Consider the following 57,282-nt stretch of genomic DNA (forward strand, 5'->3'; position numbering starts at 1 on the left):
AAAGGTCGGCGTTCCCTTCAGCAGGCAGCTGTCGTCGCTCCATTTGCAGTCTTCCATATCGAACGAAGCGAATGCCTGCGGGGCGGCGGTCAGCAATGTGCAAAGGGCAAAGGCAAGGGGTGTCTTCCTGACCATAGTCTTATTTCCTGTCTTTTTAGTGTGATACCGCTTTTATAATCAGGGTGATTCCCTCAACGGCAATGACTTCAACCTGCGTTCCGGCGCTCAAATCGTCACGGGCGCTAACGGGCCAGGAACTGTCGCCGACGCGCATATGTCCGCGACCATTGACCAGGTCAGTTTCCAGAGTAAATCGACGGCCAACTAACTGTTGTCCACGTTGGTTAAGATGGCTATCGGCTGGCTGCTGCTCCTGAACGCGCCTTGCCAGCCACTTCCACCACAGCCAGGCCGCCAGCAGGGTGAGGGCAGCGAACATTGCCCCCTGCCACGCCCAGTCTAGTGGAACGAGCCAGATGACCAGACCGGTAATCACCGCTGCCACGCCGCTCCACAGCAGATAGCCGTTGCCGCCCAGCATCTCGGCGGCCAGTAACAGACCACCGAGGCTGAGCCAGAAGATATGCGGGTGCACCAGAATCATCGCTATCATGATTTTTTCCGCTCGCTGGCGCTGTCCTTAACCAGTTCGGCGATCCCGGCAATGGAACCCATCAGGCTGCTGGCATCCAGCGGCATCATCACCACTTTGCTGTTATTCGACGAGCCGATATGCTGCAGCGCTTCGGTGTATTTCTGAGCCACGAAGTAGTTCACGGCCTGAATATCCCCGGCGGCAATGGCTTCAGACACCATCTGTGTTGCGCGGGCTTCTGCTTCTGCGGAACGTTCACGCGCTTCAGCCTGTAAAAATGCGGACTGACGTTCACCTTCCGCGATGAGGATTTTCGACTGCTTCTCACCTTCGGCCTTAACGATTTCTGCCTGACGGATCCCTTCGGCTTCAAGAATGTAGGCGCGCTTGGTACGTTCGGCTTTCATTTGCGCGTTCATGGCGTCGATAAGTTCTGCCGGAGGACGCACGTCGCGGATCTCAATACGGGTGATTTTGATGCCCCAGGGATTGGTTGCCTCATCAACGATATGCAGCAGGCGCGTGTTGATGTTGTCGCGCTGGGAGAGCATTTCATCGAGCTCCATCGAGCCGAGAACAGTACGAATGTTGGTCATGGTCAGGTTGATGATCGCCAGTTCCAGGTTGCTGACTTCATACGCGGCTTTCGGCGCGTCGATCACCTGAATAAAGCACACAGCATCAATCGAGACGTTGGCGTTATCTTTGGAGATGACTTCCTGAGAGGGGATATCAAGCACCTGTTCCATCATATTGATCTTACGACCAATGCGGTCCATGAACGGTACAACAAGGCTTAAACCCGGTTGCAGAGTTTTGGTGTAACGGCCAAAACGCTCTACCGTCCACTGATATCCCTGCGGGACGATTTTGACGCCTGCGCCGACGATCACCAGCGCGACAAAAATAAGAATAGGAATAAAAATGAGCATTGATGAAACCTCCTGTTGTGCTGTCCTTTACTGCCTCATTAGTCAAATTATACCCGATTTATCAAGGTGGGCTCCCCTATAATAAATTACAGGGATAGACTATCTGCACGAAAGATGTAAAAAGGGATTGGTAATGGAAGAAAGCAGCATTCTGCTTCAGTTAAAAAATGTCGCATGGCAGGCAGGGGCGACGCAGATTCTTAATAACATCTGTTTTGATCTCCGCGCCGGAGAATTTAAGCTGATTACCGGCCAGTCCGGCTGCGGTAAAAGTACGTTACTCAAGATAGTCGCGTCGTTAATTAGCCCGAGTTCCGGTGAAATCCTTTTTGAGGGTAAGGAGATATCAACGCTTAAGCCTGAAGCTTATCGCCAGCAGGTCTCTTATTGCGCGCAAACGCCCGCTTTGTTCGGTGATACCGTCTACGACAACCTCATTTTTCCCTGGCAAATCCGCGATAAACGCCCGGAACCGGATGTGTTTCTGGAAGATCTGGCTCGTTTTCAGTTGCCCGAGACGATCCTGAAAAAAAATATCAATGAGCTATCTGGTGGCGAAAAGCAGCGCGTCTCGTTAATTCGTAATTTGCAGTTTCTGCCGAAAATCCTGCTGCTTGATGAAATCACCAGCGCACTGGATGAGTCCAACAAACGTAACGTGAACGAATTAATTCACCACTATGTTCGCGACAAGAATATTGCCGTGCTGTGGGTGACGCACGATAAAGATGAGATTAATCACGCGGATAATGTCATCACTCTTCAACCGCACGCCGGAGAAATGCAGGAAGTCAGCAATGAACGAGCATAATATTACCAATGAATCCCTGGCGTTAGCGATGATGCTGGTGGTGGTCGCGATACTGATCAGCAACAAAGAAAAGCTGGCGCTGGAAAAAGATATTCTCTGGAGCGTTTGCCGGGCAGTGGTTCAGCTTATTATCGTGGGCTACGTGCTGAAATATATTTTTGGCGTCAACCATAGCATTCTGACCTTATTGATGGTGTTATTTATCTGCTTTAACGCGGCCTATAACGCGCAAAAACGCAGTAAATATATTGATAAAGCTTTTCTCTCGTCGTTTATTGCCATTACGGTGGGGGCGGGGCTAACGCTTTCGGTGCTGGTTCTGTCAGGCTCTATCGAGTTCACGCCGATGCAGGTCATCCCGATCTCCGGCATGATTGCAGGTAATGCGATGGTGGCGGTGGGGCTGTGTTACAACAATTTGGGGCAGCGGTTTAACAGCGAGCAGCAGCAAATTCAGGAAAAACTCAGCCTCGGCGCAACGCCGAAGGTGGCTTCTGCACCGCTTATTCGCGACAGCATTCGCGCCTCGCTGATCCCGACTATCGATTCAGCGAAGACCGTGGGGCTGGTGAGTTTACCGGGAATGATGTCAGGATTGATCTTTGCAGGTATTGACCCGGTAAAAGCGATTAAGTATCAGATTATGGTGACGTTTATGCTGCTTTCCACCGCCAGCCTGTCGACCATTATTGCCTGCTATTTAACCTATCGGAAGTTCTATAATTCGCGCCACCAACTGGTGGTGACGCCATTAAAGAAACCGTGATGTGATGCCGTATGGCGGCTACCGCCATATCCGGCCGACGGGAATGAGGTGTTGGTTGTGTTTGTAGGCCCGATAAGCGTAGCGCCATCGGGCATGATGAACCAATTAGTACAACAGCGCGTACAGCTGGCGGCGATACTTCGAGGCCAGCGCATCACCGGTACCCAGTGCGGCAAGGATCTCCTGGAAAGTCTTACGCGCCTGACCGTCGGCAGCCGTAAGATCTTTCTTCAGGTGGCTGAACAGTAATTCCAGCGATTCCTCGTTGCGCCCGACCTGGTGCAATTGAATAGCCAACTGCGTTGCCAGCGACGCATCCTGTGGATTGCTGGCGACCTGCTGCTGCAACTGTTGGATTTCCGGTGTATCAGCGGCCTGCTTCAGCAGTTCGATCTGTGCGATAAGCCCTTGATAGCGGGTGTCCTGATCCTGCAACGGAATGGTTTTCAGTACCGCTTCGGCTTCATCAGAACGGTTCAGGGCGATTTGCGTTTCCGCCAGCAGCAGACCGATTTCGCTGCTCTGGTTGGAGATCTGCCAGGCTTCTTTCAGCAGCGGCAGCGCATCCGCGTGATTACCGGCTTCGATGAATTCGATAGCCTGGCGTGCTTTCAGCTCTTCTTCGCTCGGCAGCACTTTCTCCAGCAGCGCGCGAATAACCTCTTCCGGTTGCGGGCCCTGGAATCCATCTACCGGCTGACCGTTCTGGAACAGATAAACCGTAGGGATCGCGCGCAGACCAAACTGGGAGGCGATCATCTGCTCGGCATCGCAGTCGAGCTTAGCGAGAATAAACTGGCCGTTGTACTGGGCGGCAAGGCTTTCCAGTACCGGCGTTAACTGCAGACAATGCTGGCTGCGCTCAGACCAAAAATAGAACAGGACCGGCGTGGTCATCGACTGTTCGAGGGTCTGCTGTAGGTTCGATTCGTTAATGTTAACAATATTCTGTGTGGACATGGAGTTACTCTCTTTTGTCGATTTCTTGTTACATGGGGGCTGACGCGCGAGCTTCAACTCAACCCTGTAAAATTTTGTCCATTATGCGGCCTGGCAGCAGGCGTTTAAGCAGCATCACTGCCCACGTCACCAGCGTAACCGGATAACGTAGCTTTGGTTTATCGCTCTCAAACGCATGACGCACTTTGGCGACAACCGCTTCTGGTCCCAGCGTAAAACGCGCGGCAATGCCGGGATTTTCCACGGGAGCATCGCTCTGGGTCTGGTTGACGTTTTCGGTAAAGCGGGTACGGATGGGGCCGGGTTCAATCAGGCTGACCTTAATCCCGCTGTGGCGCAGTTCCATACGCAGTGCGTCGGACCAGGCTTCCAGTGCATATTTGCTGGCGGCATAGGCGCCGCGTCCCGGCGTTGAGATCAATCCCATCACCGAGGAGGTCATCACAATGCGCCCTTCGCCGTGGGGTAACATGGCAGGCAACAGGCGCATGGTAAGCTGATGTGCGCCAAAGAAGTTGGCGGAAAACTGCTGTTCCATCTGTTCACGGCTGATGGTGGGCAGTGGACCATAGATACCGTATCCGGCGTTGTTAAAGATCCCATATAAACGATTATCGGTCAGGGCGATCACTTCATCGGCGGCACGATCCACGCTTTCGGGTGAATCCAGATCCAGCAACACGCCAGTGAATCCCATGCTGTTCATACGCGCGACATCGTCAGGTTTGCGACAGCCTGCCAGAATTTGAAAACCCTGGCGCTTTAGCTCAAGCGCGCTTTCCAGGCCGATTCCGCTGGAACATCCTGTTATTAAGACCGATTTTTGCATAACTTTACCTGTCAGGATCTCCGTTGAATTACGAGTCGTGATTTACTATATCCGTCATACTTCAAGTTGTCTGCGCGTTGGCTACGCTCGCTCACCCCAGTCACATAGTTATCTATGCTCCTGGGAACTCTCTCACTTGCCGCCTTCATACAACTCGAATTATTTAGGATAGAAAAGGGGTGAGATGTTGCGCCATCCAGTCGGCGATAAACGGCTGGGCGTCACGGTTAGGATGAATACCATCATCCTGCATCCACTGGGGTTTCAGATAAACCTCTTCCATAAAAAAGGGCAGCAGAGGGATATCAAACTCTTTGGCGAGCTTTGGATAAATCGCGCTAAAGGTTTCATTATAACGGCGACCGTAGTTTGCCGGCAGACGAATTTGCATTAATAGCGGTTCGGCATTTGCCGCTTTCACGTCCTGCAAAATCGTGCGCAGGGTTTGTTCGGTTTGCGCAGGCGCAAAGCCGCGCAGGCCATCGTTGCCGCCAAGTTCGACCAGTACCCAACGCGGCTGGTGCTGCTTGAGTAATGCAGGCAGACGGGCCAGGCCCTGCTGCGAGGTGTCGCCGCTAATGCTGGCATTCACCACTGGCGTTTTGGTTTGCCATTTATCATTAAGTAGCGCAGGCCACGCGGCGCTGGCGGACATTCGGTATCCGGCGCTCAGGCTGTCACCCAGAATTAATAACGTGTCCGCTGCGGCGGCGCGGAAAGTTAACAGGACCAGGAACAGGAAAGGCCAATGCCAGCGGAAAACATTGTTGAAGTTCATCATCTTAAGAAATCCGTCGGTCAGGGTGATCATGAGCTATCCATCCTTACCGGAGTTGAACTGGTTGTCAAACGCGCCGAGACCATTGCGCTGATTGGCGAGTCGGGATCGGGGAAATCCACGCTGCTGGCGATCCTCGCCGGGCTGGACGATGGCACCAGCGGTGAAGTCAGCCTGGTGGGGCAGGCGTTGCACACCATGGACGAAGAAGCCCGGGCGCAGCTGCGGGCGCGGCACGTGGGTTTTGTCTTCCAGTCATTCATGTTAATTCCGACCCTCAACGCGCTGGAAAACGTCGAACTGCCCGCGCTGTTGCGCGGCGAGAACAGCGGAAAAAGTCGTGACGGGGCAAAAACGCTGCTGGAGCAACTGGGGTTGGGAAAACGTCTTGATCATCTTCCGGCCCAGCTTTCCGGCGGGGAGCAGCAGCGCGTGGCGTTGGCGCGGGCCTTTAACGGTCGCCCTGACGTGCTGTTTGCCGATGAACCAACGGGCAATCTGGACCGCCAGACCGGAGACAAAATCGCCGACCTGCTGTTTTCTCTGAACCGGGAACACGGTACTACCCTGATTCTGGTAACCCATGACCCGCAGTTGGCGGCGCGTTGCGATCGGCGTTTACGCCTGGTGAATGGACAGTTGCAGGAGGAGGCATGATTGCACGCTGGTTCTGGCGCGAATGGCGCTCGCCTTCATTACTGATTGTCTGGCTGGCGCTGAGCCTGGCGGTAGCTTGTGTGCTGGCGCTGGGCAATATCAGCGATCGTATGGAAAAAGGGCTGAGCCAGCAAAGCCGTGAGTTTATGGCGGGCGATCGGTCGCTACAAAGTTCGCGTACCGTGCCGAAAGCGTGGATTGACGAGGCGCGACAGCGTGGCCTGAAGGTGGGCGAACAACTGACCTTTGCCACCATGACCTTTGCCCAGGATACGCCGCAGCTGGCGAACGTCAAAGCGGTAGATGATGTGTATCCGATGTACGGCACACTGCAAACCAACCCGCCGGGACTGAAACCGCAGCCGGGCTCGGTGCTGCTGGCCCCACGTCTGATGGCGCTACTCAACTTAAAAGTCGGTGATTCCATCGACGTTGGCGATGCCACGCTGCGCATTGCCGGGGAGGTGGTGCAGGAGCCGGACTCTGGTTTTAATCCGTTCCAGATAGCACCGCGTCTGATGATGAACATGGCGGATGTCGAAAAAACGGCGGCGGTCCAGCCGGGAAGCCGCGTGACCTGGCGCTATAAATTTGGCGGGACGCCATCGCAACTGGAAGCCTATGAAGAGTGGCTGCTGCCACAGTTAAAGCCTGAACAGCGCTGGTATGGGCTGGAGCAGGATGAAGGGGCGCTGGGGAAATCACTTGAGCGTTCGCAACAGTTCTTGCTGCTGTCGGCGCTGTTAACGCTGCTGCTGGCGGTCGCCGCGGTTGCCGTAGCGATGAGCCATTATTGCCGCAGCCGTTACGATCTGGTGGCTATTCTGAAAACGCTCGGTGCGGGCAGAGCGCAACTGCGCAGGCTGATTGTTGGTCAATGGCTGATGGTGCTGGCGCTGTCTGGCTTGACCGGCGGGCTGTTCGGACTGCTATTTGAGCGCGTGCTGGTGCTACTGCTCAAGCCGGTTCTGCCTGGAGAACTACCGCCTGCCAGCCCCTGGCCGTGGCTATGGGCACTAGGCACCATGACGGTGATTTCGCTGTTGGTCGGGTTACGCCCTTACCGCCTGCTGCTGGCGACGCAGCCGCTGCGGGTGCTGCGCCGTGACGTGGTGGCAAACGTCTGGCCGCTGAAGTTTTATTTGCCGGTGGTAGTGATAGTCGTGATTGCACTGCTTGCTGGACTGATGGGCGGAAGTCCGCTGCTGTGGGCGGTACTGGCTGGTGCGGTGGTACTGGCGCTGTTGTGCGGGGTGCTCGGCTGGATGCTGCTCAACGTGCTGCGTGGTCTGACGCTTTCCTCACTGCCGCTGCGTTTGGCGGTCAGTCGACTGTTGCGCCAGCCGTGGTCAACGCTCAGCCAGCTATCGGCATTTTCGCTTTCCTTTATGCTGCTGGCGTTGTTACTGGTACTGCGCGGCGATCTGCTCGACCGTTGGCAGCAGCAAATGCCGCCGGAAAGCCCGAACTATTTCCTGATCAACATTGCCACCGAGCAGGTGGTTCCGCTGAAGGCTTTCTTGTCGGAACATCAGGTGATCCCGGAATCGTTCTATCCGATTGTTCGGGCGCGTCTGACGGCGATCAATGAGAAGCCGACCGAAGGCAATCAGGATGAGGCGCTGAACCGCGAGCTTAACCTGACCTGGCAGGATACCCGACCGGATCATAACCCGATAACTGCCGGAAGCTGGCCGCCAAAAGAGGGCGAAGTGTCGATGGAAGAAGGGTTGGCGAAGCGGTTAAACGTGAAGCTCGGCGATCGGGTGACCTTTATGGGCGATACCCAGGATTTCAGCGCCACGGTCAGCAGCCTGCGTAAAGTGGATTGGGAAAGCCTGCGGCCTAACTTCTTCTTTATTTTCCCTGCCGGGGCGCTGGACGATCAGCCCCAGAGCTGGTTAACCAGCTTTCGCTGGGAGAACGGCAACGGCATGTTGACGCAGCTTAACCGCGAATTCCCGACCATCAGCCTGCTGGATATTGGCGCCATCCTCAAACAGGTAGGGCAGGTGCTGGAGCAGGTGAGCCGGGCGCTGGAAGTGATGGTGGTACTGGTCACCGCCTGCGGTATGTTGCTGCTATTGGCGCAGGTTCAGGTCGGTATGCGCCAGCGTCACCAGGAGCTGGTAGTCTGGCGCACGCTGGGCGCGGGCAAGAAACTGCTGCGTACCACGCTGTGGTGCGAGTTCGCCATGCTCGGGATGGTTGCCGGACTGGTGGCAGCCATCGGCGCGGAAACCGCATTGGCGGTGCTGCAAACCAAAGTGTTTGATTTCCCCTGGGAGCCAGACTGGCGACTGTGGGTAGTATTACCATTTAGTGGAGCATTGCTGCTCTCTTTATGCGGCGGATGGCTCGGTTCACGTCTGCTAAAAGGTAAAGCGCTGTTCCGTCAGTTCAGTAGTTAATTCATATTCGTGATGATTACGCACCGGTTTTTTAAATCGGTGCTTTTTTTATCTATGCAGCACAAATTGATAACTCCTTGATATTTAACAGCACAGAACAATAAAAACCCAACAACACGAGAGTATTAATAAACGTTAATATTTGTGTGCTGAATAATTGGCAGGCTATCTATCAAGGTATAAATAATGACTATAAAAAAAACAGCGCTGGCGGTATCGATCGGCGCAGCAGTGGCATTAACGACTTTCGCTTCACAGGCGGAAATCACGGTCCTGAAACAAGATCCGCAGGCGGGCAACCCGCTGAGCCGTCTTAACTTCACCGTCGGCGGGAGTATTCGCCCGCAGTTCCAGAATATGACCGGTGACGATGGTAAGAATGGCTACAAACGTAATGGCTTCGATGGCGGTACACGTTTCCGCTTCGCCGCTGACTATTATCTGTTTGATGATATCAGTTGGGTGAGCTACTACGAGCTGGGCGTTAACTTCCCGGCGATGTTCAACTGGGATAACCACTACGCTGACGGTGCTAACGATACCACGCGTCGTATGTTGTACACCGGTCTGAAGAGTGCAACCTGGGGTACGCTGACCTTCGGTCAACAGAACAGCATTTACTATGATGTGGTCGGTGCGAAAACGGATATCTGGGACTACGACATGATCGGGCAGGCACCAGGTAACGGTATCAATGGCGACTATGATGGTTCCTACCGTACGCGTAAATCGTTGAAGTATAAGAAAACGGTTGGCGATGTTGATCTCTACGCGTCTTATCTGTTCAGTGATGATTACAACCCGAACAACGGCCTGCGCTACAAGCGTAAAGGCGGTGGCTCGCTGGGTGCGGATTATCACATCACCGATGACCTGACCTGGGGTACGGCGTGGAACTACACTCGCGCGGAAATGCGTGGCAACACCAGCAAAACCTACGATCAAAACATCGTTGGTACCGCGTTGAGCTGGAAACCGGACAACTGGACCTTCTCGCTGGGCGGCGGTTGGTATCAAAACTTCATGACCACCAAAAAAGTCTCTGTTAACGACTACTTTGCCGGTGACGCCTGGGGTCTGGAATACTTCGCCGGTTACACCTTCCCGGTGGGTCAATATGCGCTGAAATCCGTTCAGCCTTACTTTATGGGCGACCGTATTGAGTACGTGAATGGCCGTAACTACCTGCGTACCGACAACGGCGTAGGGATCAGCTTCCAGCTGGATTACGGTTTCCGTGTTGATTACGAACACGTCTTTACCTCCAGCACCGACAATCTGGGTGACATGAACCTGGTTCGTCTGCGTTACGACTTCTAATCGACGCCTGCCGCCCGATATGCTTGCGTTTATCGGGCCTAAGAAAGCTGTTGTAGGCCGGATAAGGCACTTATGCCGACATCCGGCTTTTTCATACCTTCTCACATTTAAAAACATACTCTGCAACATCATGAAATAATTTCAAGGACAGCAGGTTGTGATCTGTGTCATGTTAGAAATCTGCCTGTTATCAGGCCAACGAGAACAACGCCGCATGAACGGCGTGAGACATGACACCACAACGTTAAAATGGAGAAAATATGGGATTGCGTCAGAGTTTACGCGTCGCGACCGGGGCGCTGTTACTGGCCTGCGGCTTACAATTTGCTCATGCGAACAGTGACCCGCATACCATCGTGTTTGGCGTCGCGCCTGGGCCATACGGCGATATGGTGAAACAGGCCATTGCCCCTACGCTGAAAGAGAAAGGTTACAAGGTAGTGGTGCGCGAATTCAGCGATTACGTGCAGCCAAACATGGCGCTCTCCAACGGTAGCATTGATGCTAACCTGTTCCAGCATTCGCTCTATTTTGACAAATTCACCGCCGATAAAGGCCTGAAGCTGAGCAAGCTGATTGTGGTCCCGACGGCCGGGATGGGGTTTTACTCGCACAAAATCAAAAGCCTGGATGAGTTGAAAAAAGGGGATGTGATCACGTTGTCCAACGATCCGACCAACCTGGCCCGCGGTCTGCGTTTCCTGCAATCCATTGGCCTTATCACCATCAAAGATAATATCGATCCTACGAAAGCCTCCGAGCGCGATATCGCCAGCAACCCGAAAGGACTGGTATTTAAACCACTGGAAGCGGCACAACTGCCGCGCACTTTGGACGGTGTGACCGGCGCGCTGGTTAACGGTAACTTTGCCGTGGCGGCAAAACTGGATCTTTCCAGCGCCATCAAGCAAGAGCACCTGGACGAAAATCTGAAAAATATCATCGCGGTACGCAGTGAAGATGCGGATAAACCGTTCGCGAAAGATATTGTTGAGGCGGTGAAATCTCCGGCGTATCGCGCGGTGATCGACGATCCGCAAAATATCTACAGCGCCTTCCAGAAACCGGAATGGATGTCGACAGCCCAATAATCGCTGCGCACAAGGGTTAACAGGGGCAGCGACGACTGCCCTTTTCGCATTTCTGAGGTGGATATGATTGAGATAGAAAAGGTTTGCGTGGATTTTAGCGCAGGCCGTGGACCATCAACCCGGGCGGTTGATGACGTTAGCATGCGCATTGGCGCAGGTGAGATATTTGGCATTGTCGGGACCAGCGGCGCGGGGAAAAGTACGCTGCTGCGCACCCTGAACGCCTTAACGCGTCCGAGCCAGGGAAGCGTGAAGGTGAACGGCGTAGAAATTTCTGCGCTGGAAGGGGGGCATCTACGTAAAGCCCGTCAGCGTATCGGGATGATTTTTCAACATTTTAACCTGATGCATACCCGTACCGTGGCGCAAAACGTCGCCTTTAGCCTGAAGGCTGCCGGATGGGAGCGCAGTAAAATTGGCCCGCGCGTGAGCGAAATCCTGGCGCTGGTGGGGCTGTCAGACAAGGCGAACCGCTTTCCGGTTCAGCTCAGCGGTGGGCAAAAGCAGCGTGTGGGTATTGCCCGCGCGATTGCCAATCATCCGGATGTGTTGCTGTGTGATGAACCTACTTCCGCCTTAGATCTCGAAACCTCAGCCACGATTCTGGCATTGCTTAAGCAGATCAACCAACAGTTGGGGATCACGATCGTGCTGATCACTCACGAGATGAACGTGATCAAATCGATTTGCGATCGCGTGGCGGTGATGTCCGGTGGCAAGGTGGTGGAGTCTGGTGAGGTGTTTGACGTTTTTGCTCATCCGCAGCACGCGTTTACGCAGCAGCTGGTGTCGCATACCCTCAATTTGACGCTGCCCGAGCGTCTGCGCCAGCATCTGCCCGGCCAGTTGCTAAAAATTCTGTTCATCGGCGATTCGGCGGAACAGCCGGTGTTGTCAGAAGTCGCGGTTAAATTTGGCGTGGCGGTGAACATTCTGCACGGCAAAATTGAATATATTGGCGAACGTGCGCTGGGGATTCTGGTCGTGCAGCTGACCGCGCCGCATAACCCTTCAGCGGTGGAAGTCGCCGTGGAACATATTCGTCAACGTACTGCACAGGTGGAGGTGATTCGTGGATGATTTATTGCCTGATTTGACGCTGGCGTTTAATGAAACCTTCCAGATGCTGAGCATCTCTACGGTGCTGGCAATTATTGGTGGTCTGCCGCTCGGTTTTCTGATTTTCGTCACCGACCGGCATTTATTCTGGCAAAACCGTTTTGTGTATCTGCTCAGCTCCGTGCTGGTGAATATCATTCGTTCGGTACCGTTTGTGATCCTGCTGGTTCTGCTGCTGCCGCTAACCCAGTTTTTGCTCGGGAATACCATTGGCCCGATTGCGGCGTCGGTCCCGCTCTCAGTGGCGGCAATTGCCTTCTATGCCCGTCTGGTCGACAGTGCGCTACGTGAAGTTGATAAAGGCATTATTGAAGCGGCGGAAGCGTTTGGGGCCAGCCCGATGCGCATCATCTGCACCGTCCTGTTACCAGAGGCGAGCGCGGGTCTGCTGCGTGGGTTGACGATTACGCTGGTGAGTCTGATCGGTTACTCCGCTATGGCCGGGATCGTTGGCGGCGGTGGAGTCGGCGACCTGGCGATTCGCTTTGGTTATTACCGCTACGAAACCCAGGTCATGATTGTCACCGTGGTGGCGCTGATTATTCTGGTGCAGGTCGTTCAGGTGCTGGGTGACTGGCTGGCAAAACGCGCAGATAAGCGCGACAGACACTGATCACCGTGCGTTAAGCCAGTCGGCAACGTCCTGCCATGTGCCGCGAAAGACGATTTTCGCGGCTTTCTTTTCCAGCTGATAGCGATACATCGGGTCGTAATACTCGTTGAGCAACGGCACCAGCCAGCCCATATGGGCGTCGGTGCTGCCCGTTGCCTGCTGTTCGCGCAGAGCCACGTCGAGCAGGGTGGTCAGCTCAGCAAAACGTTGTAAACCCAGACGACGGCGGATAGCAAACAGGCCGTGGTGCAGATATTCGCTGTACTCCTGCCAGCCCTGGCTCTCGCCATAAGCGTGGGTAAAATCGTGGTGCATCTTCACGAAATACTCTTCGCGTAGTCGCTCCAGACGACGCTCAAAAGGATCGTCCACCACTGCAATTGATGCCTGGGTCATGCGCTCGCGCAGGCATTCGGGCAGATGATTAGCCCCGATCATGCGGCCTTCATCTTCCAGTAACCACAGACGTAAATCCTGACGGCTATCGGTTTTGAGCATTTCAACCGCCAGCAGGTTTTCAAAACTCGCCTGACTCAATTGAGGTTCAACGGTGCGCCCAAACGAGGAGCCGCGATGGTGCGCCAGACCTTCGAGATCCACACCGTTTGGCTGTTGTTGCACCAGTTGGGTTTTGCCGTTCCCGGTACAGCCGCCAATTAAGACGATCGGCTTTTGCACTAATTCTTCAGTCAGCTGTATCACTGCCTGGCGCAGGGCTTTGTAACCGCCTTTAATCAGCGGATAGTCAATGCCGGACTCATGCAGCCACTGCTGCACAATATGCGAACGCTGACCGCCACGCGCGCAGCATAAATAGCCTGCAGGATTTTGACGGCAGGCATCCTGCCAGGCATGCATGCGCTGTTGGCGGGTCTCCCCCGAGACCAGTTGATGGCCGAGCGCGAGGGCGGCTTCGGGCCCCTGGCGTTTGTAACAGGTACCCACGGCGGCACGTTCGTCATCGTTCATTAAGGGAAGGTTGATTGCGCCCGGCATTGCGCCCTGCTGAAATTCCACGGGGGCGCGTACATCGATTAAAGGCGTACCGGCAAGCAAAATTGCGCGGTAGTCCGTTCCATCGTTCATGTTTGATCCTGAAAATACAAAACAGCAATGGAGGGGATTTTACGCGCCAGAGGAGGGGCCGGGGAAGGATAAAATCAACTCCCCGGCATTATTGGCTTATTTCAGCTTTGACTGCGCCCAGATAATACCGCTGGCATATTCCGGCGGCAGCAGGGGGATAAGCGCTTCCAGCGTCGCGCTAAGGCGCGCGGTATCGCTGTCGCTCAGGTTCAGGTGACCCACCTTACGCCCTTCACGCACCTCTTTGTCATACCAGTGCAGATGCACCAGCGGCAGCTTCAGCCAGTCGTAGTTCAGGTCGCTACCAATCAGGTTTACCATCACCGAAGGATGGTTCACCACCGGCGTCGGTAACGGCAGGTCGGTAATGGCACGTAGATGCAGCTCAAACTGGCTGATGCTGGCGCCGTTTTGCGTCCAGTGCCCGCTGTTGTGCACGCGCGGAGCCAGTTCGTTAATCAGCAGACCTTCCGGGGTGATGAAACACTCCATCGCCATCACGCCGACATAGCACAGCTCCTGCATGATGGCAGAGAGCATTGCTTCAGCTTGTTCCTGCTGTCTGGCGTTAGCCTGCGGGAACACCACGCTGGTGCGCAGAATGCCGTCCTGATGCAGGTTATGGGTCAGAGGATAGAAAACGGTGCTGCCGTCGTGCGCACGAGCGCCAACCAGTGAGACTTCTCCGGAGAAGTTGATTCCCCGCTCGACGATGCACTCGCCGTAGCAGTCGTCCGGCAGTTGCTCAGTTTCATTTGCGCGCAAGCGCCACTGTCCACGTCCGTCGTAGCCGCCGACGCGACGTTTCACAATCGCCAGCTCGCCAAGTTTGTCGAATATCGCAGACCATTCGCTTTTATCTGCCAGCAGTTGCCATGGCGCGGTCGCCAGACCGAGCTTGTCAAAAAGCTGCTTTTGCGTCAGACGGTCGGCAATAATCGGGAAGACGTCGCGGTTAACAAACGCCGGGTGGCGTGCCAGTTCGCGGGTGAGTGCCGTTTCCGGCCAGCGCTCAATCTCAGCGGTGATCACGCTTTGCTGAAAAGGGACCGCAGCCGGTTCAGCGTCCAGCCCGACGGGCCAGACCGCTATGCCCAGTGGCTCACCGGCCTGGCGCAGCATGCGCCCTAGCTGTCCGTTGCCAAGTACGCAGACCTGCTTCATGCGACACCTCGCGGGTCCGGGTTCTCCAGCACCTCATCGGTTTGCGCTTTGCGCCACTCAGCCAGACGCTGATGTAGTTCTTTGTCGTGTGTTGCCAGAATTTGTGCTGCCAGCAGGGCCGCATTTGCCGCCCCCGCTTTGCCGATCGCCAGCGTGCCGACCGGAATACCGCGCGGCATTTGAACGATAGAGTAGAGGCTATCTACGCCGCTCAGCGCTGCGCTTTGCACCGGAACGCCCAAAACTGGCACCAGCGTTTTCGCCGCAATCATTCCAGGCAAATGTGCAGCACCACCGGCACCGGCAATAATCACCTGATAGCCGTTCTCTTCAGCGCCTTCGGCGAAACTGAACAGTTTGTCTGGGGTACGGTGAGCAGAGACGACCTCAACATGGTGTGGAATGTCCAACATTTCGAAGATTTCGGCGGCGAACTGCATGGTAGCCCAGTCGCTTTTGGACCCCATCACGATGGCGACACGCGCCGGATTATTGCGGGAAGACATGCGTCTGAAAACTCCTGTGGTGCACTACACTCGACTTTTGAGGCCACAGAGAATAGCATAATTCACCGCCAAGGAAAACGATTGCGCGCTTTGCACTTCACTCTTCAAGCTGCCTCTTTGTTGGCTGCATCTGCTCACCCCAGTCACTTACTTTTGTAAGCTCCAGGGGACTCACAGATTTGCCGCTTTGATGCAACTCGAATAATTTTGTGTAAAGAGGAACTGAGTATCTGCAGAATTAAAACGGAAATGCGATCAGTTCAACGTCGTCAGGGGTGACTTTGATCATCGAACCTTCGGTGTGCCATGCGCCTAAAACCACGCGGAAAGCGGGTTGCTCATTGGCCGTAAGCTCGTGGACGGCAGGGCGGTGGGTATGGCCGTGAATTAACCACTGAACCTGATGTTTTTCCATCTCGCTAATCACGGCCTGCTGATTCACATCCATGATTTCCAGCGATTTGGTGGTGTTGGCTGCTTTGCTGTTGGCACGCATTTTCGCAGCGATTCGCTGGCGAACGAACAGCGGCAGAGCGAGGAACAGCTTCTGTAACCAGGGTTGATGCACTTTGGCGCGAAATGCCTGATAGCCTGCGTCGTCGGTGCATAAGGTGTCGCCATGCATGATCAGCACCTTGCGGCCATACAGGTCGAGCACTTTTTCTTCGGGAAGCAAGGTCATGCCGCTCGCACGGGCAAAACGTTTACCGAGCAGAAAATCACGGTTGCCGTGAATAAAAAAGCAGGGAACGCCGGAATCAGTCAGTGATTTTATCGCCGCGGCCATTTCACGATGCAGCGGATTAGGATCGTCGTCGCCAATCCAGGCTTCAAACAGGTCGCCAAGAATGTATAGCGCATCGGCCTTTCGCGCATCACCGGCTAAAAAACGCAGAAAACCGGCGGTGATCGCCGGTTCTTCTGTGCAGAGGTGAAGATCTGCAATAAACAGTGTCGCCACGATTACTCGCTGACGGTCACGTTTTCGATGATAACGTCTTCTTTTGGCACATCCTGATGCATACCGCTGCGACCAGTGGAAACGCCTTTGATTTTATCAACCACGTCCATGCCTTCAACAACTTCAGCGAACACGCAGTAACCCCAACCCTGCATGCTTTCGCCGGAAAAGTTCAGGAAGTCGTTGTCTGCAACGTTGATGAAGAACTGTGCGGTTGCGGAGTGCGGAGCCTGAGTACGCGCCATCGCCAGCGTACCACGGGTGTTTTTCAAACCGTTGTTCGCTTCGTTTTTGATCGCTTCTTTCGTGGCTTTTTGCTTCATGCCTGGCTCGAAACCGCCGCCCTGGATCATGAAACCGTTAATAACACGGTGGAAAATGGTGTTGTTGTAAAAACCTTCGCGGCAGTAGTCCAGGAAGTTTTTAACTGTTTCAGGCGCTTTATCATCAAACGTTTTGATTACGATATCGCCGTGATTAGTGTGGAAAGTAACCATTTTTGCATCCTGTTCCGATAGATTGGTGCTTCGACCCCGTCAAGGGTCAGAGTTAGGGGTGTGTTATAGCATAACCGCAAGCTGCGATCACCTCGCAAAGTGTGCTGCTTCCGGTCTAAATTATGGGTATTATACAGACTTTACTATCCACACACGTCTACACGGAATCTTCGATGTTAAAAATCTTTAATACACTGACGCGCCAAAAAGAGGAATTCAAACCTATTCATGCCGGGGAAGTCGGCATGTACGTGTGTGGTATTACCGTTTACGATCTCTGTCATATTGGCCACGGACGTACCTTCGTTTCTTTCGACGTCGTTGCGCGTTATCTGCGCTTTCTCGGCTATAAGCTGAAGTATGTGCGCAACATTACCGATATCGATGACAAAATCATCAAGCGCGCGAATGAAAACGGCGAAAGCTTTGTGGCGTTGGTCGACAGAATGATCGCGGAAATGCACAGCGATTTCGATGCGCTGAATATTCTGCGCCCGGATCTGGAGCCGCGTGCTACGCACCATATCGCTGAAATTATCGAAATCACTGAACAGCTGATTGCCAAAGGTCACGCTTATGTTGCCGATAACGGCGACGTGATGTTCGACGTGCCGACTGACCCGAACTACGGCCAGCTGTCGCGCCAGGATCTGGATCAGCTGCAGGCAGGCGCGCGCGTTGACGTGGTTGATGTGAAGCGCAACCCGATGGACTTCGTGCTGTGGAAAATGTCCAAAGAAGGCGAGCCGAGCTGGCCGTCTCCGTGGGGCGCGGGCCGTCCGGGCTGGCACATCGAATGTTCGGCGATGAACTGCAAACAGTTGGGCAACCATTTCGATATTCACGGTGGCGGTTCGGACCTGATGTTCCCGCACCATGAAAACGAAATTGCTCAGTCCACCTGTGCGCATGACGGTGAGTACGTTAATTACTGGATGCACTCAGGGATGGTGATGGTTGACCGCGAGAAAATGTCCAAATCGCTGGGCAACTTCTTTACCGTTCGCGATGTGCTGAAATACTACGACGCCGAAACCATTCGCTACTTCCTGATGTCTGGTCATTACCGTAGCCAGTTAAACTACAGCGAAGAGAACCTCAAGCAGGCGCGTTCTGCGCTGGAGCGTCTGTATACCGCGCTGCGTGGTACCGACAAATCCGTTGCGCCAGCCGGTGGCGAAGCCTTTGAAGCGCGCTTTATTGAAGCGATGGACGACGACTTCAACACCCCGGAAGCCTACTCCGTATTGTTTGATATGGCACGTGAGGTAAACCGTCTGAAGGGTGAAGATATGGCGGCGGCTAACGGCATGGCTGCGCATCTGCGTAAGCTTTCCAGCGTACTGGGCCTGCTGGAACAGGATCCAGAAGCGTTCCTGCAAAGCGGTGCGCAGGCGGATGACGGTGAAGTCGCTGAAATTGAAGCGTTAATCCAACAGCGTCTGGATGCGCGTAAGGCGAAAGACTGGGCGGCAGCTGACGCCGCGCGTGACCGTCTCAACGAGATGGGCATCGTGCTGGAAGACGGCCCGCAGGGTACCACCTGGCGTCGTAAGTAACTCTGTAATGCCCGGTGGCGCTTACGCTTACCGGGCCGTGTAGGCCGGATAAGACGCATCGCGTCGCATCCGGCAGATTAATATTTCCGATACCACCACAGCACACTCATCATTACGATTCCCGGCAGCCATACCCACATCAACTCCGACATGATCACCTGGTGCCCGTACGGCGTGGCGTAGCGTGACAGCGCGAACGGCGCGACTTTAATCACCTGCCACGGCGCGAAAAAGCGTTCATCCGACCACGGCCACAGCCAGCCGACGCCTTTGCCGCCGGTGGTGACAGAATCCAGCAGACTGTGCGACAGCAGTGAAACCGTCAGGAATAGCCAGCAGCGAATCAATCCCGCCTTAAACCATCGTCGGCCAATCAAGACGCAGAGCAGCGGTACCACGAAGGCGAACAGCAGTGAGTGGGTAAAACCCCGGTGACCAAACACATTGCCGTAGGCGACGCCGAACTTAAATGACAACACGTCGGCATCTGGCAGCATGGCCAGAACGACGCCAGCAAACAGTAATCGTGGGGGGATGACTTTAAGTCCGAGACCTAACCCTAAACAGAGCGGAACGGCCGCGTGGGTAACGATAGTGGGCATGATGATCGCTTCGTGAGGAAAAACAACATGCTATCAGTTCACTGTGAAGTGGGGATGAAGTCATTATCTGAAAACGAGAAGGGGAAGTGGCCGGATACGGTGTTAACCTCATCCGGCACTTAGGGTCACGCCACGACGTTAATGCTGTGGCCTTCAAAGCTGACGGTCTGTCCGGCAACGATTTTGCAGCGTTTACGCGTTTCAACAACGCCATCGACCTTCACTAACCCTTCGCCAATAGCAATTTTTGCCTGGGCGCCGCTTTCGCTCCAGCCTTCCAGCTTCAGCAAATCGCAGAGTTCAACGTGTGGGTGTTTACCCAGTGAAAATGTGGCCATCTTAAACGTCCTTTACATCATGATATTCAACACACGCCTGCAGCGTGTTTTCGATAAGTGTGGCGACCGTCATTGGGCCTACGCCGCCGGGGACCGGCGTGATATATGACGCTCGTGCGGCCGCATCGTCAAAGACCACATCGCCAACAACCTTACCATTCTCCAGACGGTTGATGCCGACATCAATCACAATCGCACCTTCTTTGATCCACTCACCAGGAATAAAGCCCGGTTTACCGACGGCAACAATCAGCAGGTCAGCATTTTCTACGTGGCGGCGCAGATCTTTAGTGAATCGGTGGGTGACGGTGGTGGTGCAGCCAGCCAGCAGTAGCTCCATACTCATTGGGCGACCGACAATATTCGAGGCACCGATGACCACGGCATTCAGACCGTAGGTATCGATGTTGTAACGCTCAAGCAGGGTAACGATACCGCGCGGAGTACATGGGCGCAGACGCGGCGCGCGCTGGCACAGGCGACCGACGTTATACGGGTGGAAACCGTCAACGTCTTTATCCGGTGCAATCCGTTCCAGCACTTTCACGTTGTCGATACCCGCCGGCAACGGCAGTTGTACCAGGATACCGTCGATGGTGGTATCTGCATTGAGCGTATCGATCAGCTCAAGAAGCTCCGCCTCGCTGGTGGTTTCAGGCAGGTCATAGGAGCGGGAGACAAACCCCACTTCGTCACAGGCTTTGCGTTTACTCGCAACATAAATCTGCGAAGCCGGGTTGCTACCTACCAGCACAACAGCCAGGCCTGGGGCGCGTAATCCAGCCGCTAAACGCGCCTGAACTTTTTGAGCAACCTCAGAGCGCACCTGCTGCGCAATCGTTTTACCGTCAATAATCTTTGCTGCCATCAGAGAGAGAATTCCGTCTGTTACGTTAAACCGAAGGGGATGTCACTATTTTGTCAGAAGCGGGGCGTGCTGTCAGTTTTCGTTTGCGTTTTTACGTGCGATAACGGGTGCCATGGTCAGAGCATGAGATCAGCACAGAGGCTGAAGTCTCCCAGGTAATTAATGAGCATGCGAATTAAAATTAACGTGAATGAAACAATTCATCACCCTGGTGTTTTCAGGGGTAATGCGCCATAAACCAGTCTGTTACGTACCTTTATGGGAGCATTTAAGTAATATTCACCCAGATTTTTCTTAGGTCCCAATAAGAATTGGCCAGGGTCAATAAAAGGATTTGCAGGTATTTTTCATTAATTGAAATGTTTAATTTAACCCTGTGACGAATAGTCATATTCGCGAAGATTAATTAGTGAATCAAATACTCAGGAGAGTTGGGGTAAAAGGTTAGCTAATTCTCTTGCGATATATATCTTTACAGGATGCAGAGATAATTAGCCTGACATTTAATGTCGATAATGATTCAAACGGATCCCGCAGGACGCCGGAGCCGGATGTGTGTAATTCAAGGGAAATCCATGAAACGTAAATTAATGACCTCTTCTGTTATTGCCAGCCTGATGTTAGTTGCAGGTGCAGCGGTTGCAGCCGATCCGGTAAGCGTTAGCGGCGGTACTGTGCATTTTGAAGGTGAACTGGTCAATGCAGCCTGTGCAGTCAGTACTCAGTCATCTGATCAGGTTGTCACCTTAGGCCAGTATCGTACCGCCAGTTTTACCGCAGTTGGCGATACAACGGCGCAAATTCCGTTCTCAATCGTGCTGAACGACTGTGATCCGAAAGTTGCCGCAACCGCAGCCGTGGCTTTCTCTGGTCAATCCGATATTACCAACAACAACCTGCTGGCTGTCACTTCTGCAGATAACGGTACTACTGCCAGCGGTGTCGGGATTGAAATCCTGGACAATACGTCCACCGCGCTGAAGCCGGATGGAGCCACCTTCTCTACCGCTCAGGCGCTGGTAGAAGGGACCAACACCCTACGTTTCTCTGCGCGTTACAAAGCCACAGCCACCAGCGCTACGCCGGGTCAGGCAAATGCCGACGCGACGTTCATCATGAAGTACGAATAAGCCGTTCTGATTTGCGCAAGGATGACGTTCGCCTCACTGGATGAGGCAATTTCCGGGGATGATGAAGGATGCGGCAGATGATAGGGAAAGGCGTGGCGCTGGCGGGAATGCTGTGCGTACTGCCTGTGTTTGCACATACGGTAATACTGGAAAGTGGCCGCCTTCACTTACGGGGGCAGCTCGTCAATGGTGCCTGTACGGTCGCTACCGACAGCCAAAATTTGCGGGTGCAAATGGGGCAGTATCGCACCAATGCTTTCTCCGGGACGGGAAGCTTTGCCTCGACCAGCGTGCCGTTTTCACTGCGCTTAACGTCATGCAGCTCCGATGTTTACGACCACGTTGGGATTGCGTTTGCAGGTGTGACACCAGCAGAAGATCCGCAGGTTTTTCTTGCCAGTGGTGATGCGTCTGCGGCTTCGGGGATCGGTCTGGCGTTATTTGATGAGCGCCAACGGCAAATTATTCCGAATGCGCTGCCGCTTCATTATGCACCGATTATAACGCAAGAGATGACGTTTCATTTCACTGCTCGTTATCGGGCTGTCTCGGAAAATATAACGCCGGGAACGCTTCGTTCAGACGTGTGGTTTACGTTGGTTTATCCCTGATTAATTTCCCAACGATAATCACACCAAAGGTATTTGTAGCTATGTTTAATTATCTAAAATCAGGTTTTATCCTTTTACTGGCCTTATTTTCTGCTGCCAGTGTTCAGGCTGCCGGCGGTATTGCATTAGGCGCTACCCGCGTTATTTATCCAGCTGATGCCAAACAAACGTCCCTGTCTATTAGCAATAGTGATACCAAAGAACGTTACCTGGTCAATTCATGGATCGAGAATAGCGCAGGCGTTAAAGAAAAATCGTTTGTGGTTACGCCTCCGCTGTTCGTCAGCGAACCCAAAAGCGAAAACACGCTGCGTATCATCTATGCAGGTGTTCCGCTGCCCAAAGACCGTGAATCGCTGTTCTGGATGAATGTGAAAGCCATTCCGTCAGTCAATAAAAACAGCCTTGAGGGTAAAAACGTTCTGCAACTGGCGATTCTGTCCCGCATCAAGCTTTTTGTCCGTCCGAATAATCTGCCGCAAATTCCGGAAGATGCGCCCGGGATGCTGAAATTTTCCCGTACCGACAACCACCTGAAAATCAATAATCCGTCAGCGTATTACGTCACCTTGGTCAATCTCAACGTGGGGAAAACGAAGGTTGATAACGTGATGGTCGCGCCGAAAAGTGATGCGCAGGTCCTGCTACCAACGGGCGTTCAGGGCAACGTCACGTTCCAGACGGTCAATGATTATGGCGCCGTGACCCCGGCCCAAACGGTTAGCGTGCGTTGAGATAACGATGAATAAGACAACGTATTTTCCTGGCCTGTTACCGGGGGTTACGCCACCGCTGGCGGGGGTGGCGTTGTCCACGCTGGCGGCGCTCTTTCCCTCTTTAAGCCATGGGGAAAGCTATTTTAATCCGGCCTTTTTATCTGCGGATACGGCAACCGTGGCGGATTTATCACGTTTTGAAAAAGGCAATCATCAGCCTGAAGGCGTTTATCGTGTGGATATCTGGCGCAACGATGAGTTTGTTGCCACTCAGGATATTCGTTTTACGAGCAGTGCGGGAAAAACCGGGGAGAAGTCTGGTGGGCTGATGCCGTGTTTTGGACTCGACTGGGTGAAGCGCCTTGGCGTCAATATCGCTGCATTTCCGGCACTCAGTAAGGATCCGAACGATACCTGCATCAATCTACCGGAGGCGATTCCAGGCAGTGAGATTGCATTTGATTTTTCTACCCTGCGCTTAAACGTCAGCCTGCCGCAGGCGTCAATGTTAAACAGCGCGCGTGGCTATATTCCGCCGGAGGAGTGGGATGAAGGGATCCCGGCTGCGCTGGTCAATTACAGCTTTACCGGCAGCCGCGGCAGTGACACTGACAGCTATTTCTTAAGTATGCTCAGTGGCCTGAATTATGGCCCCTGGCGCTTGAGAAATAACGGCGCATGGAGCTATTCCAAAGGTGACGGATACCACTCACAAAGCTGGAAAAATATCGGTACATGGCTTCAGCGCGCGATTATCCCGCTGAAGGGGGAACTGGTGATGGGCGACAGCAACACCGGCAACGACGTTTTTGACAGCGTCGGATTTCGCGGGGCGCGGCTCTATTCCTCAGACAGTATGTATCCCGACAGCTTACAGGGCTACGCGCCAACCGTTCGCGGCATTGCGCGTACCGCAGCGAAACTGACCATTCGTCAGAATGGCTATGTGATTTATCAAAGCTATGTGTCACCGGGCGCTTTTTCGATAACCGATCTCAACCCGACGTCATCCAGCGGTGACCTTGAGGTGACGGTGGACGAAAAGGACGGCAGCCAGCAGCGCTATACGGTGCCGTACTCCACGGTTCCCTTGTTACAACGAGAAGGGCGTTTCAAATACGACGTGGTTGCCGGGGATTTTCGCAGCGGCAATAGCCAGCAATCTTCACCGTTCTTTTTCCAGGGAACATTAATTGCCGGGTTACCAGAAGGCTACACCGCTTATGGCGGTACGCAGCTGGCCTCACGTTACACCGCGGTAGTTTTAGGCACCGGCCGAAACCTGGGGGACTGGGGGGCGGTTTCTGTGGATTTAACCCATGCGCGCAGTCAACTGGCGGATGACAGTACGCATCAGGGGCAGTCTTTGCGTTTTCTGTATGCAAAATCGCTGAACAACTTTGGTACAAACTTCCAGCTGTTGGGATATCGCTACTCAACGCGCGGCTTCTATACCCTTGATGACGTCGCGTATCGCAGCATGGAAGGGTATGAGTATGAATACGACAGCGAAGGCAATCGCCACGACGTGCCTGATGTGAAGAGTTACCACAACCTGAGTTACAGCAAAAAGGGCCGCTTCCAGATTAACATTTCGCAGAACCTGGGAGACTACGGCTCGCTGTATGTTTCGGGGAGTCAGCAAACGTACTGGAATACCTCAGACACCAATACCTGGTATCAGGTGGGCTATGCCAGCGGCTGGCAGGGGATTAGCTATTCACTCTCCTGGTCGTGGAATGAATCGGTAGGCATCTCCGACACCGACCGTATTCTGGCATTCAATATGTCAGTGCCGTTCAGCCTGCTAAGCGGACGGCGCTACTCGCGTGATAACGCGCTCGATCGCACCTACGCCACTTTTAATGCCAACCGCAACAGCAACGGACAAAACAGCTGGCAGAGCGGGATCGGCGGTACATTACTGGATGGGCGCAACCTGAGCTACAGCGTGAATCAGGGGCACAGCAGCACCAACGGTTACAGCGGAAACGCCAGCGCCAACTGGCAGGCGGCTTATGGCACGCTGGGCGTGGGATACAACTACGATCGCGATCAACATGACTATAACTGGCAGCTCTCCGGCGGCGTGGTGGGGCATGCGGACGGTATTACCCTCAGTCAGCCGCTGGGGGACACCAATGTGCTGGTTAAAGCACCTGGCGCGCAGGGTGTGCGGATAGAAAACCAGACCGGCGTGCAAACCGACTGGCGCGGATACGCGGTGATGCCGTATGCCACCGTTTATCGCTATAACCGCGTCGCGTTAGATACCAATTCAATGAACAACAATACCGATGTGGAAAATAACGTTAGCAGCGTCGTGCCAACGCAAGGGGCATTGGTGCGAGCAGCGTTTGATACACGTATCGGCGTGCGGGCACTGATAACCGCGAAATATGCAGGTAAACCTGTGCCATTTGGATCCGTTGTGCGTGAAAACACCAGCGGCGTGACCAGTATGGTGGGCGAAGACGGACAAATCTACCTGAGCGGCTTACCGCTAAAAGGCGAATTGCTGATCCAATGGGGGGAAAGCGCTAACGCTCGCTGCGTGGCGCACTATGCCTTGCCTGAGGAGAGTCTGAAACAGGCGGTGACGCTCACGAACGTGACGTGCGAATCTCCAACGGCGCGACAGGAATAATACGATGAAACGACAAACAGGTTTGTTACTGGGAAGCGCTTTACTGCTGATGGCTCATTCGTCCTGGGCGACGGTCTGCCAAAACTCGAATGGCACACCAACGGATGTTTTTTACGATCTGTCGAACGTCTTTAACAGCAGCAATAATCAGCCGGGGCAGGTGGTGACGTTACCGGAAAAATCGGGCTGGGTTGGCGTTAATGCCACCTGTCCGGCTGGGACAACGGTGAATTACACCTATCGAAGCTATGTCACTGAACTTCCGGTTCAAAGTACCGAGGGTGGTTTTCAGTATCTGAAGCTCAATGACTACCTGCTGGGGGCCATGAGCATCACCGACAGCTATGCCGGGTTGTTTTATCCTCCGCGAAATTATATCCGTATGGGCGTTGACTCGAACGTTTCGAAGCAGAAGCCTTTTGGCGTACAGGATTCAAACCTGGTGTTTAAACTCAAAGTGATCCGCTCGTTTATTAACATGGTGCCGATCCCGCGCCAGACCATGTTCAGAGTCTATGTCACGACCAGTACCGGAGATGCGCTAAGCACGCCGGTTTATACCATCAGCTACAGCGGTAAGGTGGAGGTTCCACAAAACTGTGAGGTGAACGCAGGGCAGATTGTCGAGTTTGATTTTGGCGATATTGGCGCATCGTTGTTCAGCAAGGCGGGGGCAGGAAACCGTCCCGAAGGCATTAATCCGCAGACCAAAACGGTGGCGATAAAATGCACCAACGTCGCTGCACAGGCCTACTTAACCATGCGGGTAGAGGCCGAGAAAGCCTCTGGGCAAATGATGGTATCGGACAATCCTGACTTAGGGTTCATTGTCGCCGACAAAACCGGTAGACCGCTGACGCCCAATAATCTGTCCAGCACGATCCCATTTCAACTGGATGATAACGCCGCGGCAAACGTGAGTATTCGGACTTGGCCGGTCAGCGTGACGGGGAATAAACCTACCGAAGGGCCTTTTACTGCCCGTGGCTATCTGCGAGTAGATTATGACTAACAAGCAAACGCCAACTTCATGGGCGCTTCTGGTGATGCTGCCCATACTGACATTCAGCTCGTTGTGCCATGCGTCCTCATCGCTGGGCGAAATCAATATTGAACTGCGCGGAAACGTGGTGGACTTTACCTGCGCGGTGATTGCCAGCGACAGCAATAAGTCGGTTGAATTGGGCACCTGGCCAACAAAGCAGTTACAGACCAGCGGGGATACTACCCAACCAGTCGCGTTTACGCTGAAACTGGAAGGCTGCCCGCCGGGATCCGCGTCAATAACGTTTTCTGGTACTCCGGCCCCCGGTACGACGTTGCTGGCGCTTGATGACGCGGTGATGGCGCAAAAGGTGGCGATCGAACTGCATGACAGCGACCGTACGCGATTACCGCTCGAGCAGGCCAGCCAAACCGTAGGGATTGATGAGAACGGCAATGCCACGCTGACCTTTTTCGCCAACTATATCGCGTTAGCAGACGGGGTTCAGCCTGGCCTCGCCAGGGCCGATGCCACATTTATGATTAACTATAACTAATCAATGCGCGGATAAAACGCTCCCGAACGAAGTCTCGCCGGGAGTGCTATTACATTAATTCATGCATTTTTGCGTAATCGATCAGCTCAACGATAGTATGTAAGCCGAGTTTGGCGTAGATGTTAGCTTTGTGAGCACTAATCGTTTTATTGCTGAGTAACAGCTGCTCAGCAATTTCCTTATTAGAAAGGCCATTTGCCAGATAACGCAAAACCGTAACTTCGCGATTAGAGAGCGGCATGTCATTCAATACACCTTTTTTCATATTTATATTGTTAATGAAGTTAAGGGTGTCTGAAGGGAAAAAAGAATATCCCGATAAAATCATTTTTACCGCATTGTAGATATCATTCAAATCCTTTCGTTTACTGACAAAACCATTTGCACCGGCCCGGATAGCACGCCCGGCATAAAAAGACTCCGATTTGGAGGAGAGAAACAGCACCCGAGTATTCTCCTGCAGAGACTTTATTCTCTTGAGTAATGTAAATCCATCTGAACCAGGTAGTTCAATATCCAGAATGACAAGATCTACAGGGTAAGTGCGCAGGTGCTCTATTGCCGTACGGCTGTCATCGGTCTTCAACACAACCTGGATATTACTGTTTTTTTCAAGTAGTACTTCTATCGACATTCTGACAATAGGGTGTTCGTCCATAATGATAACGGATGCTGGTTTCATTGTTGTATGCCTCAAACTGTATGCGTATCTTGATAATTTTATAAAACATCAGGCGTTATAATATTGTCAAATAGCCAAGGGTTGTTCTGAGGGAGAGTCGAATAAATATTATTTCATCCTTGTTTATTCGGTTGCTCTTCTACAGAACAATGAATTTGTGGAAAATCCATTTCACACTGGGAAAACTAACAATTAATCAGAAAACTATGGGGATTATACCTGCTCTGTTCTTTCGGAAAAGGCTTACAACATTCAGGTTGTTAATGTCAGTTAGGATGTTCTAAAAGATCCAGATGTGTTAATGACTATTGGCATTATTTTACTGCTGTTTGAATTATGGCAGACTGAAAAAAATTTTTAAATGGTAAAAACAATACAATAAACTAATTGTTTAGGATTTGTTAAGGTGGGAATGACGCTATTTGTGCTGATATGCACAGAATCAGTATGGTTTACTGGGGTGGTGGAAGTTAGCATAATACCAGGAATAGTTGTAAATATTAAATAGTTGTGAAATTTAGATCTTTTATCTCATATAAAAATAAGTAATTTCCTAAAAAATCTTATGGCACATAGGGTTAGGGTGTTAAATTAAATGAGCAGAGGTAACGCTGAGGCGATGTGTCAGGTGCAAAAAACGCTGCCGGTTTGCTAAGCCCAGACGCGCAATCAGCTGGTTCAGGCGATAGATGATACGGTGGTAGGGGCGAGCTTGTAACAAAGCAATCTCTTTTAAGGAGTTACCTTGTAAGAGTAATTCCACCATCTCCCAATCAAGCTGGTTTATGTGCCTGGAGTGAATATAGTTAAGGACTGGCGATAATAAAGCGTGACGCATCTCCGGGAGGCGCAGACTACGTGACAAGATATAAAATGGGCCGGACAGAGAAATAAAAGGGGTTAGGTCTTCATTGTGGCGGGAAAGCAATATGAAAATTTGGATGTTATTCCGCTTTTTAATTAGCTGGCGCAGATACTCCAGAACATCAAAATAAGAGGTTGTTAAACCTTCCATATCAACCACTAACTGACTAATTACCGACTCTCGCAGGCTGACTATGGCCGATTCAATGGTCTGGAAGATCGCGGTACGTGTACCTGAAAATAAATGTCGACTCAGCGCATAGGCAAGATAGTAATCTGTCGTAATAATCGCCTGAGATATAGTGTCGCCCGGTAATGTATATTCGAGTTTTTGCGTCAGATACTCAAGTCGGTCAAATACCTGTGATGTATAGTGAGGATATTGCCAGGTACAGTTAGTGTTTCGTATACGGCGATGTCGGTCCCGGCGTTTTGCGCTGTGCATCCTTTTCCATTCCATTTCTGTTGCGGCAGGTCTGGATAAATTGCTGACTATAAACATCCCTGACCCAAATTTTCTCCAGCGTAAAGGTGAGTTTCCTTGTTCTGTTGGGTTTCAATGCTTCAGCAATAATCAGACTGGCAATTGCGTATCCCATCAGAATAATCTGCCGGAAGTTTTCTGATGTCTTACTCAATGCCCAAAAAGTCGTTTTATCCAGTTCAACCTCTCTATGGGATTAGATAAAATATTACCGGGTGTGTCGTTCTGTTACCCCGGAAATAGTAAGCCTGGATTATTCTGGCAGCATGGAGATAGGTACAGTAGGTGCCTATACTTAATTGGTGATGAGATTTTTCTCAATAAAAAATCAGGCAGAGAGATGCCACCTAATTTTGTAGAAAGTTCAGATGCGCCCGGATGTATCTTAAGAATTGCTGATCGTTTTTCACATGCAGCTTTTTCATAATGCTGCGACGGGTGGCTTTGGCCTGAATTTCGCTTACCGAGAGCAAGTGAGCTGTTTCGGCTAAGGTATAGCCGCTGGCGAGAAACATTAAGAACTGACGTTCTTCGATAGAAAAGTTGCGAGTGGTGCAGTAATGGCAGATAGTTGCGGGCACGTTGTTGCGCAGCGCACGTTTTTGCAGGATGAGGACTAATTTTTTAGTCATTTCCTCAACGTCATCTTCCCGATAGATCAGTGGCAACATGTACAGGCAGGGCCGGAACATCAGCTTATCTTTATCGTTTCTGTTGCAGATGACAACCCGGTGTTGGCGGCGGGTATGGACCGGAATCTGATAGCAATCGGCGCTGAGCCAATCTTCATCCAGGGAAATAAACGCGATGTCAGCGCGATCGATATCCTCGACAGGCAAAAAGCAAATCTCCTGATGCCACTGATTTGCCAAATGGGAGATGATAATTTTTAGTCCATGTTCGAAGTGACTGTTTTCTTCCTTGATGGCGATACTTAACATTAAAGAGTTCCTGAACCGCTGGAGGGGTAAGGGAATGTTAAGCAAAATCATAAATATTCTAAATACATGTATCCCTAAATCTGGCGTTTCGTGGGCTGAGTTGTTACCAGGCGATTTCCTGGATACCCTTGAACAAGCAGAAAAAATCAACATTCGTTCACTTCGCCAGCAACTGAAACAAAAGGCATTGACTCAGCAGGCGCTGACCGTATAATTCACGCGTTTCATCTGCATGAAGTAATCACTTCGCAATGCGCCCTTAGCTCAGTTGGATAGAGCAACGGCCTTCTAAGCCGTAGGTCGTAGGTTCGAATCCTACAGGGCGTACCATTATATTTCAGTAACTTACCCATTTTCTGCAAGTTCCTTATTTTCCAGATGGGACATATTTGGGACATCATCACTGAAAATTGAGTCAATTTGCTTAGCGTGTTCCGTTAAATGGTTAGGCGCAAGGTGAGCGTATCGGCGCACCATCTCGATGCTCTCCCATCCTCCCATTTCCTGCAGAACAGAAAGCGGCACTCCGGACTGAATTAACCAGCTCGCCCAGGTATGCCAGAGGTCGTGAAAACGGAAGTCCTCTATACCCGATTTTGCCAGCCCAATGTGCCAGGCGCTATTGTCGTCCACGCGCATTTTCCGGACCGCCGGAGTGACAGTTTTATCCGGGCGAGTCGATGGCTTCGTGTGAACGAATATTTGAGCAACAGAACGCCGCCACATAAGTGATTGGTGCTGCGACGCGCTAGGTTCCACTGCCAGTAACGCCATCACAGGCATTTTTACCGGAACGATCTTGATGATGCTCTCCGTTCTGTCGGCATGATCATTCTTAACAGTGTGGTTAACTCATTTGTTCAAATGGGTATCGACTGGGCCAAGTCGGCAATCATAGATGCAATGGGGATGAATGCGGCTTCTGCTGCCACGATAGTGCAGGCCGCTGCCATTGCTGCAGCAATGGCACCAGCAGCGGCAATGGTGTCACTTGCAACATTTGGAGCCAACACTGGCCCAGCGCAGGCTGGTATAGCAGCAACCGTCGGAGTTGCTAAAGGTTTGTCTGTTGCAGGAGCCAGCTACAACGGCGGCCCGGTATCTGGTAATGGCCTGTATCAGGTCTGAGAGAAAGGTAAGCTGGAAATATTCAAAGCCAGTAACGGTAATCAGTACATGATCCCGGGAGATAACGGTTCCGTTAATAGTGGTTATTTAGATATCCATCGCCAACTAAATTCCCACCGTAGATTGTAACAATCATTGTTCTCCACATAAGCCAGAATAAGGATAGATATATTATATATTTTACGCCGTAGCGATTTAAAAATAGCGCCAGAAATGGAAAAATCAAATAGAACTGGAATTCTACAGCGATGGTCCATGTCTGCCCGAAATGAGCAAGTAATGGTGATGTTTGTAGATTGGAAAATAATAACACAGTCATTGCATCAGAAAACGTAGCAGTCCCCCTCGAAAGAGACATAGATGTAATCCATGCAATGGACAGGAGAGGGAATATCCTTATAAACCTGTTAAAAATGAACTTTTTATATTCTATGTTCTTTTTACCTCCATCTGATATTATTGTAAAAAGAAAGCCACTTAATACAAGGAAAAGTGTAACGCCAGTATCTCCAGAAAGCATGAATTTTATGAAAATGTTATCAGAATCCCCTCCACCAAAAGCTGAATAAGAATGGACAAAGACAACAAAAGTTGCAGCTATGAAACGTAAGTGGTCTATTCTTGAAAAGTATTTTGAATTTAAGCTTTTCATGCTATTTAATATAATGAAAGATAGATTGATATAATCTACCATTGTTATGGTTAAAGTTAAACCAACTTTATTGCCTCACACATCAAACTTACTTGGAGTGCGAGCGAGTGAGCGTTATTTGAGCAAAGTGTATTTTTACGCAAAATTTTTCTTGATATAAAATTTAATTTCATTATTATCTACTAAAGTTTAAGCTGGTTTAGCTCAATGGTAGAGCATCCGCATCGTACGCGGATAGATGATGGTTCAATTCCATTCAGCCAGCACCAGATGTCAAGCCCTTGCAGAAATGCAGGGGCTTTTTTTTGCTTTAATGGGTAGAGATACTAGATAAGCTGGTTATTGCATTAAGACAAAAGTGGGACACAAAGCTTTGCATCGGTTTGCTAGGCTTTGTGCTGTTTCCCTATGACACCTTCTCATCAAGCCAGTTTGGCCACCACTGCGTCATCTCCCGTCGTGTATCAAGATAAGCTGCGTGGTTGTACACGGAGCGGGTCATGCTGAGTTCGATGATCGTCAGGTGATGTGATTTTGAAAAGGCATAGCGATGCCGGCGGCATGGCTGTGCACTCTCTGTGTCACGGATGTGTCATACATGGATGTGGAGTAACGAAACGCAGAAGCAAGTAACGACACGTAGTGACACAAACCCGGCGCGAGCGCGGGAAAAATAATTTAATTACAGTGCGTAAGGTACGGCTCTACGTTCTTCTAAGCCGTAGGTCGTAGGTTCGAATCCTACAGGGCGTACCATCTCAACATCACTTCAGATGTCCAGCTTCAGCGAATTGCGATGAATTTTCCTTTTCCAACCATGTTTCCACTTCCTTAAGACTGAGTTGTACCTCCTCTCTGAGTGAAAAATCACCCAACGGCTGCTGTTCAAGTGCTGCACACATCGTGCTGGCTGAGCGCATTCCCATGCTGGCGCAGCTGCTTTTTAGCTGATGCGTCAGACGTTTTATCCGCTCGTCGTCATGTGCTGCGCGGGCAGCGTCAATCTCATCTAATACAGGAAGAGTGTGTTGCTTAAAGAGCGCTAACCATTCGTGCACCTTTTGCCACCCCATAACCTGGATATCTCCAGCCAATTGCTGAAAATCTAACCGTTTGTTGTTATTTTCTGATGCAAGCGGGAGAGTCGCACTACCGTGCAGATAATGCGTAATAAGTCGACTGAGTTCATCCCGGGGGACTGGTTTTTGAATAATGCCAAGGAACAGGGTGCTGGTTCTTTGGCTTAGCGTTTCGTCGATGACGTGCGCGCTAAAGCCGATCAGGTTAAGTGCCGGATAGTCGTGGGCTAACTGCTGTGCCAGCGTGATCCCGTCGATATCAGGAAGATCGAAATCAACCAGAGCAGCATCGTAGCGTGTATCTTCCTGCAATATTTTTAGCGCCTCAGCGGCAATGCTGGCAGCAGTAACCTGTGCGCCATTGAGGATGAGCATTTCAGTACTGATACGTTGTGTAAGAGGATTATCCTCGATAAGCAATAAGCGTAAGCCCTGTAACGATATGGAGCGTTGTGCGGGTTTCATGATGGGCATCGTGGTTGCCCGCAATGGCAGACGCAACTGGAAACAACTCCCGACGCCGGGTGTGCTGGTGACGCTCAGCTCTCCCTGCATTGCCTGAGCGAGACTGGCGCTGATGGTTAGTCCGAGTCCGGTTCCACCTCGTTTACTGCTTACCTGAACAAACGGCTGAAAAATATCGTGCTGGCGGGCAGGGTCAATTCCACATCCAGTATCTTCAACCTCGATGTACCAGTTTTTGCCCTCACATCGGCTACGCAGGATGATGCGTCCCCGATCGGTAAAGCGTAGTGCGTTGTTTAATAAATTAGTAATGATTTGCCGGATGCGGCGCGGATCGCCACGCAGGGAAGCGGGAACGTCATTGGCAAAATCCGCAACCAGCACGACCGGGCGACCAGCAACGCGGCTGTTCATGAGTTGAAGCGTACTTTCCAGCAAGGGGTTGGGTTCAAAAGGCTCATCGCCTATCGCCACATTTTTTCCACCGGCTTCGATGGCGGAATAGTCCAGGATATCGTTGAGGATGGTCAGCAAAGACTCGCCCGAATCGGTGATTGCGCGTAGATTTTCCCGATGCTGTGCCAGGGAGGGATTGTCTGAGAGCAACTGCGCAGTGCCGAGGATACCATACAGCGGGGTGCGTATTTCATGGCTCATGGCGGCAAGAAACGCCGATTTTGCCTGGTTAGCTTTTTCAGCTTCTGCACGGGCCTGTCGGTGTTCAGATACCATAGAACGCAGCTCGGCGGTGCGAGCTTTAACCTGTGCGGCCAGATGTTCGCGATGGCTATTGAGGGCGTGAACGCTGCCGCGAAAGGCATCCATCAACCGCCCGATGGTATCCAGTTCACGAACGCCTGCGGTTTCCGGGAATGGGGAGTCAATATCCCCCTCCAGCAGACGCTGTAACGCCTGGGTTTGCTGTGCCAGTGGTCGAGTGACTGAGCGATAAACCACACGCCAAAGTATAAGAATCAGCAAACATAATGACACGCCACTTAACAGCAGCAGCAAGTGTTGCCCGCGCTGGCTGGCCTGTTTGAGATGCGCCAGTCCACTTTGATTACGCTGGCCGATGGTTTCCACCAACTGGCTGACTTCGCTACTGAAACGGGTAAATTGCTCGATATTATTCTGCGATAAGATCTGCAATTGGGTCGTGATGTCATTATCCTGGCGATACAGGGACAGCAGCTCAACATATTGGCTAATCGTATTGACGGTGTTGGCCACCTGAGTGCGCACCACGGGATCTTCAATACGTATTTGTCGGCGCTGAAGTACTCTGACGGCGGCATTCAACTGGTTTTCCAGCGCAGCCAGGTTATTCTGCGCCTGGTTATTCCCCAGGTTCATGACCATTTGCTGCACGCGTAGCGCACTCAGGCGCAGTTCATTCATCTGGTTATAATATTCCAGATCGATATCGATGAGCCTGTCCAGCGCGTGTTCAGCGGCCTGTCCCTGATGGCTCTCAATCAAATCGTAAATGCTGGCCTGTGTCGCACCCGCCGACGTGGCGGCATTACTGGCCTGTCCGCGTGCCATTTCGGCAACGTCAGCGGTGGCCTCAGTAATTTGCTGGCTGAGTTGTTGCTGTTGAGCGCGTAATTTCAGGCGTTCGCCAACCATCTCCCCCTGATGGCTTAACGACCGGGCGATTTCTTTCTCCTGCTGTTCAATGGCAGAAGTATCAAAGCCCTGTTCACGAAGGGTTTTGAGTAATGTGGTTATTTTCAGGCTCTGGGCGGTTAGCATTCTCCCCTGAGCCAGCCACATATTTTCATTGTCTGCGGTGGTCAGATTTTGTGCGGAAAACAGTTCCCAGGCGCTGGCTTCGCTGAGCTGGCGCGCCATATCCATGGTTGGAATTAGCGCCTGGGTATTGGCCTGCTCAACCTGGCTGACAAAACGCAGGTTATACCAGCCTGTCAGCGTACTGATGAGAGTCAGTGCCGCCATCAGCGCAAAGCCTATCCACAGTCGTTTGGTCAGAGATAAATTCACTGTCTGGTCGCCACAGATTAAAAAGGTTGAGTCCAAAAGAGGAAAGCAACTAGGATAAAGCCTTATCAATGTTGAGGCTATCATGCGCGTATTGGTTTTCCTGTTAATCATGCTTTTTCCCGGTTTGAGTTATGCGGCCGGGTCCGCATTGCTGCGCTGGCAGGATACGCAGCAGGCAGTCCCGGAACTGCAATCGGACGTTACTGCAAACAAAGTCTGGAAACTGTGCGCGCTGTATCCCAGCCTGAAAGACTCCTATTGGCTTTCCGTGAATTACGGCATGCTTGAGGCGGCGAGAAAATACGGAGTAAGTCTGAAGGTGTTAGAGGCGGGAGGGTATCGTCAGTTCTCCACGCAAAAAACACAAATCGCTCAGTGCCAGCAATGGGGAGCAGATGCCATATTGCTGGGTAGCAGCACGACGACCTTCCCGGATCTTTCCGCGCAGGTAGGCGCGTTGCCGGTCATTGAGGTAGTGAATGCGATACACGATCCGACGGTGAAAGCTCGGGTCGGCGTTCCGTGGTTCCAGATGGGGTATCAGCCGGGCCGCTATCTGGTCAAGTGGAGCGGCGGCAAACCGTTAAAGGTTTTGCTATTGCCAGGACCTGATGACGCCGGAGGTAGCCGCGAAATGGTGGCAGGATTCCGTCAGGCGATTGCCGGTAGTCAGGTGAACATCGTGGATGTGGCGTTGGGGGATAATGATATTGAAGTTCAGCGCAACCTGTTGCAGGAGATGCTTGAGCGTCACCCGGATGTCGATGTGGTTGCCGGTACGGCAATTGCTGCGGAAGCGGCGATGGGAGAGAAGCGGAATCCGGGGACGCCGCTAACCGTGGTCTCTTTTTACCTGTCGCATCAGGTGTATCGCGGACTTAAACGCGAAAGAATCATTATGGCTGCCAGCGATCAGATGGTCTGGCAAGGTGAACTGGCGATTCAACAGGCGATCAGGGTACTACAAGGGCAACCGGTACCGGAAAATATCAGTCCGCCGATCCTGGTGCTCACCCCGAAAAATGCCGACAGCCAGCATGTTCAACGCTCGCTGTCTCCTGGCGGGTTCCGTCCGGTTTATCTGTATCAGTACACGTCGGCCGCTAAAAAATAACCTTCGCCGTGCTGCGTCACCAGTAAATCAGCCCGTAGCTTGTGGCGCAAACGGCGGATCAGTACATCTACGGTGCGTAAGTCTGGATTGTCTACCCGTCGTGCCGAAAGCATACGCAGTAAACGTTCGCGGCTGAGAATTTCCCCCGGATTGGTGACAAAGGCGACCAGCATTTCATACTCGGCGCGGGTGAGTTTGATCGTCTCATCGCCCAGCTCCAGGGTATGCCGGGAGACATTCAGACAGTATCCGGCAAACTGATAGCAGTTATCTTTGGTCTCCGGCTGTGTCTGGCGGGCAAGATCGATACGCCAGAGCAAATTTTTAACCCGAACCACCAGTTCACGTAGCTCCAGCGGCTTGGTGACATAATCATCAGCGCCCATTTCCAGGCCAACGATCCGGTCAATTTGATCGCTACGACCTGTCACCAGAATGATCCCCACCGTTGAGCGTTCGCGCAGGGCGCGGGTCAGCATTAAGCCATTTTCGTCCGGGAGGTTGATATCCAACAGAATGAGATCGACAGGATGTTGTGACATGATTTCACGCAGACCAGCTCCGCTGGCGGTGACAGAGACATGATAACCTTCCTGTTCAAAATATGCCTGTAACCTCGCCTGGGTGACGGGTTCATCTTCAACAATGACAATGTGATGCGGCATCCTGATGGCGTTCTCTTTCTGTTCATATCTGTTCACATTGTGCCGTAAGCCATTCATCCTGACCAGTGTTGCTGTTCACATTTGAGAAATAAGATCCTCTGTAACTAAACCATAAGATTACAGGGGCTATTATGCGGAAACTATGGAGGGCGCTGCTCAGACCGAGCGCACGTTGGTCAGTGTTGGCGCTGGTCGTTATCGGGATTGTGGTCGGTATTGCGCTGATCGTCTTGCCGCACGTTGGTATTAAATTAACGAGTTCTACCGAGTTTTGTGTGAGCTGCCACAGTATGCAGCCGGTTTACGAAGAATATAAACAGTCTGCGCATTTTCAGAATGCCTCCGGGGTGCGCGCAGAATGTCATGACTGCCACATTCCATCCGATATTCCATGCATGGTGAAACGTAAGCTGGAGGCCAGCAACGATATTTACCAAACCTTTGTTGCCCACTCTATTGATACTCCAGAGAAATTCGAAGCCAAACGCGCTGAGCTGGCGGAGCGCGAATGGGCGCGAATGAAGGAGAACAACTCCGCGACCTGTCGTTCTTGTCATGACTATGATGCGATGGACCACGCGAAACAACATCCTGAAGCTGCGCGCCAGATGAAGATTGCGGCCAAGGACAACCAATCCTGTATCGACTGCCATAAAGGTATTGCACACCAGCTTCCCGATATGAGCAGCGGTTTCCGCAAGCAGTTTGATGAGTTACGCGCCAGGGCGAACGACGATGGCGAGACGCTCTACTCTCTGGACATCAAACCTATTTATGCCGCCAAAGGTGATAAAGAACCTGCAGGCTCACTGCTGCCCGCTTCTGAAGTGAAAGTGTTAAAGCGTGATGGTGACTGGCTGCAAATTGAAATTGTGGGCTGGACCGAGAGTAATGGGCGTCAGCGTGTGTTGGCGCAACTGCCGGGCAAGCGCATTTTTGTGGCTTCCATTCGTGGCGACATCCAGCAGCACGTGAAGACGCTGGAGCAAACCACCGTTGCGGAAACGAATACGCCATGGAGTAAATTGCAGGCCACTGCCTGGATGCAGAAGGGCGATATGGTCAACGATATCAAACCTATCTGGGCTTATGCCGACTCGCTCTATAACGGAACCTGTAACCAATGCCACGGTGCACCAGAGAAAGAACACTTTGATGCTAACGGTTGGATTGGCACGTTGAACGGCATGATTGGATTTACCAGTCTGGATAAACGTGAAGAACGTACCTTGCTGAAATATCTGCAAATGAATGCCTCTGACACTACGGATAAGCCGCATGGCGATAAGGGAGAAAGCAATGAAAAATAACGATCTCTTTCAGGCATCGCGCCGACGTTTTTTGCTGCAACTGGGCGGCTTGACCGTAGCTGGTATGTTAGGGCCTTCGCTGCTCACGCCGCGTAGCGCTAATGCTGCAGAGGTGCAGGGGGCAGGCGTCAAAGAGGGGATTCTGACCGGTTCTCACTGGGGGGCGATTCGTGCCACCGTGGTTGACGGTCGTTTCATTGAGGCCAGGCCGTTCGAGCGCGATAAATACCCGTCAAAAATGATTGCCGGACTCCCGGATCACGTACATGGTGGAGCGCGTATTCGCTACCCGATGGTCCGCGTGGACTGGTTGCGTAAACGCCATCAGAACGATACCTCGCAACGTGGAGATAACCGCTTTGTGCGCGTTTCGTGGGATGAAGCGCTGGATTTCTTCTATCAGGAGCTGGAGCGCATTCAGAAGACTTATGGTCCGAGCGCGCTGCTAACGGCCAGCGGCTGGCAATCGACCGGGATGTTCCACAATGCTTCCGGGATGCTGGCGCGTGCCATTGCGCTGCATGGCAACAGCGTGAGTACGGGGGGCGACTATTCCACCGGTGCCGCTCAGGTCATTCTGCCGCGCGTGGTGGGCTCAATGGAGGTATATGAACAGCAGACCTCCTGGCCACTGGTACTCGAAAACAGCAAAACCATTGTGCTGTGGGGTTCTGACCTCATCAAAAACCAGCAGGCGAACTGGTGGTGCCCGGATCATGATGTCTACGAATACTACGAGCAACTGAAGGATAAAGTGGCACGGGGCGAGATTTCGGTCATCAGCGTTGACCCGGTCGTCACCTCGACTCATGACTACCTGGGCCGCGACAAGGTTAAGCACATCGCCGTGAATCCGCAAGCTGATGTACCGCTACAGCTGGCGCTGGCACACACGCTGTATACCGAGAAGCTCTACGATAAGCATTTCCTCGAGAACTACTGCGTTGGGTTTGAGCAATTTCTGCCTTATCTGTTGGGAGAAAGTGACGGACAGCCTAAAGATGCCCAGTGGGCGGAAAAAATCTGCGGGATTGATGCTGAGACAATCCGTGAACTGGCGCGGCAGATGGCGGGGGGCAGAACGCAAATTATTGCTGGCTGGTGCGTGCAGCGTATGCAGCACGGGGAACAGTGGGCGTGGATGATCGTGGTGCTGGCCTCAATGCTCGGGCAAATTGGCTTACCGGGGGGGGGATTTGGCTTTGGCTGGCACTACAACGGCGCGGGCACCCCAGGGCGTAAAGGCGTTATCCTGAGCGGATTTTCTGGTTCCACCACCGTTCCACCGGTACATGACAGCACCGATTATAAGGGCTACAGCAGTACCATTCCGATCGCGCGTTTTATCGATGCGATTCTGGAGCCGGGCAAGAGCATTAACTGGAACGGTAAAACCGTCAAGCTGCCACCGTTGAAGATGTGCGTTTTTGCCGGGACCAATCCGTTCCATCGTCACCAGCAGATCAACCGTATTATTGAGGGCTGGCGTAAGCTGGAAACCGTTATCGCCATCGACAATCAGTGGACCTCGACCTGTCGATTCGCTGATATCGTATTGCCGGCGACGACCCAGTTTGAACGTAACGATCTCGACCAATATGGCAACCACTCCAACCGCGGCATTATCGCTATGAAGCAGCTGGTGCAGCCGCAGTTTGAAGCGCGTAATGATTTCGATATTTTCCGCGATCTTTGCCGCCGCTTTAATCGTGAAGAAGCCTTCACCGAAGGGCTGGATGAGATGGGTTGGTTAAAACGGATCTGGCAGGAAGGTAGCCAGCAGGGGAAAGGGCGCGGCGTCCATCTCCCGGCTTTCGACGTTTTCTGGAATCAGCAGGAGTACGTTGAATTCGAACATCCGCAGATGTTTGTCCGTCATCAGGCCTTCCGCGAAGATCCCGACCTTGAACCTCTGGGGACGCCGAGCGGTTTGATCGAGATCTATTCGAAAACTATTGCCGATATGCAATATGACGATTGCCAGGGGCATCCGATGTGGTTTGAGAAAATCGAACGTTCACACGGTGGGCCTGGATCGCAGCGTTGGCCGCTGCATCTGCAATCCGTCCACCCGGATTTCCGTCTGCATTCACAGCTCTGCGAGTCCGAAGCGCTGCGTAAGCATTACGCGGTAGGTGGCAAAGAACCGGTGTTTATTAACCCGCAGGATGCCAGCGTCAGGGGGATCCGCAACGGCGATATAGTTCGTGTATTTAACGCGCGTGGACAAGTGCTGGCCGGCGCGGTTGTCTCCGATCTCTACTCGCCGGGCGTGGCGCGCATCCATGAAGGTGCCTGGTACGATCCTGATAACGGTGGAGAAATCGGATCGCTGTGTAAATACGGCAATCCGAACGTGTTAACCCTAGATATCGGCACGTCTCAGCTGGCGCAGGCGACCAGTGCGCATACTACGCTGGTGGAAATTGAGAAATATACCGGTAAGGTGGATAACGTGACGGCGTTCAGCGGCCCGATAAAAATGGTGGCGCAGTGTGAATATGTCCCGGCACAGAAGGTGACGTCATGATGAAACACACCTCCCTGACGACAGAACAGATGGCCTGTGTTTATGCATGGTTGGCGCAAATGTTTTCCCGGGAGCGTGACGGTGAGGGATTAGCGCAATTGCAGTCCAGCGAAATGACTGAGTGGTTCACCGTACTCAAAGGTGAACCGTCGCTTGAGGCGGATGTTCTTTTGCTGGAAGCGAAAATTGCCGCGCTCAAGGTACGTGAAGACGCTACCCTGGAACTGGCGGCTGATTTTTGCAGCCTGTTCCTGATGTCGGATAAACACGCCGCGTTACCCTATGCGTCGGCTCATCTTGAAGAAGGGCCAAACTACGGGGTCATTAAACAACTGTTATCTGATGCGGGCATGCAGGTAAGCGATACGTTTAGCGAATCAGCCGATCATCTGGCGATTTTTATCGAATTGCTGAGTCATCTGCATTTTTCTCTTGGTGAGCCAGGGGGTAGCCGTCAGCGTATTGGTGCGTTGCGCAGAGAAACGCTGGCGGGGCTGTTACGCTGGTTACCGGAGTTCACCGCTAAATGCCGCCGATATGATGACTTTGGTTTCTACGGTGCGTTGAGCCAGCTGCTGCTGGCATTTGTCAGGCTGGATCATCAGAACTGAGTGATGGCCTGAGCCACAGAAAAACGGGAGCACATTCGCTCCCGTTTTAACCCTATCACCGCACAACCAGCACCGGGCATTTCGCGTGGCGGACTACGGCTGCCGCCGTTGAACCCAGTAAATAAGTGCTAAACCCCGGCTTGTGTGAGGCGATGACGATAAGCTCGGCGTCAACCGCCTCCGCCAGCTTGAGGATCTGATCCTTCGGCGGACCGTAAACAACGTGGGTCTGTGTCCTGCCGGCAGGAATATTGAACTGCTTAATAATCTCTTCGAGTTTTTCGCTGGCCTTGGCCTGCAGACCACTTCTGTCCGGAAATTCGGTAGAGTAGGCCAGTCCCAGCGAGGCATAGAACGGAACGGTAGGAATAACTGCTAAAAAGTGGACCTTCGCGGTTTTGGCATGCGCCTGGACCTGCGGCACAACATGACGAGTGAGATCGGCTTCAGAGATATCAATGGGCACCAGAATTGAGCGATACATATTCACTACCTCCTGTTTGTTTTACCTCTACCCTGAGTGTAGCGAAAGTTGTTTCTGTATAATAAGTGAACAGATCAAGAATGTGTGCATCAGTGCGGGCCAATGAAATGTGTGTGTGTCGTATGTCTGGCCGTAATGTATATGTGAGCGAAATAGTAAGACAGGTATCTTCATTAATACGTGTAATCGCAAAATAGAAAAGGGTTCTTTTTTATATGCTTTCATTGTATATTTAATTATATAGCGAGTGTTAACGCGGGATTAACTTCAGCGACTTTTACTGTTTATAGAATTTTTATTCTGAAGTTTGTGTGGTTAATGGATAATCAAACCTTGCGTGTAGAATAAAACTCTAATTTTAAACGAAATTTGATATTTACATTTCATTCTCACTAATTATGCGAGCCCCTTCAAACTTACCCATTGGCTGATTCTTATTTCTCTCTTTGCTTGATGAATATCAATAAATAGCTGCTTTAGGATATTTATTGTCTACCTCTAAAAGGGTATTCGTCTGATGGAAATAAAAGATGAGAAAAATAAATAAAACTATCCTATGGACGATGCTGCTGTGCATTGTTCTTGGCGCAGTTATTGTTTTGGCGGGGCAATGGACATTACATAAAACCTCGAGTACAGAATTCTGTTTGTCTTGCCATACGATGCAGGCGCCCTACGAAGAATATACCGGCTCGGTTCACTTCCAGAATCAGAAAGGCATTCGCGCAGAGTGCGCGGACTGTCATATCCCGGAGGGCGGTCTGGATTTTCTGGTGGCTAAGCTGCGGGCCTCAAAAGATGTTTATCATCAGTTCATCACCAAAAAGATCGATACCCCGGAAAAATTTGAAGAACACCGTCTGGAGATGGCGCAAACCGTTTGGGCACAGCTCAAGGCTAATGATTCTGCGACCTGCCGTAGCTGCCACAGTATGGACGCCATGGATCTTGCCGCACAAAGCGCGGATGCTCAGAAGATGCACAAAATGGGCATCGCGGAAAAGCAAACCTGTATTGATTGCCATAAAGGCGTCGCCCATTTCCCACCTGAAATAAAAATGGATGACAGCGCGCTTAAAGGGCTTGAAGCGCAGTCAGCCTCCACCCCAGCTTCAGCAACTGAACTTTATGCTGTAAGCAACACCGCGTTGGGCGATCTGGGAACCGTTTACCCGGCAACTAAAATGCAGGTCCTGAAAACAACGGACAACGCGCGACTGGTCGAGATTCGCGGTAGCCAGATGCAAGGAAGTGAACAGGTTATTTACTACGCAGCAGGGCAGCGTTTGATTCTTGCCAGCCTGAGTGAAAAAGGTCAACAGTCGCTGAAGATCCTCTCCGACTGGAAAAAAGATGACTACGGCAATGCGTGGCGAGATGTCGTGCTACAGGGGGAATGGAGCGGTTCCGCTCTCGCCAGCCGCGAACCAATGTGGGATTACGCGCGCAAACTCGACAATGTGTACTGCGCAGGCTGTCATGCGCCAATTCCGGCGAATCATTTCACGCTCAACGCTTGGCCTTCAGTAGCCAAAGGGATGGGCGCTCGCACCAATATCAGTGAAACCGAACTGGATATCCTGAGCCGTTACTTCCAGTACAACGCTAAAGACATGAATAAATAAGCGATCAATCAGGAGAAATCATGAAACTCACAAGACGTGACTTTATTAAGACGGCTGGCGCGGCAACCGGGACAATGGCGATTTCTTCGGTGATCCCAATGCCAGCCTGGGCCGAAGGCCAGAATGGCGGAGCAATCCTGACGGCAGCACGTTGGGGTGCGGTATACGTGGAAGTAAAAGACGGAAAAGTGGTTTCCTCAAAAGGTGCGTTGCCGAAAACGGTGCCGAACTCATTACAGCAAACTGCGCCAGATCAGGTTCATACCAATATCCGCGTTAAGTATCCGATGGTGCGCAAAAGCTATCTGGAAAACCCGGGTAAAGCGGATGGCAAACGCGGTAACGATCCTTTCGTGCGGGTCAGCTGGGAGCAAGCGCTGAAGCTCATTCATGAACAGCACAGCCGGATCCGCAGCAGCTATGGTCCCGCTTCGATATTTGCCGGTTCTTATGGCTGGCGATCCAGCGGCGTTCTGCATAAGGCGCAAACCTTACTGCAACGTTATATGAGCATGGCCGGTGGCTACGCCGGGCATACCGGAGATTATTCAACCGGTGCCGCGCAGGTGATCATGCCTTATGTTGTGGGATCGGTTGAGGTCTATGAGCAGCAAACCACCTGGCCGATGGTGCTTGAGCACAGTCAGGTCGTGGTGCTGTGGGGGATGAACCCGCTCAACACCCTTAAGATTGCCTGGAGCAGCACGGATGAACAAGGGATCGAATACTTTAATCTGCTGAAGAAATCAGGGAAAAGCGTCATCGCCATCGATCCGATGCGTTCTGAAACCATTGAGTTCTTTGGTGAGAATGCGACCTGGATTGCGCCACATATGGGGACCGATGTGGCAATGATGTTAGGGATCGCCCATACGCTGGTGAAGAAAAACCTTCACGACAAAGCCTTCCTGGAAAAATACACTACCGGATATCCGCAGTTTGAAGAGTACCTGCTCGGCAAGAGCGATAAAGTAGAGAAAACCGCCGAATGGGCATCTGGCGTGTGTGGCGTGCCTGCTGAGCAACTGGAAAAGCTGGCGGAAATTTTCTCCAGCAACAAAACCATGCTCATGGCAGGTTGGGGGATTCAGCGCCAGCAATACGGTGAGCAAAAACACTGGATGCTGGTGACACTGGCGGCGATGCTGGGGCAAATTGGTACCGAAGGCGGCGGCTTCGGGTTCTCTTATCACTATTCCAACGGCGGTAATCCAACGCGCATCGGTGGAGTCTTACCGGCGATCTCCGCCAAAATTGAGGGTGGGTCATCGGCAGGTAATGACTGGGCGGTTTCCGATGCGGTGACCAGCCTGCCGGTAGCGAGAATTGTCGAGGCGCTGGAAAACCCAGGCGGCAAATATCAACATAACGGTAAAGAGCAAACCTTCCCGGATATCAAAATGATCTGGTGGGCGGGCGGCGCTAACTTTACCCATCATCAGGATACCAACCGCTTAATCAAAGCCTGGCAGAAGCCTGAACTGGTTGTCATCTCTGAATGCTACTGGACCGCTGCGGCCAAACACGCCGATATCGTTCTGCCAATCACCACCTCGTTTGAGCGTAACGATCTGACCATGACCGGTGATTACAGTAACCAGCATCTGGTACCGATGAAGCAGGTCATTGAGCCGCAGTTTGAAGCGCGTAGTGATTTTGACGTCTTTGCCGATCTGGCTGAGATGCTCAAGCCGGGGGGGAAAGCTGTCTACACCGAAGGCAAAGATGAAATGGCGTGGCTGAAGCAGTTCTATGACGTCGCGCAAAAAGCCGCCCGCGCCCAGCGTGTTGCCATGCCTCAGTTCAACGCGTTCTGGCAGCAGAATAAACTGATCGAAATGCGTGAGAATGAAAAGAATAACAAATATGTGCGCTACGCGGATTTCCGCAGCGATCCGGTGATGAACGCACTCGGAACGCCGAGCGGCAAGATAGAAATCTACTCGAAAACGATTGAAGGCTATCAGTATAAAGACTGTCCGCCGCATGCGTCCTGGATTGAACCGGATGAATGGAAAGGAACAGCGGATAAAGATCAGCTGCAGCTACTGACGGCGCACCCGGCACATCGTCTGCATAGCCAGCTGAACTACGCGTCGCTACGTAAAGAGTACGCGATTGCCAATCGTGAACCGGTGACGATTCATCCGGATGACGCAAAAGCCAGAGGGATTGCCGAGGGCGATCTGGTCCGCGTATGGAATGCTCGTGGACAGGTTCTGGTTGGGGCGCACGTCAGCGACGGCATCAAACCGGGCATCATCTGTATTCATGAAGGCGCATGGCCGGATATTGAAAACGGTATCTGTAAAAATGGCGGCGCGAACGTGCTGACGGCGGATATCCCGACTTCAAGACTGGCGAACGGCTGTGCCGGGAATACCAGCCTGGTATACGCAGAAAAATACACCGGTGAAGCGCCAAAACTCACCGTCTTTGATGAGCCAGCAATTGTCACCATGTAGTGATGACTGATAAACGGGGGCCGTAAGGCTCCCGTTTTTTATTGCTGTTTGGGCTGCTTTTTACTGTTGTTACTCAGCCAGCACAATCACATCTCCCGTTGCCGGGGCGTCAGTTCCCGGTAGCCACAATCGCCCCCACGAACCGGTGCAATGACAGCCGAGCAGTTTTTCGGGTTGTTGTTGCTGAATAAATTGTCGAGTCCGCCATAGCTTAGCGGGGGAGGCGGCGCGTAAATGAAAGCCACCGACCAGGGCATAAATTTTGTTAACCCCGGTGATTTTCTGGCAATGGCGTACGATGTTTTCTATTCCCCGATGCCCGCAACCGGTAATGATGACTAACCCGCGTGCAGATTTATAGATCAATACGCCTTCGTCACTGATGTAATCTGGCTGGAGTGTTTTCTCGCTAATCACGCCATAGGACTGTGGCGTGGGGACACTGATTTCCCCGGACCACAAAAAGCGATCGCTGATAGCCAGCGGCTCGCGGGTGTATTCCATTATGAATCGAGAGTAGTTGTTATCACGCGAGAGTTTTTTTATTTTTCGTGGTGTTCCCGCAACCGTAACTGAGGCGTACCGTTCGCAGGCTATTTGGGGATGGCAAATGATACGGCTGTTATCCGCAAGCCATGGCACGCCGCCGCAGTGATCATAATGACCGTGCGACAGCACTACGGCGGTTAATTGGGTCAGGTCTACGCCCATTTGCGTAGCGTTGTGCATGAAGCTGCCATCCGGCCCGGTATCAAACAATATTGTGGTTGTTTCATCCTGAACTAACAGACTTAATCCAGGCTTGGCCAGTATTGATTTTTCTGCGCCAGCAGCGCGTCGGTTTTCAAGCAGCACCGTGAGGGTTAAAGCCATGCCTGACTCCCGTATTAAAACGGCATACTATAATGCATCGCTTTTGAGAGCGCTGTGATCTCAGCGCTCTTTAGCGTTATCCGTTATTCACGCACAATTTTGCCTGCGTTTCCTGCATCGCTGTCATTCCAGCTACCGTGACCATTTGTTTTAATCGTATAGGTGGCATAGCCGACACGGAAGGTCATCGTATCCTTATAGGTATTTACGTCACGCACTTCATTACCATTGACGTAAACGCCGGAATCTTCGACGTGAATATCAACACTGCGTTGACCATTGGCAAATTTGGCTACGTAATTTCCGCTGAATTTGCCATCAATACCGGCATTATCGTGGTTATCCGTGTTAGTGGTATTTTGCTGTTTTTCACCATGATGATGACGATTCTGCTGGCCGTTGCTGTTCTCAATAAAGCCATGATCGCGGTTCCACTGATAGGATTTATTCACATCGCAGCCATTGAGTTCACTCATCTGCGTACAACCTGAACGTTCATACTTTTTCTGCATTGCCGGGGTAATTGCACATGCTGTTGTGGCAGTTGTCAGGCCAAGGACCAGGAGGGTTAGCAGACGTTTATTCATTTTTTACTCACTATCATCATTAAATTTATTTATAGGAATACGAACTTTTGGGCTGTCATGTTTACGACGACGGCAGTCTCCCATTAAATATTAATGAAGCATACCAGGGGGAATCCTAATTTATAATTAGGGTAGGGTGATGAATGCTGTAATACGCAACAAAACAAGCCGTTTATTTACTTATTTTATACAACCCGGGTAGAGAACTAAGATGTATTCACTTTTAGAATAAGGATTTAATAAATTATTAATATTGACATTAACGATGAAGTGGGACGCGGGCTTGTATATAAACAGGCCCGCGTGGGGAGAGTAGTCCACAATATTCAAACTTCGCGTATTTATGGATGTCGTTGTCAATATAGTTCGTCTTTACCCCTGAGTGGAGATCTGCGCGCGGTGCTGCTCGGCCTGTACCTCATGAGCGAATGAATGGCCGTTGTTTACCGATTGGTGAACAACCATCGCTTTTTCATGTTCATTCATTTGTGAAAATGATTTCGCATTGGTTGATATTGACGATGAATTATTTGCTTGCGCGGCGTGTGCTTGTGCCATTTGTTGATGTGCAGGAGCATCGCTGTTATTCATCATTTCATGAGCCATTGCGGCCTGCTGATGCATTTTGGGTGTTTCTGCCGCATTAACGCCAGCTGAAATAAAAAACGCGATAGCTAAAAAAGAGGACATCTTATTCATCATATTTCTCCTGTTTGGGTTTACGGAAGAAAGTATAATTAATAGGGGCTGTCAGTGGCGTGACAGGATTATGACGGTTGTGTCAGACAACAGGTGATGACGGGTATAAGCGTCATCACCATAAATTACATCGCGTGCTTGGGCAGCGTCAGAATAAAGCGAGTGGCATGAGGGTCGGAAGTCACCGAGACTTTTCCTTGATGAGCAGTCACAATCGATTTCACAATCGCCAGACCAATGCCGCTGCCTTCGCCCTTACGCTGTCGTGAAGGGTCCACTCGATAAAAGCGGTCAAAGAGTCGCGGAAGATGTTGCGGGGGAATGGGGTTTCCGGGATTCTCAACGACTATCTGCACCTGGCCATCCGCCTCTTTCACCCGTACGGTTACCGACTCGCCTTTTGGCGTATAGCGCATGGCATTTGACAGCAGATTACTCATTGCCCGGCGTAACATTAATGGGTCGCCTGAAACCCAGCATGCGCGTCCTTCAAACCGTAAACCAACCTCACGCTCTTCAGCCCAGGCTTCGAAAAAGTCGAACACTTTACCGACCTCATCAGCCAGATTGAGCGCTTTTTTTTCTGGGATCAACTGATTGTTATCCGCCTGCGCCAGAAACAGCATATCACTCACCATCTTCGACATACGGCCAAACTCTTCGAGATTGGAATACAGCACATCTTCCAGTTCTTTTTGGCTGCGGGTCTGGCTGAGCGCAATTTCCGTTTGGGTGACGAGGTTAGTAATTGGCGTGCGGATCTCATGGGCAATATCCGCTGAGAAGTTCGACTGGCGTTTAAATACGTCCTCGATGCGTTCGATCATGTGATTAAACGAACTCACCAGCTGTTCCAGTTCAATAGGAACAGCTTGCGGATCGAGGCGTACATCGAGATCTTTCGAGGTGATATTTTGGATGCGACGACTGACGTTACGAATCGGTTCATGACCTTTGTATACGGCGAACAACACGATAAAGACAATCATCATGCTAATCAGCGATGCTGTCATAATCAGCTTGTTTTTCAGATCGTTAATGTAGTGCAGATGAAAGTCGATCGATAATGCCAGATACAGCGTATACGCTGGTTTTCCATCGGCAAGTTGTCCTACCGGCAGGCGAATCATTCGCCAGTTAGACGATGTTTTCTGTCCGTGGATATGTTTGGAGGTTTGCAGTGTGGGGCCTGAGATAATAAAAACATCGCTGGCATGAGCATTTTTATCGGGCCTTGCACTGGCGATAAACTGCCGGAGATCCGGCGCATTGGGCGAATGGAAAATGGCCTTCTGGTTGCTATCTTCCAGAGAAATAATGACGTTCGAATAACCCGCCACCACATTTTTTAGCGTTTCCAGGCGGCGTGATTCGAGCTCGTTGGGTTGGTTAATAATCCTCTCCAGCGTGGCGCTAATCTCTTGTAAATCGTTGATGTCCTGCTCGGCGAAGTGGACTTTCACGGAGTGGATCATTATCCATGCAAAGGCGAAAAATGAAGCAATTGTCGCCAGGCTGATAAAAAAGGTCAGTCGTGTCGCCAGCGAAAAAGGGCGTCGCCATCGTTTACTGGCCATCAGGAACCTCAAGCATATATCCCACACCGCGCACGGTCTGAATCAGTTTCGGCTCAAAATCGTTATCAATTTTGGCGCGCAGACGCTTAACGGCGACGTCGATGGCATTAGTATCGCTGTCAAAATTCATATCCCAGACCTGGGAGGCGATCAGTGAGCGGGGTAAAACTTCCCCCTGATGGCGCAGGAAAAACTCAAGCAGCGTAAACTCTTTGCTGGTCAGGGTGATGCGCGTGCCGCTGCGGGTGACTTTCCTGCTGACCAGATCGACCATTAAATCCGCGACCTGAAACTGGCTTTCAACAATCACCGCAGCGCCCCGGCGCAGCAGCGTTCTGACCCGTGCCAGCAGTTCGGCGAAGGCAAACGGTTTAACCAGGTAATCATCAGCACCCAATTCCAGACCTTTAACCCGATGTTCAATGGTACCCAGTGCGGTGAGGAGAAGAATGGGCATTCCTTTGTTGGCGGAACGCAGCATCCGCACGATATCCCAGCCGTTTACATCCGGCAGCATGATGTCGAGTATGAGCAGGTCGTAATCGCCGGTCATCGCCAGGTGATACCCGTTCAGGCCGTTATCCGCCAAATCCACAACAAAACCCGCTTCCGTCAGGCCTTTCGTCAGGTATTCACCGGTTTTTTTCTCATCTTCGACTATCAAAACCTTCATCGCATTCTCCTTCTCGCACTGGTTGTGCGGACTTTCAATTCTAGGGAAGCGGGATCGGATAGCAATCTGTTATTGGGAAAATGACAGTTTTGTCATTTTCCTGTCACCGCTTAAACAGAGTCACTTCGTTAAAGTACAAGACTATAAATTCCTACTTATTTTAGGGACATCAGTCCGGTCAGGACGAGAAGAACTATGAGCAAATTTAAGCTTCTTACTCTCAGCGCTATATTCGTGCTCGCTGGTTGTTCATTGGCGCCGGACTATCAGCGCCCGGCCTTGCCGGTGCCACAGCAATTTTCTTTAAGCCAGAATTCCCTGGTGTCGGCTCCTGGTGAATACCAGAACACGGGGTGGCGAACCTTTTTTGTTGACGACCAGATGAAGGCGTTGATTGGTGAGGCGCTGATCAATAACCGCGATTTACGCATGGCGACGCTGAAGGTTCAGGAAGCGCGAGCGCAGTATGGCGTCACGGACGCTGACCGTTATCCGCAAATCACGGCAGGCTCCAGCGGTACCTACAGCGGTAAAATAAAAGGTGATAGCAGCACCGATCGTCAATTCGAAGCTGGACTCAATCTCAGTTTCGACCTGGATTTCTTTGGGCGGCTTAAAAATATGAGTGAAGTCGAACGGCAGAACTTCTTCGCCAGCGAAGAGGCGCGTCGGGCGGTGCATATCTTATTAATTTCCAACGTATCGCAAAGTTATTTCAACCAGCGTCTGGCTTACGCGCAGTTGCAAGTTGCCGAAGAAACGCTGCAAAACTATCAGCGCTCTTACGCTTTTGTAGAGAAGCAACTGGTAACCGGTAGCACCAACGTACTGGCGTTGGAACAAGCGCGCGGCGTGATTGAAAGTACGCGTAGCGAAATTGCCAAGCGTAAAGGTGAGTTGGCACAGGCCAATAACGCGCTGCAACTGTTGCTGGGTACATACGGGAAATTACCCGATGACCAGGCGCGCAGCCGTGGGGATATTAAACCGGTAACGCTGCCGCCATCGCTTTCGTCGCAAATACTGTTGCAGCGCCCGGATATTATGGAAGCTGAGCACGGATTATTGGCGGCAAATGCCAATATCGGTGCTGCACGGGCGGCATTTTTTCCGTCGATAACGTTGACCAGTTCCGTGTCCAGTAGCAGTAGCGATCTTTCCAATTTATTTAATGCCTCCAGCGGCATGTGGAATTTTGTCCCCAAAATAGATATTCCAATCTTCAATGCCGGACGTAATCAGTCCAATCTCGACCTGGCAGAAATTCGCCAGCAACAGTCGGTAGTGAATTACGAACAAAAAATTCAGAACGCGTTTAAAGAAGTGGCGGATGCACTGGTGTTACGCCAAAGCATTGCCGATCAAATTAGTGGGCAGCAGCGTTATCTGGATTCATTGCAAATCACACTACAGCGCGCCAGAGCGCTTTATCAGAATGGCGCAGTTAGCTATATCGAAGTATTAGACGCAGAACGTTCTTTATTCGCTACGCGGCAATCGCTGCTCGATCTTAATTACGCCCAACAGGTTAATGAAATTAAACTGTTTGCTGCCTTAGGCGGCGGTTGGGTGGAGTAATCCTTAATATTAACTTTTCAGGAGCATGATGTATGAATACTACCGCCAAAGCCGTACTGTTTAGCCTTTTCTCTGTGGTTATGTTTAACGCCCAGGCCAATGAAAATCAGCATGGCGAGATGATGAATATGCAGCCAGCGGCTCAACAGGAACAACTCATTAGCGCTACCGGGGTGATTGAAGCTGTTGATATGGAGAGTAAAAAAATCACGATCAAACATGACCCTATTCCAGCGGTGAACTGGCCGGCCATGACGATGCGCTTTACGCTGGTTGCTGATACGAAGGCTGATGATATTAAGCCAGGCGATAAGGTCGCGTTTACGTTTGTTCAGCAGGGAAATCTCTCTGTGTTACGCGATATTCACATCAGTAAATAACGTTCTCGCTGGTCTCTTTTATTCTTGCCCGGGTTTTTGCGAACGCGGGCGAGACTATCGCGCAATGGAAATCACTATGGCGTCTTTAAATATTAAAAATACCGCGCTTATTCTCGGTAGCATGATTGCCGGCGGGATTATTTCTGTCGGTGTTTATACTTATTATTCATCGGCAAAAATATCGTCTGTAGCCGGACCAGTTCAGCAAAAAGAAGCCAGAAAAGTGTTGTTCTGGTATGACCCCATGTATCCGAACACGCGCTTTGATAAACCGGGTAAATCACCGTTTATGGATATGGATCTGATCCCGAAATATGCCGATGAAGAGACCGCGAACGCATCATCACCAGGCGTGCGCATCGATCCTACACAGACCCAGAACCTGGGGCTGAAAACAGAGCCAGTGCGTCGTGGACCACTGCACTACGCGCAAACTTTCCCGGCCAACGTTAGTTATAACGAATACCAGTTTGTTATTGTCCAGGCACGCTCTGCGGGCTTTATCGAGAAGGTTTACCCGCTGACCGTGGGGGACAAAATTAAGAAGGGTTCGCCGCTGATCGACCTGACTATTCCTGATTGGGTTGAGGCGCAGAGCGAATATTTATTGCTGCGGGAAACGGGCGGCAGCGCGACGCAGGTGGAAGGGATTCTGGAGAGATTACGTCTGGCTGGAATGCCTGAAGCGGATATTCAGCGCTTAAAATCGACGCGTAAAATTCAGACCCGCTTTACTCTAAAAGCGCCTATCGATGGGGTGATCACCGCATTCGATTTGCGTACCGGTATGAACATTTCCAAAGACAATGTGGTCGCGAAAATTCAGGGTATGGACCCGGTATGGGTTAGCGCGTCGGTCCCGGAATCTATCGCCTGGCTGATTGAAGATGCCTCGCAATTTACCATCACCGTGCCCGCCTGGCCGGATAAGCCTTTCACCATCAGCAAGTGGAGTATCTTACCAAGCGTTGATGCTACCACGCGTACGCTCCAGCTCCGTTTACAGGTCGATAACCCCGACGAGGCGCTCAAGCCCGGGATGAATGCTTACCTGCAACTGAAAACACAAAGCGAGCCAATGCTGCTGATCCCGTCTAAAGCACTGATTGATACGGGTACCGAGCAGCGGGTCATCACCGTTGATAACGAAGGCCGATTTGTGCCGAAACAGGTTGCGGTATTCCATGAATCCCAGGGGCTGACGGCTATCCGCTCCGGCCTGACCGAAGGCGAAAAAGTGGTGTCCAGTGGCCTGTTCCTGATTGATTCTGAAGCGAATATCTCTGGCGCACTGGACCGTATGCGCGCCCAGAACAGTAAGGAGCAAGACGCAGCCGCCATGCCAGCCCAGGCGACCCATTCACACTGAGGACATGATAAATGATTGAATGGATTATCCGTCGTTCGGTGGCAAACCGTTTTCTGGTGATGATGGGGGCGCTGTTTCTTAGCGTCTGGGGAACCTGGACCATCATCAATACGCCGGTTGATGCGCTGCCCGATCTCTCTGATGTTCAGGTGATCGTCAAAACCAGCTATCCGGGGCAGGCGCCGCAAATTGTTGAAAATCAGGTGACCTACCCGCTGACCACCACCATGCTGTCGGTACCCGGCGCGAAAACCGTGCGCGGTTTCTCGCAGTTTGGTGATTCCTACGTGTACGTCATTTTCGAAGATGGTACCGATCCTTACTGGGCGCGCTCGCGCGTACTGGAGTATCTCAACCAGGTTCAGGGAAAATTACCGGCTGGCGTTAGCGCGGAAATGGGACCGGACGCCACGGGCGTCGGCTGGATATTTGAGTACGCGCTGGTGGATCGCAGTGGGAAACATGATCTGGCAGAATTACGTTCTCTTCAGGACTGGTTTTTAAAGTATGAGTTAAAAACGATTCCTAACGTGGCGGAAGTAGCTTCGGTAGGCGGCGTGGTTAAACAGTATCAGGTCGTTATCGATCCGATGAAGCTGACGCAATATGGCATCAGCCTGGCGGACGTGAAATCGGCGCTGGATACGTCGAATCAGGAAGCGGGCGGCTCATCTGTTGAGATGGCTGAAGCGGAATATATGGTCCGCGCCAGTGGATATCTGCAAACGCTCGATGATTTTAATAACATCGTCCTGAAAACAGGGGCCGACGGTGTACCTGTTTACCTGCGCGATGTGGCGCGCGTACAGATTGGGCCGGAAATGCGCCGTGGGATCGCCGAACTGAATGGCGAAGGCGAAGTCGCGGGCGGGGTGGTTATCCTGCGTTCCGGTAAAAATGCGCGTGAGGTGATCTCTGCCGTTAAAGCCAAACTCGACACGCTGAAAAGCAGCCTGCCGGAAGGCGTAGAGGTAGTTACAACATACGATCGCAGTCAGCTCATCGATCGCGCCATTGATAACCTCAGCTACAAGCTGCTGGAAGAGTTTATCGTCGTGGCGCTGGTGTGCGCACTGTTCCTGTGGCATCTGCGTTCGGCGCTGGTGGCGATTATTTCCTTGCCGCTGGGGCTGTGTATCGCGTTTATCGTGATGCATTTCCAGGGTTTGAACGCCAACATCATGTCGCTAGGGGGAATTGCCATTGCCGTCGGGGCGATGGTTGATGCCGCAATCGTGATGATTGAAAACGCCCATAAGCGGCTCGAAGAGTGGGGGCATCAGCATCCGAATGAAAAGCTCGATAACGCAACGCGCTGGAAGGTTATTACTGACGCCTCGGTAGAAGTCGGCCCGGCATTGTTCATCAGTCTGTTGATCATCACGTTGTCGTTTATCCCCATTTTCACGCTTGAGGGGCAAGAGGGGCGACTGTTCGGCCCGCTGGCGTTCACCAAAACGTATGCGATGGCAGGCGCAGCATTTCTGGCGATTGTGGTTATTCCTATCCTGATGGGGTTCTGGATCCGTGGAAAAATACCGGCCGAAAGTAGCAACCCGCTTAACCGTTTTCTGATCCGTATTTACCATCCGTTGTTGCTGAAGGTGTTGCACTGGCCCAAGACCACCATTCTGGTGGCGGTGCTTTCAATACTGACGGTTGTCTACCCGCTGAATAAAGTCGGTGGTGAATTCCTGCCGCAGATTAACGAAGGCGATCTGCTGTATATGCCTTCGACATTGCCGGGGATCTCAGCGGCGCAGGCAGCGGACATGCTGCAGAAAACCGACAAGCTGATCATGACCGTTCCGGAGGTGGCGCGCGTGTTTGGTAAAACCGGTAAGGCAGAAACCGCAACAGACTCCGCGCCGCTGGAAATGGTTGAAACGACGATCCAACTGAAGCCGCAGGACCAGTGGCGTCCGGGGATGACGATGGACAAAATCATCGCCGAGCTGGACAAAACAGTACGCTTGCCGGGCCTGGCGAATCTGTGGGTTCCGCCGATTCGTAACCGTATCGACATGCTCTCTACGGGGATCAAAAGCCCAATTGGCATTAAGGTGTCGGGTAATGTTCTGGCAGATATCGACGCCACGGCGGAGCAAATTGAAGAGGTGGTCAGAACCGTGCCGGGTGTATCTTCGGCGCTGGCCGAGCGTCTGGTGGGCGGACGCTATCTCAACGTAGATATTAATCGTGAAAGAGCGGCCCGGTACGGCATGACTGTAGGTGCTGTGCAGCTGTTTGTCACTTCAGCGGTAGGAGGGGCAATGGTGGGCGAAACGGTGGAAGGGATTGCACGCTATCCTATCAACCTGCGCTATGCGCAGAGCTATCGTGATAGCCCGGAAGCATTGCGTAATCTGCCGATTCTGACGCCCATGAAACAGCAAATTACGCTGGCGGATGTCGCCGATGTGACGGTGGTTTCGGGGCCTTCGATGCTGAAAACCGAAGATGCGCGACCAACCAGTTGGATTTACATCGACGCCCGAGATCGTGACATGGTCTCAGTGGTGAACGATCTGAAAAAGGCTATTGCTGAAAAGGTCCAGTTAAAGCCGGGGACCAGTGTGGCGTTTTCGGGGCAATTCGAGCTGCTTGAGCGCGCCAGCCATAAGCTCAAGTTGATGGTGCCAATGACGCTGATGATTATCTTCGTATTGCTTTATCTGGCCTTCCGTCGCTTTGGCGAAGCGCTGCTGATTATCACCAGTGTGCCTTTTGCGCTGGTGGGCGGTATCTGGTTCCTTTACTGGATGGGGTTCCATATGTCGGTTGCAACCGGAACCGGATTTATCGCCCTGGCAGGTGTTGCTGCGGAGTTTGGCGTGGTGATGCTGATGTACTTGCGCCACGCTATTGAAGCCGAACCCGCGCTGGAAAATCCGCAAACCTTTACGGCGGACAAGCTGGATGAAGCGTTATATCACGGTGCTGTGCTGCGCGTGCGGCCAAAAGCGATGACTGTGGCGGTGATTATCGCGGGTCTGTTACCTATCTTGTGGGGGACGGGAGCAGGCTCAGAAGTCATGAGCCGCATAGCCGCGCCGATGATTGGCGGCATGATCACCGCACCATTGCTGTCGCTATTCATTATTCCGGCTGCGTATAAGCTGATGTGGCTGCACAGACACCGCGGTCAAAAATAATACTCTAAAGCGCGCGCCTGCATTCGGATTTGTTGCCGAAGCAGGCGCCGCGTTATACCTCCAGTGCCTTCACGCGTTTGCGGTACTCACCCGGCGTGCAGCCAAATTCCCGTAAAAAGACTTTATGGAATGACGATTCGCTGGCGTAGCCTACCGACTCGGCCACCACAACCAATG

General features: G+C 51.9%; 53 protein-coding genes, 2 tRNA genes and 2 pseudogenes (2 of these 57 only partly in view). 29 read left to right on the forward strand and 28 right to left on the reverse strand.

The genetic code is table 11. The features are described 5' to 3' along the window. The 3 genes in view from OGX86_RS15945 to OGX86_RS15955 are tightly spaced (at most 19 nt apart) and all read right to left on the reverse strand, a layout consistent with a single transcriptional unit that may run on beyond the window. Positions 1-135, reverse strand: the beginning of a protein-coding gene (locus OGX86_RS15945; protein WP_286640278.1) for a PA5441 family protein. It extends 2,010 nt beyond the left edge of the window; the window shows 135 of its 2,145 coding nt (coding positions 1-135); it begins with the start codon at positions 133-135; its stop codon lies beyond the left edge, outside the window. Between the two features lie 19 nt (positions 136-154). Continuing rightward, a complete protein-coding gene (locus OGX86_RS15950) occupies positions 155-613 on the reverse strand; it encodes an NfeD family protein (protein ID WP_048214771.1) in 459 nt (152 codons plus the stop codon). Then, positions 610-1,527 (reverse strand): SPFH domain-containing protein, encoded by a 918-nt coding sequence (locus tag OGX86_RS15955; protein ID WP_003831073.1) that lies wholly within the window; start codon positions 1,525-1,527, stop codon positions 610-612. Before OGX86_RS15955 ends, OGX86_RS15950 begins: the two co-directional genes overlap by 4 nt. A gap of 133 nt (positions 1,528-1,660) precedes the next feature. Between OGX86_RS15955 and fetA the strand changes: the two genes are divergently transcribed. Continuing rightward, on the forward strand, positions 1,661-2,338 hold the full coding sequence (gene fetA / locus OGX86_RS15960; RefSeq protein ID WP_048214770.1) for an iron efflux ABC transporter ATP-binding subunit FetA: 678 nt from the start codon (positions 1,661-1,663) through the stop codon (positions 2,336-2,338). Next, entirely contained in the window at positions 2,325-3,104 is a 780-nt protein-coding gene (gene fetB / locus OGX86_RS15965; RefSeq protein ID WP_008783989.1) for an iron efflux ABC transporter permease subunit FetB, read from the forward strand. Before fetA ends, fetB begins: the two co-directional genes overlap by 14 nt. Positions 3,105-3,209: 105 nt before the next feature. On the opposite strand, the gene OGX86_RS15970 is transcribed toward fetB, so the two are convergent. The 3 genes from OGX86_RS15970 to tesA form a co-directional block, all read right to left on the reverse strand. Further along, on the reverse strand, positions 3,210-4,064 hold the full coding sequence (locus tag OGX86_RS15970; protein WP_248281659.1) for a co-chaperone YbbN: 855 nt from the start codon (positions 4,062-4,064) through the stop codon (positions 3,210-3,212). Between the two features lie 58 nt (positions 4,065-4,122). Then, the gene (locus OGX86_RS15975; RefSeq protein ID WP_284105786.1) at positions 4,123-4,893 is read right to left on the reverse strand and encodes an SDR family oxidoreductase; all 771 of its coding nucleotides are present in this window, start codon (positions 4,891-4,893) and stop codon (positions 4,123-4,125) included. 163 nt (positions 4,894-5,056) lie between these two features. Beyond that, positions 5,057-5,671 carry a multifunctional acyl-CoA thioesterase I/protease I/lysophospholipase L1 gene (gene tesA / locus OGX86_RS15980; RefSeq protein ID WP_043015448.1) on the reverse strand — a complete coding sequence of 205 codons (615 nt, stop codon included), beginning with the start codon at positions 5,669-5,671 and terminating at the stop codon, positions 5,057-5,059. Between tesA and ybbA the strand changes: the two genes are divergently transcribed. From ybbA to OGX86_RS16010, 6 genes are all read left to right on the forward strand, one after another. Next, positions 5,642-6,328 (forward strand): putative ABC transporter ATP-binding protein YbbA, encoded by a 687-nt coding sequence (ybbA, locus tag OGX86_RS15985; RefSeq protein WP_008783992.1) that lies wholly within the window; start codon positions 5,642-5,644, stop codon positions 6,326-6,328. The two genes, tesA and ybbA, sit on opposite strands and share 30 nt — an antisense overlap. After that, on the forward strand, positions 6,325-8,739 hold the full coding sequence (gene ybbP, locus OGX86_RS15990) for a putative ABC transporter permease subunit YbbP (protein ID WP_286640279.1): 2,415 nt from the start codon (positions 6,325-6,327) through the stop codon (positions 8,737-8,739). Before ybbA ends, ybbP begins: the two co-directional genes overlap by 4 nt. 186 nt (positions 8,740-8,925) lie before the next feature. Continuing rightward, positions 8,926-10,059, forward strand: a complete 1,134-nt coding sequence (locus OGX86_RS15995) for a porin (protein WP_148362317.1) — start codon at positions 8,926-8,928, stop codon at positions 10,057-10,059. Positions 10,060-10,319: 260 nt separating this feature from the next. Continuing rightward, entirely contained in the window at positions 10,320-11,150 is an 831-nt protein-coding gene (locus tag OGX86_RS16000; protein ID WP_048214765.1) for a MetQ/NlpA family ABC transporter substrate-binding protein, read from the forward strand. Positions 11,151-11,213: 63 nt separating this feature from the next. Beyond that, positions 11,214-12,230 carry a virulence-associated ABC transporter ATP-binding protein SfbB gene (gene sfbB, locus OGX86_RS16005; protein WP_125362866.1) on the forward strand — a complete coding sequence of 339 codons (1,017 nt, stop codon included), beginning with the start codon at positions 11,214-11,216 and terminating at the stop codon, positions 12,228-12,230. Beyond that, entirely contained in the window at positions 12,223-12,882 is a 660-nt protein-coding gene (locus OGX86_RS16010) for a methionine ABC transporter permease (RefSeq protein WP_003831085.1), read from the forward strand. Before sfbB ends, OGX86_RS16010 begins: the two co-directional genes overlap by 8 nt. Here the strand turns inward: OGX86_RS16010 and mnmH are convergent, their stop codons facing one another. The 5 genes from mnmH to ppiB form a co-directional block, all read right to left on the reverse strand. Continuing rightward, the gene (mnmH, locus tag OGX86_RS16015; RefSeq protein ID WP_286640280.1) at positions 12,883-13,968 is read right to left on the reverse strand and encodes a tRNA 2-selenouridine(34) synthase MnmH; all 1,086 of its coding nucleotides are present in this window, start codon (positions 13,966-13,968) and stop codon (positions 12,883-12,885) included. 96 nt (positions 13,969-14,064) lie between these two features. Then, positions 14,065-15,132 (reverse strand): 5-(carboxyamino)imidazole ribonucleotide synthase, encoded by a 1,068-nt coding sequence (gene purK, locus OGX86_RS16020; RefSeq protein WP_128317149.1) that lies wholly within the window; start codon positions 15,130-15,132, stop codon positions 14,065-14,067. Continuing rightward, positions 15,129-15,638 carry a 5-(carboxyamino)imidazole ribonucleotide mutase gene (gene purE, locus OGX86_RS16025; RefSeq protein ID WP_149607761.1) on the reverse strand — a complete coding sequence of 170 codons (510 nt, stop codon included), beginning with the start codon at positions 15,636-15,638 and terminating at the stop codon, positions 15,129-15,131. The genes purK and purE overlap by 4 nt, the downstream gene beginning before the upstream one ends. A gap of 238 nt (positions 15,639-15,876) precedes the next feature. Next, a complete protein-coding gene (gene lpxH, locus OGX86_RS16030; RefSeq protein WP_060682629.1) occupies positions 15,877-16,599 on the reverse strand; it encodes a UDP-2,3-diacylglucosamine diphosphatase in 723 nt (240 codons plus the stop codon). Between the two features lie 2 nt (positions 16,600-16,601). Further along, positions 16,602-17,096 carry a peptidylprolyl isomerase B gene (gene ppiB / locus OGX86_RS16035; RefSeq protein ID WP_003021875.1) on the reverse strand — a complete coding sequence of 165 codons (495 nt, stop codon included), beginning with the start codon at positions 17,094-17,096 and terminating at the stop codon, positions 16,602-16,604. A gap of 173 nt (positions 17,097-17,269) precedes the next feature. Between ppiB and cysS the strand changes: the two genes are divergently transcribed. Then, positions 17,270-18,655, forward strand: coding sequence for a cysteine--tRNA ligase (cysS, locus tag OGX86_RS16040; protein WP_003831109.1), 1,386 nt, complete (start codon positions 17,270-17,272; stop codon positions 18,653-18,655). Positions 18,656-18,732: 77 nt separating this feature from the next. Here the strand turns inward: cysS and OGX86_RS16045 are convergent, their stop codons facing one another. The 3 genes from OGX86_RS16045 to folD all read right to left on the reverse strand — a co-directional run bounded on the left by OGX86_RS16045 (position 18,733) and on the right by folD (position 20,463). After that, positions 18,733-19,257, reverse strand: a complete 525-nt coding sequence (locus OGX86_RS16045) for a metal-dependent hydrolase (protein ID WP_168978535.1) — start codon at positions 19,255-19,257, stop codon at positions 18,733-18,735. A gap of 125 nt (positions 19,258-19,382) precedes the next feature. Next, positions 19,383-19,595 carry a ribosome-associated protein YbcJ gene (gene ybcJ / locus OGX86_RS16050; RefSeq protein WP_003831111.1) on the reverse strand — a complete coding sequence of 71 codons (213 nt, stop codon included), beginning with the start codon at positions 19,593-19,595 and terminating at the stop codon, positions 19,383-19,385. Between the two features lies 1 nt (position 19,596). Next, the gene (gene folD / locus OGX86_RS16055) at positions 19,597-20,463 is read right to left on the reverse strand and encodes a bifunctional methylenetetrahydrofolate dehydrogenase/methenyltetrahydrofolate cyclohydrolase FolD (protein WP_003831112.1); all 867 of its coding nucleotides are present in this window, start codon (positions 20,461-20,463) and stop codon (positions 19,597-19,599) included. A 575-nt stretch (positions 20,464-21,038) separates the two neighbouring features. Between folD and fimA the strand changes: the two genes are divergently transcribed. The 6 genes from fimA (at position 21,039) to sfmF (ending at position 27,108) form a co-directional block, all read left to right on the forward strand. Then, positions 21,039-21,593, forward strand: coding sequence for a type 1 fimbrial major subunit FimA (gene fimA, locus OGX86_RS16060; RefSeq protein ID WP_032934356.1), 555 nt, complete (start codon positions 21,039-21,041; stop codon positions 21,591-21,593). Between the two features lie 77 nt (positions 21,594-21,670). After that, positions 21,671-22,204 (forward strand): type 1 fimbrial protein subunit FimI, encoded by a 534-nt coding sequence (gene fimI / locus OGX86_RS16065; RefSeq protein ID WP_032942585.1) that lies wholly within the window; start codon positions 21,671-21,673, stop codon positions 22,202-22,204. Positions 22,205-22,245: 41 nt separating this feature from the next. Then, complete coding sequence (fimC, locus tag OGX86_RS16070) at positions 22,246-22,938, forward strand: type 1 fimbria chaperone FimC (protein ID WP_213785878.1); 693 nt, start codon at positions 22,246-22,248, stop codon at positions 22,936-22,938. Between the two features lie 7 nt (positions 22,939-22,945). Beyond that, positions 22,946-25,567: a fimbrial biogenesis usher protein gene (locus OGX86_RS16075; RefSeq protein WP_048226211.1), complete on the forward strand. Its 2,622-nt coding sequence runs from the start codon at positions 22,946-22,948 to the stop codon at positions 25,565-25,567. 4 nt (positions 25,568-25,571) lie between these two features. Then, positions 25,572-26,579, forward strand: coding sequence for a type 1 fimbria D-mannose specific adhesin FimH (gene fimH / locus OGX86_RS16080; RefSeq protein WP_048214757.1), 1,008 nt, complete (start codon positions 25,572-25,574; stop codon positions 26,577-26,579). 34 nt (positions 26,580-26,613) lie between these two features. Next, the gene (sfmF, locus tag OGX86_RS16085) at positions 26,614-27,108 is read left to right on the forward strand and encodes a fimbria assembly protein (RefSeq protein ID WP_103015051.1); all 495 of its coding nucleotides are present in this window, start codon (positions 26,614-26,616) and stop codon (positions 27,106-27,108) included. 49 nt (positions 27,109-27,157) lie between these two features. On the opposite strand, the gene fimZ is transcribed toward sfmF, so the two are convergent. The 3 genes from fimZ to fimW form a co-directional block, all read right to left on the reverse strand. Beyond that, positions 27,158-27,790 carry a fimbria biosynthesis transcriptional regulator FimZ gene (fimZ, locus tag OGX86_RS16090; RefSeq protein WP_003831119.1) on the reverse strand — a complete coding sequence of 211 codons (633 nt, stop codon included), beginning with the start codon at positions 27,788-27,790 and terminating at the stop codon, positions 27,158-27,160. Between the two features lie 586 nt (positions 27,791-28,376). Then, entirely contained in the window at positions 28,377-29,099 is a 723-nt protein-coding gene (gene fimY / locus OGX86_RS16095; RefSeq protein WP_286640281.1) for a fimbria biosynthesis regulator FimY, read from the reverse strand. 386 nt (positions 29,100-29,485) lie between these two features. Then, a complete protein-coding gene (gene fimW, locus OGX86_RS16100; protein WP_008784010.1) occupies positions 29,486-30,079 on the reverse strand; it encodes a fimbria biosynthesis transcriptional regulator FimW in 594 nt (197 codons plus the stop codon). Positions 30,080-30,113: 34 nt separating this feature from the next. Between fimW and OGX86_RS16105 the strand changes: the two genes are divergently transcribed. Then, the gene (locus OGX86_RS16105; protein WP_003831122.1) at positions 30,114-30,293 is read left to right on the forward strand and encodes a hypothetical protein; all 180 of its coding nucleotides are present in this window, start codon (positions 30,114-30,116) and stop codon (positions 30,291-30,293) included. 39 nt (positions 30,294-30,332) lie between these two features. Further along, positions 30,333-30,409 (forward strand) — tRNA-Arg (locus tag OGX86_RS16110). Between the two features lie 15 nt (positions 30,410-30,424). Here OGX86_RS16110 and OGX86_RS16115 read toward each other — a convergent pair. Beyond that, positions 30,425-30,796 (reverse strand): annotated as a pseudogene (locus OGX86_RS16115) (tyrosine-type recombinase/integrase); the annotation flags it as partial. A 25-nt stretch (positions 30,797-30,821) separates the two neighbouring features. Between OGX86_RS16115 and OGX86_RS16120 the strand changes: the two are divergent. Next, positions 30,822-31,288 (forward strand): annotated as a pseudogene (locus tag OGX86_RS16120) (tape measure protein); the annotation flags it as partial. On the opposite strand, the gene OGX86_RS16125 reads toward OGX86_RS16120, so the two are convergent. Further along, the gene (locus OGX86_RS16125) at positions 31,281-31,901 is read right to left on the reverse strand and encodes an acyltransferase family protein (protein ID WP_353655322.1); all 621 of its coding nucleotides are present in this window, start codon (positions 31,899-31,901) and stop codon (positions 31,281-31,283) included. The pseudogene OGX86_RS16120 and the gene OGX86_RS16125 sit on opposite strands and share 8 nt — an antisense overlap. A gap of 151 nt (positions 31,902-32,052) precedes the next feature. On the opposite strand from OGX86_RS16125, the gene OGX86_RS16130 reads away from it, so the two are divergent. Next, positions 32,053-32,128: transfer RNA gene (locus OGX86_RS16130), tRNA-Thr, on the forward strand. Positions 32,129-32,623: 495 nt separating this feature from the next. Here the strand turns inward: OGX86_RS16130 and torS are convergent. Further along, the gene (torS, locus tag OGX86_RS16140; RefSeq protein ID WP_286640283.1) at positions 32,624-35,410 is read right to left on the reverse strand and encodes a TMAO reductase system sensor histidine kinase/response regulator TorS; all 2,787 of its coding nucleotides are present in this window, start codon (positions 35,408-35,410) and stop codon (positions 32,624-32,626) included. Positions 35,411-35,492: 82 nt separating this feature from the next. Between torS and torT the strand changes: the two genes are divergently transcribed. Next, entirely contained in the window at positions 35,493-36,524 is a 1,032-nt protein-coding gene (gene torT / locus OGX86_RS16145; RefSeq protein ID WP_153753606.1) for a TMAO reductase system periplasmic protein TorT, read from the forward strand. On the opposite strand, the gene torR is transcribed toward torT, so the two are convergent. After that, entirely contained in the window at positions 36,497-37,189 is a 693-nt protein-coding gene (gene torR, locus OGX86_RS16150; RefSeq protein WP_128317168.1) for a two-component system response regulator TorR, read from the reverse strand. The two genes, torT and torR, sit on opposite strands and share 28 nt — an antisense overlap. Positions 37,190-37,320: 131 nt before the next feature. Here torR and torC point away from each other — a divergent pair, with 131 nt between their 5' ends. Genes torC through torD form a run of 3 tightly spaced genes read left to right on the forward strand, consistent with a single transcriptional unit; the run spans position 37,321 to position 41,640 of the window. After that, positions 37,321-38,499: a pentaheme c-type cytochrome TorC gene (torC, locus tag OGX86_RS16155; protein ID WP_286640284.1), complete on the forward strand. Its 1,179-nt coding sequence runs from the start codon at positions 37,321-37,323 to the stop codon at positions 38,497-38,499. Continuing rightward, positions 38,489-41,029 carry a trimethylamine-N-oxide reductase TorA gene (torA, locus tag OGX86_RS16160; protein WP_286640285.1) on the forward strand — a complete coding sequence of 847 codons (2,541 nt, stop codon included), beginning with the start codon at positions 38,489-38,491 and terminating at the stop codon, positions 41,027-41,029. The genes torC and torA overlap by 11 nt, the downstream gene beginning before the upstream one ends. Beyond that, entirely contained in the window at positions 41,026-41,640 is a 615-nt protein-coding gene (gene torD / locus OGX86_RS16165) for a molecular chaperone TorD (RefSeq protein WP_286640286.1), read from the forward strand. Before torA ends, torD begins: the two co-directional genes overlap by 4 nt. A 55-nt stretch (positions 41,641-41,695) precedes the next feature. Here torD and uspF read toward each other — a convergent pair whose 3' ends face one another. Then, complete coding sequence (gene uspF, locus OGX86_RS16170; RefSeq protein ID WP_003831130.1) at positions 41,696-42,124, reverse strand: universal stress protein UspF; 429 nt, start codon at positions 42,122-42,124, stop codon at positions 41,696-41,698. A 530-nt stretch (positions 42,125-42,654) separates the two neighbouring features. On the opposite strand from uspF, the gene OGX86_RS16175 reads away from it, so the two are divergent. After that, positions 42,655-43,749, forward strand: a complete 1,095-nt coding sequence (locus OGX86_RS16175) for a NapC/NirT family cytochrome c (protein ID WP_048235934.1) — start codon at positions 42,655-42,657, stop codon at positions 43,747-43,749. A 20-nt stretch (positions 43,750-43,769) separates the two neighbouring features. After that, positions 43,770-46,214 carry a trimethylamine-N-oxide reductase 2 gene (locus OGX86_RS16180; RefSeq protein WP_048226197.1) on the forward strand — a complete coding sequence of 815 codons (2,445 nt, stop codon included), beginning with the start codon at positions 43,770-43,772 and terminating at the stop codon, positions 46,212-46,214. 69 nt (positions 46,215-46,283) lie between these two features. Here OGX86_RS16180 and OGX86_RS16185 read toward each other — a convergent pair whose 3' ends face one another. The 5 genes from OGX86_RS16185 to cusR form a co-directional block, all read right to left on the reverse strand. Next, the gene (locus OGX86_RS16185; RefSeq protein ID WP_048226195.1) at positions 46,284-47,087 is read right to left on the reverse strand and encodes an MBL fold metallo-hydrolase; all 804 of its coding nucleotides are present in this window, start codon (positions 47,085-47,087) and stop codon (positions 46,284-46,286) included. 83 nt (positions 47,088-47,170) lie between these two features. Then, positions 47,171-47,674, reverse strand: coding sequence for a hypothetical protein (locus OGX86_RS16190; protein ID WP_008784020.1), 504 nt, complete (start codon positions 47,672-47,674; stop codon positions 47,171-47,173). A 372-nt stretch (positions 47,675-48,046) separates the two neighbouring features. After that, a complete protein-coding gene (locus OGX86_RS16195; RefSeq protein ID WP_048214749.1) occupies positions 48,047-48,373 on the reverse strand; it encodes a PcoE/SilE family metal-binding protein in 327 nt (108 codons plus the stop codon). Positions 48,374-48,498: 125 nt separating this feature from the next. Beyond that, positions 48,499-49,950 (reverse strand): Cu(+)/Ag(+) sensor histidine kinase, encoded by a 1,452-nt coding sequence (locus OGX86_RS16200; protein WP_048226191.1) that lies wholly within the window; start codon positions 49,948-49,950, stop codon positions 48,499-48,501. Beyond that, positions 49,940-50,623, reverse strand: a complete 684-nt coding sequence (gene cusR, locus OGX86_RS16205; protein ID WP_048226190.1) for a copper response regulator transcription factor CusR — start codon at positions 50,621-50,623, stop codon at positions 49,940-49,942. Before cusR ends, OGX86_RS16200 begins: the two co-directional genes overlap by 11 nt. A 195-nt stretch (positions 50,624-50,818) precedes the next feature. On the opposite strand from cusR, the gene OGX86_RS16210 reads away from it, so the two are divergent. The 4 genes from OGX86_RS16210 (at position 50,819) to OGX86_RS16225 (ending at position 57,105) form a co-directional block, all read left to right on the forward strand. After that, positions 50,819-52,201: an efflux transporter outer membrane subunit gene (locus tag OGX86_RS16210; protein ID WP_286640287.1), complete on the forward strand. Its 1,383-nt coding sequence runs from the start codon at positions 50,819-50,821 to the stop codon at positions 52,199-52,201. Between the two features lie 32 nt (positions 52,202-52,233). Continuing rightward, the gene (cusF, locus tag OGX86_RS16215) at positions 52,234-52,581 is read left to right on the forward strand and encodes a cation efflux system protein CusF (protein WP_008784023.1); all 348 of its coding nucleotides are present in this window, start codon (positions 52,234-52,236) and stop codon (positions 52,579-52,581) included. 76 nt (positions 52,582-52,657) lie between these two features. Next, positions 52,658-53,950 carry an efflux RND transporter periplasmic adaptor subunit gene (locus OGX86_RS16220; protein ID WP_286640288.1) on the forward strand — a complete coding sequence of 431 codons (1,293 nt, stop codon included), beginning with the start codon at positions 52,658-52,660 and terminating at the stop codon, positions 53,948-53,950. 11 nt (positions 53,951-53,961) lie between these two features. Next, positions 53,962-57,105 (forward strand): CusA/CzcA family heavy metal efflux RND transporter, encoded by a 3,144-nt coding sequence (locus OGX86_RS16225; protein WP_128317223.1) that lies wholly within the window; start codon positions 53,962-53,964, stop codon positions 57,103-57,105. A 52-nt stretch (positions 57,106-57,157) separates the two neighbouring features. Here the strand turns inward: OGX86_RS16225 and rclR are convergent, their stop codons facing one another. Continuing rightward, positions 57,158-57,282, reverse strand: the 3' portion of a protein-coding gene (gene rclR, locus OGX86_RS16230; RefSeq protein WP_048214745.1) for a reactive chlorine-specific transcriptional regulator RclR. The gene runs 730 nt beyond the window's last position; 125 of the gene's 855 nt are visible here — the last part of the coding sequence; its start codon lies beyond the right edge, outside the window; it ends in the stop codon at positions 57,158-57,160.

The sequence above is a fragment of the Citrobacter sp. Cpo040 genome (genome assembly GCF_030332915.1).
Taxonomy (GTDB): domain Bacteria; phylum Pseudomonadota; class Gammaproteobacteria; order Enterobacterales; family Enterobacteriaceae; genus Citrobacter; species Citrobacter portucalensis.

Excerpts from the sequence above, each read along its gene's own strand:
- OGX86_RS16000 (WP_048214765.1), top strand. The coding sequence starts at position 10,320 with ATGGGATTGCGTCAGAGTTTACGCGTCGCGACCGGGGCGCTGTTACTG.
- fimI (WP_032942585.1), top strand. The coding sequence starts at position 21,671 with ATGATAGGGAAAGGCGTGGCGCTGGCGGGAATGCTGTGCGTACTGCCT.
- ppiB (WP_003021875.1), bottom strand. The coding sequence starts at position 17,096 with ATGGTTACTTTCCACACTAATCACGGCGATATCGTAATCAAAACGTTT.
- cusR (WP_048226190.1), bottom strand. The coding sequence starts at position 50,623 with ATGAAGGTTTTGATAGTCGAAGATGAGAAAAAAACCGGTGAATACCTG.
- cusF (WP_008784023.1), top strand. The coding sequence starts at position 52,234 with ATGAATACTACCGCCAAAGCCGTACTGTTTAGCCTTTTCTCTGTGGTT.
- mnmH (WP_286640280.1), bottom strand. The coding sequence starts at position 13,968 with ATGAACGATGGAACGGACTACCGCGCAATTTTGCTTGCCGGTACGCCT.
- OGX86_RS16195 (WP_048214749.1), bottom strand. The coding sequence starts at position 48,373 with ATGAATAAGATGTCCTCTTTTTTAGCTATCGCGTTTTTTATTTCAGCT.
- ybcJ (WP_003831111.1), bottom strand. The coding sequence starts at position 19,595 with ATGGCCACATTTTCACTGGGTAAACACCCACACGTTGAACTCTGCGAT.
- fimY (WP_286640281.1), bottom strand. The coding sequence starts at position 29,099 with ATGCACAGCGCAAAACGCCGGGACCGACATCGCCGTATACGAAACACT.
- torR (WP_128317168.1), bottom strand. The coding sequence starts at position 37,189 with ATGCCGCATCACATTGTCATTGTTGAAGATGAACCCGTCACCCAGGCG.
- fimH (WP_048214757.1), top strand. The coding sequence starts at position 25,572 with ATGAAACGACAAACAGGTTTGTTACTGGGAAGCGCTTTACTGCTGATG.
- OGX86_RS16175 (WP_048235934.1), top strand. The coding sequence starts at position 42,655 with ATGAGAAAAATAAATAAAACTATCCTATGGACGATGCTGCTGTGCATT.
- ybbA (WP_008783992.1), top strand. The coding sequence starts at position 5,642 with ATGCCAGCGGAAAACATTGTTGAAGTTCATCATCTTAAGAAATCCGTC.
- sfbB (WP_125362866.1), top strand. The coding sequence starts at position 11,214 with ATGATTGAGATAGAAAAGGTTTGCGTGGATTTTAGCGCAGGCCGTGGA.
- OGX86_RS16045 (WP_168978535.1), bottom strand. The coding sequence starts at position 19,257 with ATGCCCACTATCGTTACCCACGCGGCCGTTCCGCTCTGTTTAGGGTTA.
- OGX86_RS16190 (WP_008784020.1), bottom strand. The coding sequence starts at position 47,674 with ATGAATAAACGTCTGCTAACCCTCCTGGTCCTTGGCCTGACAACTGCC.
- torD (WP_286640286.1), top strand. The coding sequence starts at position 41,026 with ATGATGAAACACACCTCCCTGACGACAGAACAGATGGCCTGTGTTTAT.
- torC (WP_286640284.1), top strand. The coding sequence starts at position 37,321 with ATGCGGAAACTATGGAGGGCGCTGCTCAGACCGAGCGCACGTTGGTCA.
- fimZ (WP_003831119.1), bottom strand. The coding sequence starts at position 27,790 with ATGAAACCAGCATCCGTTATCATTATGGACGAACACCCTATTGTCAGA.
- torA (WP_286640285.1), top strand. The coding sequence starts at position 38,489 with ATGAAAAATAACGATCTCTTTCAGGCATCGCGCCGACGTTTTTTGCTG.
- OGX86_RS16200 (WP_048226191.1), bottom strand. The coding sequence starts at position 49,950 with ATGGCCAGTAAACGATGGCGACGCCCTTTTTCGCTGGCGACACGACTG.
- OGX86_RS15970 (WP_248281659.1), bottom strand. The coding sequence starts at position 4,064 with ATGTCCACACAGAATATTGTTAACATTAACGAATCGAACCTACAGCAG.
- OGX86_RS15975 (WP_284105786.1), bottom strand. The coding sequence starts at position 4,893 with ATGCAAAAATCGGTCTTAATAACAGGATGTTCCAGCGGAATCGGCCTG.
- fetB (WP_008783989.1), top strand. The coding sequence starts at position 2,325 with ATGAACGAGCATAATATTACCAATGAATCCCTGGCGTTAGCGATGATG.
- OGX86_RS16225 (WP_128317223.1), top strand. The coding sequence starts at position 53,962 with ATGATTGAATGGATTATCCGTCGTTCGGTGGCAAACCGTTTTCTGGTG.
- OGX86_RS15950 (WP_048214771.1), bottom strand. The coding sequence starts at position 613 with ATGATAGCGATGATTCTGGTGCACCCGCATATCTTCTGGCTCAGCCTC.
- cysS (WP_003831109.1), top strand. The coding sequence starts at position 17,270 with ATGTTAAAAATCTTTAATACACTGACGCGCCAAAAAGAGGAATTCAAA.
- OGX86_RS15995 (WP_148362317.1), top strand. The coding sequence starts at position 8,926 with ATGACTATAAAAAAAACAGCGCTGGCGGTATCGATCGGCGCAGCAGTG.
- OGX86_RS16105 (WP_003831122.1), top strand. The coding sequence starts at position 30,114 with ATGTTAAGCAAAATCATAAATATTCTAAATACATGTATCCCTAAATCT.
- OGX86_RS16125 (WP_353655322.1), bottom strand. The coding sequence starts at position 31,901 with ATGGTAGATTATATCAATCTATCTTTCATTATATTAAATAGCATGAAA.
- OGX86_RS16180 (WP_048226197.1), top strand. The coding sequence starts at position 43,770 with ATGAAACTCACAAGACGTGACTTTATTAAGACGGCTGGCGCGGCAACC.
- ybbP (WP_286640279.1), top strand. The coding sequence starts at position 6,325 with ATGATTGCACGCTGGTTCTGGCGCGAATGGCGCTCGCCTTCATTACTG.
- OGX86_RS15955 (WP_003831073.1), bottom strand. The coding sequence starts at position 1,527 with ATGCTCATTTTTATTCCTATTCTTATTTTTGTCGCGCTGGTGATCGTC.
- tesA (WP_043015448.1), bottom strand. The coding sequence starts at position 5,671 with ATGAACTTCAACAATGTTTTCCGCTGGCATTGGCCTTTCCTGTTCCTG.
- uspF (WP_003831130.1), bottom strand. The coding sequence starts at position 42,124 with ATGTATCGCTCAATTCTGGTGCCCATTGATATCTCTGAAGCCGATCTC.
- OGX86_RS16075 (WP_048226211.1), top strand. The coding sequence starts at position 22,946 with ATGAATAAGACAACGTATTTTCCTGGCCTGTTACCGGGGGTTACGCCA.
- fimA (WP_032934356.1), top strand. The coding sequence starts at position 21,039 with ATGAAACGTAAATTAATGACCTCTTCTGTTATTGCCAGCCTGATGTTA.
- fimC (WP_213785878.1), top strand. The coding sequence starts at position 22,246 with ATGTTTAATTATCTAAAATCAGGTTTTATCCTTTTACTGGCCTTATTT.
- fetA (WP_048214770.1), top strand. The coding sequence starts at position 1,661 with ATGGAAGAAAGCAGCATTCTGCTTCAGTTAAAAAATGTCGCATGGCAG.
- OGX86_RS16210 (WP_286640287.1), top strand. The coding sequence starts at position 50,819 with ATGAGCAAATTTAAGCTTCTTACTCTCAGCGCTATATTCGTGCTCGCT.
- purE (WP_149607761.1), bottom strand. The coding sequence starts at position 15,638 with ATGTCTTCCCGCAATAATCCGGCGCGTGTCGCCATCGTGATGGGGTCC.
- sfmF (WP_103015051.1), top strand. The coding sequence starts at position 26,614 with ATGCTGCCCATACTGACATTCAGCTCGTTGTGCCATGCGTCCTCATCG.
- fimW (WP_008784010.1), bottom strand. The coding sequence starts at position 30,079 with ATGTTAAGTATCGCCATCAAGGAAGAAAACAGTCACTTCGAACATGGA.
- folD (WP_003831112.1), bottom strand. The coding sequence starts at position 20,463 with ATGGCAGCAAAGATTATTGACGGTAAAACGATTGCGCAGCAGGTGCGC.
- OGX86_RS16220 (WP_286640288.1), top strand. The coding sequence starts at position 52,658 with ATGGCGTCTTTAAATATTAAAAATACCGCGCTTATTCTCGGTAGCATG.
- purK (WP_128317149.1), bottom strand. The coding sequence starts at position 15,132 with ATGAAGCAGGTCTGCGTACTTGGCAACGGACAGCTAGGGCGCATGCTG.
- torT (WP_153753606.1), top strand. The coding sequence starts at position 35,493 with ATGCGCGTATTGGTTTTCCTGTTAATCATGCTTTTTCCCGGTTTGAGT.
- OGX86_RS16185 (WP_048226195.1), bottom strand. The coding sequence starts at position 47,087 with ATGGCTTTAACCCTCACGGTGCTGCTTGAAAACCGACGCGCTGCTGGC.